Annotated in this window: 55 protein-coding genes and 1 pseudogene (1 of these 56 running past the window's edge); 27 read left to right on the top strand and 29 right to left on the bottom strand. The window is 58.8% G+C overall.

The features are described 5' to 3' along the window. Window positions 1–20: 20 nt before the first annotated feature. Window positions 21–971 (bottom strand): homoserine kinase, encoded by a 951-nt coding sequence (locus AC1DWM_RS02985; RefSeq protein WP_477794591.1) that lies wholly within the window; start codon window positions 969–971, stop codon window positions 21–23. 57 nt (window positions 972–1,028) lie between these two features. After that, entirely contained in the window at window positions 1,029–1,319 is a 291-nt protein-coding gene (locus AC1DWM_RS02980; protein WP_223518904.1) for a DUF2782 domain-containing protein, read from the bottom strand. A 74-nt stretch (window positions 1,320–1,393) separates the two neighbouring features. Between AC1DWM_RS02980 and polA the strand changes: the two genes are divergently transcribed. Continuing rightward, window positions 1,394–4,165 carry a DNA polymerase I gene (gene polA, locus AC1DWM_RS02975; RefSeq protein ID WP_477794590.1) on the top strand — a complete coding sequence of 924 codons (2,772 nt, stop codon included), beginning with the start codon at window positions 1,394–1,396 and terminating at the stop codon, window positions 4,163–4,165. Window positions 4,166–4,465: 300 nt separating this feature from the next. On the opposite strand, the gene yihA is transcribed toward polA, so the two are convergent. Beyond that, a complete protein-coding gene (yihA, locus tag AC1DWM_RS02970) occupies window positions 4,466–5,107 on the bottom strand; it encodes a ribosome biogenesis GTP-binding protein YihA/YsxC (protein WP_223518900.1) in 642 nt (213 codons plus the stop codon). A gap of 191 nt (window positions 5,108–5,298) precedes the next feature. Between yihA and AC1DWM_RS02965 the strand changes: the two genes are divergently transcribed. The 7 genes from AC1DWM_RS02965 to AC1DWM_RS02935 all read left to right on the top strand — a co-directional run bounded on the left by AC1DWM_RS02965 (window position 5,299) and on the right by AC1DWM_RS02935 (window position 12,513). Next, complete coding sequence (locus tag AC1DWM_RS02965; RefSeq protein ID WP_046031055.1) at window positions 5,299–5,589, top strand: c-type cytochrome; 291 nt, start codon at window positions 5,299–5,301, stop codon at window positions 5,587–5,589. A gap of 46 nt (window positions 5,590–5,635) precedes the next feature. After that, window positions 5,636–6,247 (top strand): c-type cytochrome, encoded by a 612-nt coding sequence (locus AC1DWM_RS02960; protein WP_223518897.1) that lies wholly within the window; start codon window positions 5,636–5,638, stop codon window positions 6,245–6,247. A gap of 200 nt (window positions 6,248–6,447) precedes the next feature. Beyond that, window positions 6,448–7,089, top strand: a complete 642-nt coding sequence (locus tag AC1DWM_RS02955) for a thiol:disulfide interchange protein DsbA/DsbL (protein ID WP_223518896.1) — start codon at window positions 6,448–6,450, stop codon at window positions 7,087–7,089. Between the two features lie 14 nt (window positions 7,090–7,103). Continuing rightward, the gene (locus tag AC1DWM_RS02950; RefSeq protein WP_223518894.1) at window positions 7,104–7,982 is read left to right on the top strand and encodes an endonuclease/exonuclease/phosphatase family protein; all 879 of its coding nucleotides are present in this window, start codon (window positions 7,104–7,106) and stop codon (window positions 7,980–7,982) included. Continuing rightward, window positions 7,979–9,940, top strand: coding sequence for a GGDEF domain-containing protein (locus tag AC1DWM_RS02945; protein WP_223518892.1), 1,962 nt, complete (start codon window positions 7,979–7,981; stop codon window positions 9,938–9,940). Before AC1DWM_RS02950 ends, AC1DWM_RS02945 begins: the two co-directional genes overlap by 4 nt. A gap of 104 nt (window positions 9,941–10,044) precedes the next feature. Next, entirely contained in the window at window positions 10,045–10,824 is a 780-nt protein-coding gene (locus tag AC1DWM_RS02940) for an N-acetylmuramoyl-L-alanine amidase (RefSeq protein WP_223518890.1), read from the top strand. Window positions 10,825–10,899: 75 nt separating this feature from the next. Then, window positions 10,900–12,513 carry an EAL domain-containing protein gene (locus AC1DWM_RS02935; protein WP_223518888.1) on the top strand — a complete coding sequence of 538 codons (1,614 nt, stop codon included), beginning with the start codon at window positions 10,900–10,902 and terminating at the stop codon, window positions 12,511–12,513. Window positions 12,514–12,520: 7 nt separating this feature from the next. Here the strand turns inward: AC1DWM_RS02935 and AC1DWM_RS02930 are convergent, their stop codons facing one another. Then, window positions 12,521–14,311 (bottom strand): KinB sensor domain-containing domain, encoded by a 1,791-nt coding sequence (locus AC1DWM_RS02930; RefSeq protein WP_223518886.1) that lies wholly within the window; start codon window positions 14,309–14,311, stop codon window positions 12,521–12,523. 10 nt (window positions 14,312–14,321) lie between these two features. Further along, on the bottom strand, window positions 14,322–15,668 hold the full coding sequence (gene algB / locus AC1DWM_RS02925; protein ID WP_223518884.1) for a sigma-54-dependent response regulator transcription factor AlgB: 1,347 nt from the start codon (window positions 15,666–15,668) through the stop codon (window positions 14,322–14,324). A gap of 441 nt (window positions 15,669–16,109) precedes the next feature. Here algB and AC1DWM_RS02920 point away from each other — a divergent pair, with 441 nt between their 5' ends. The 5 genes and pseudogenes from AC1DWM_RS02920 (at window position 16,110) to AC1DWM_RS02900 (ending at window position 20,268) form a co-directional block, all read left to right on the top strand. Continuing rightward, the gene (locus AC1DWM_RS02920; protein WP_223518882.1) at window positions 16,110–16,397 is read left to right on the top strand and encodes a hypothetical protein; all 288 of its coding nucleotides are present in this window, start codon (window positions 16,110–16,112) and stop codon (window positions 16,395–16,397) included. Between the two features lie 83 nt (window positions 16,398–16,480). Then, the gene (locus AC1DWM_RS02915) at window positions 16,481–16,645 is read left to right on the top strand and encodes a DUF1328 domain-containing protein (protein ID WP_003177151.1); all 165 of its coding nucleotides are present in this window, start codon (window positions 16,481–16,483) and stop codon (window positions 16,643–16,645) included. 2 nt (window positions 16,646–16,647) lie between these two features. Beyond that, window positions 16,648–16,749 (top strand): annotated as a pseudogene (locus AC1DWM_RS02910) (inhibitor of vertebrate lysozyme family protein); the annotation flags it as partial. Window positions 16,750–17,485: 736 nt separating this feature from the next. Then, window positions 17,486–18,817 (top strand): glutamate/aspartate:proton symporter GltP, encoded by a 1,332-nt coding sequence (gltP, locus tag AC1DWM_RS02905; protein WP_223518880.1) that lies wholly within the window; start codon window positions 17,486–17,488, stop codon window positions 18,815–18,817. Window positions 18,818–19,038: 221 nt separating this feature from the next. Beyond that, window positions 19,039–20,268 carry a nucleoside recognition domain-containing protein gene (locus AC1DWM_RS02900; RefSeq protein ID WP_223518878.1) on the top strand — a complete coding sequence of 410 codons (1,230 nt, stop codon included), beginning with the start codon at window positions 19,039–19,041 and terminating at the stop codon, window positions 20,266–20,268. A gap of 116 nt (window positions 20,269–20,384) precedes the next feature. Here the strand turns inward: AC1DWM_RS02900 and AC1DWM_RS02895 are convergent, their stop codons facing one another. From AC1DWM_RS02895 to AC1DWM_RS02840, 12 genes are all read right to left on the bottom strand, one after another. Next, entirely contained in the window at window positions 20,385–21,011 is a 627-nt protein-coding gene (locus AC1DWM_RS02895; protein ID WP_477794589.1) for an ABC-type transport auxiliary lipoprotein family protein, read from the bottom strand. Further along, entirely contained in the window at window positions 21,008–21,946 is a 939-nt protein-coding gene (locus AC1DWM_RS02890) for an MlaD family protein (RefSeq protein WP_452628816.1), read from the bottom strand. The genes AC1DWM_RS02895 and AC1DWM_RS02890 overlap by 4 nt, the downstream gene beginning before the upstream one ends. Window position 21,947: 1 nt before the next feature. Further along, window positions 21,948–22,751: an ABC transporter ATP-binding protein gene (locus AC1DWM_RS02885; protein WP_223518873.1), complete on the bottom strand. Its 804-nt coding sequence runs from the start codon at window positions 22,749–22,751 to the stop codon at window positions 21,948–21,950. Beyond that, on the bottom strand, window positions 22,748–23,896 hold the full coding sequence (locus tag AC1DWM_RS02880) for an ABC transporter permease (protein WP_477794588.1): 1,149 nt from the start codon (window positions 23,894–23,896) through the stop codon (window positions 22,748–22,750). The genes AC1DWM_RS02885 and AC1DWM_RS02880 overlap by 4 nt, the downstream gene beginning before the upstream one ends. A 54-nt stretch (window positions 23,897–23,950) precedes the next feature. Next, a complete protein-coding gene (locus AC1DWM_RS02875; RefSeq protein WP_477794587.1) occupies window positions 23,951–24,979 on the bottom strand; it encodes a DUF5924 family protein in 1,029 nt (342 codons plus the stop codon). A gap of 220 nt (window positions 24,980–25,199) precedes the next feature. Continuing rightward, on the bottom strand, window positions 25,200–26,588 hold the full coding sequence (locus AC1DWM_RS02870) for a M16 family metallopeptidase (protein WP_477794586.1): 1,389 nt from the start codon (window positions 26,586–26,588) through the stop codon (window positions 25,200–25,202). A 175-nt stretch (window positions 26,589–26,763) separates the two neighbouring features. Next, window positions 26,764–28,422, bottom strand: coding sequence for a Na/Pi cotransporter family protein (locus tag AC1DWM_RS02865; RefSeq protein WP_477794585.1), 1,659 nt, complete (start codon window positions 28,420–28,422; stop codon window positions 26,764–26,766). A 229-nt stretch (window positions 28,423–28,651) separates the two neighbouring features. Further along, entirely contained in the window at window positions 28,652–29,239 is a 588-nt protein-coding gene (locus AC1DWM_RS02860) for a hypothetical protein (RefSeq protein ID WP_477794595.1), read from the bottom strand. A gap of 50 nt (window positions 29,240–29,289) precedes the next feature. Continuing rightward, a complete protein-coding gene (locus tag AC1DWM_RS02855) occupies window positions 29,290–29,940 on the bottom strand; it encodes a hypothetical protein (protein WP_477794584.1) in 651 nt (216 codons plus the stop codon). Continuing rightward, entirely contained in the window at window positions 29,933–30,565 is a 633-nt protein-coding gene (locus AC1DWM_RS02850; protein ID WP_223518861.1) for a hypothetical protein, read from the bottom strand. Before AC1DWM_RS02850 ends, AC1DWM_RS02855 begins: the two co-directional genes overlap by 8 nt. After that, a complete protein-coding gene (locus AC1DWM_RS02845) occupies window positions 30,562–31,719 on the bottom strand; it encodes a DUF2515 family protein (protein ID WP_477794583.1) in 1,158 nt (385 codons plus the stop codon). Before AC1DWM_RS02845 ends, AC1DWM_RS02850 begins: the two co-directional genes overlap by 4 nt. An 18-nt stretch (window positions 31,720–31,737) precedes the next feature. Then, window positions 31,738–32,235: a PAAR domain-containing protein gene (locus tag AC1DWM_RS02840; protein ID WP_223518858.1), complete on the bottom strand. Its 498-nt coding sequence runs from the start codon at window positions 32,233–32,235 to the stop codon at window positions 31,738–31,740. Between the two features lie 481 nt (window positions 32,236–32,716). Between AC1DWM_RS02840 and AC1DWM_RS02835 the strand changes: the two genes are divergently transcribed. Next, window positions 32,717–33,004 carry a DUF6124 family protein gene (locus AC1DWM_RS02835; RefSeq protein ID WP_223518856.1) on the top strand — a complete coding sequence of 96 codons (288 nt, stop codon included), beginning with the start codon at window positions 32,717–32,719 and terminating at the stop codon, window positions 33,002–33,004. A 134-nt stretch (window positions 33,005–33,138) separates the two neighbouring features. Here the strand turns inward: AC1DWM_RS02835 and AC1DWM_RS02830 are convergent, their stop codons facing one another. Both AC1DWM_RS02830 and AC1DWM_RS02825 read right to left on the bottom strand, forming a co-directional pair. Beyond that, window positions 33,139–33,906: a TerC family protein gene (locus tag AC1DWM_RS02830; RefSeq protein ID WP_223519744.1), complete on the bottom strand. Its 768-nt coding sequence runs from the start codon at window positions 33,904–33,906 to the stop codon at window positions 33,139–33,141. Between the two features lie 84 nt (window positions 33,907–33,990). Beyond that, entirely contained in the window at window positions 33,991–35,298 is a 1,308-nt protein-coding gene (locus AC1DWM_RS02825) for a CitMHS family transporter (RefSeq protein ID WP_477794582.1), read from the bottom strand. 419 nt (window positions 35,299–35,717) lie between these two features. Here AC1DWM_RS02825 and AC1DWM_RS02820 point away from each other — a divergent pair, with 419 nt between their 5' ends. Continuing rightward, window positions 35,718–36,119 (top strand): GFA family protein, encoded by a 402-nt coding sequence (locus tag AC1DWM_RS02820; RefSeq protein WP_223519748.1) that lies wholly within the window; start codon window positions 35,718–35,720, stop codon window positions 36,117–36,119. Here AC1DWM_RS02820 and AC1DWM_RS02815 read toward each other — a convergent pair whose 3' ends face one another. Next, window positions 36,120–36,446 (bottom strand): DOPA 4,5-dioxygenase family protein, encoded by a 327-nt coding sequence (locus AC1DWM_RS02815; protein ID WP_223519749.1) that lies wholly within the window; start codon window positions 36,444–36,446, stop codon window positions 36,120–36,122. It abuts the gene before it with no gap. Between the two features lie 83 nt (window positions 36,447–36,529). Here AC1DWM_RS02815 and AC1DWM_RS02810 point away from each other — a divergent pair, with 83 nt between their 5' ends. After that, entirely contained in the window at window positions 36,530–37,195 is a 666-nt protein-coding gene (locus tag AC1DWM_RS02810) for an NAD(P)-dependent oxidoreductase (RefSeq protein ID WP_477794581.1), read from the top strand. On the opposite strand, the gene AC1DWM_RS02805 is transcribed toward AC1DWM_RS02810, so the two are convergent. Next, a complete protein-coding gene (locus AC1DWM_RS02805) occupies window positions 37,188–38,138 on the bottom strand; it encodes a choline sulfate utilization transcriptional regulator (RefSeq protein ID WP_477794580.1) in 951 nt (316 codons plus the stop codon). The two genes, AC1DWM_RS02810 and AC1DWM_RS02805, sit on opposite strands and share 8 nt — an antisense overlap. A gap of 114 nt (window positions 38,139–38,252) precedes the next feature. Here AC1DWM_RS02805 and betC point away from each other — a divergent pair, with 114 nt between their 5' ends. From betC to AC1DWM_RS02790, 3 genes are all read left to right on the top strand, one after another. Further along, complete coding sequence (gene betC / locus AC1DWM_RS02800) at window positions 38,253–39,767, top strand: choline-sulfatase (protein ID WP_477794579.1); 1,515 nt, start codon at window positions 38,253–38,255, stop codon at window positions 39,765–39,767. 16 nt (window positions 39,768–39,783) lie between these two features. Beyond that, entirely contained in the window at window positions 39,784–40,704 is a 921-nt protein-coding gene (choX, locus tag AC1DWM_RS02795) for a choline ABC transporter substrate-binding protein (protein ID WP_223519756.1), read from the top strand. Window positions 40,705–40,871: 167 nt separating this feature from the next. Continuing rightward, window positions 40,872–42,440 carry a SulP family inorganic anion transporter gene (locus AC1DWM_RS02790; RefSeq protein ID WP_223519758.1) on the top strand — a complete coding sequence of 523 codons (1,569 nt, stop codon included), beginning with the start codon at window positions 40,872–40,874 and terminating at the stop codon, window positions 42,438–42,440. Between the two features lie 110 nt (window positions 42,441–42,550). On the opposite strand, the gene aroE is transcribed toward AC1DWM_RS02790, so the two are convergent. Together aroE and hemF are read right to left on the bottom strand one after the other, a co-directional pair. Further along, the gene (gene aroE / locus AC1DWM_RS02785; protein WP_223519760.1) at window positions 42,551–43,372 is read right to left on the bottom strand and encodes a shikimate dehydrogenase; all 822 of its coding nucleotides are present in this window, start codon (window positions 43,370–43,372) and stop codon (window positions 42,551–42,553) included. A gap of 13 nt (window positions 43,373–43,385) precedes the next feature. Continuing rightward, on the bottom strand, window positions 43,386–44,300 hold the full coding sequence (gene hemF / locus AC1DWM_RS02780; RefSeq protein ID WP_452628798.1) for an oxygen-dependent coproporphyrinogen oxidase: 915 nt from the start codon (window positions 44,298–44,300) through the stop codon (window positions 43,386–43,388). Between the two features lie 180 nt (window positions 44,301–44,480). On the opposite strand from hemF, the gene AC1DWM_RS02775 reads away from it, so the two are divergent. Then, window positions 44,481–45,458: an NADPH:quinone reductase gene (locus tag AC1DWM_RS02775; RefSeq protein ID WP_477794578.1), complete on the top strand. Its 978-nt coding sequence runs from the start codon at window positions 44,481–44,483 to the stop codon at window positions 45,456–45,458. 102 nt (window positions 45,459–45,560) lie between these two features. Here the strand turns inward: AC1DWM_RS02775 and tsaC are convergent, their stop codons facing one another. The 3 genes from tsaC to AC1DWM_RS02760 form a co-directional block, all read right to left on the bottom strand. Further along, window positions 45,561–46,118 (bottom strand): L-threonylcarbamoyladenylate synthase type 1 TsaC, encoded by a 558-nt coding sequence (gene tsaC, locus AC1DWM_RS02770; RefSeq protein ID WP_223519766.1) that lies wholly within the window; start codon window positions 46,116–46,118, stop codon window positions 45,561–45,563. A gap of 54 nt (window positions 46,119–46,172) precedes the next feature. Continuing rightward, window positions 46,173–47,273, bottom strand: a complete 1,101-nt coding sequence (gene dprA, locus AC1DWM_RS02765) for a DNA-processing protein DprA (protein ID WP_223519768.1) — start codon at window positions 47,271–47,273, stop codon at window positions 46,173–46,175. 79 nt (window positions 47,274–47,352) lie between these two features. After that, window positions 47,353–48,378, bottom strand: a complete 1,026-nt coding sequence (locus tag AC1DWM_RS02760) for a LysM peptidoglycan-binding domain-containing protein (RefSeq protein WP_223519770.1) — start codon at window positions 48,376–48,378, stop codon at window positions 47,353–47,355. 171 nt (window positions 48,379–48,549) lie between these two features. Between AC1DWM_RS02760 and def the strand changes: the two genes are divergently transcribed. From def to AC1DWM_RS02735, 5 genes are all read left to right on the top strand, one after another. Continuing rightward, entirely contained in the window at window positions 48,550–49,056 is a 507-nt protein-coding gene (gene def / locus AC1DWM_RS02755; protein ID WP_007948122.1) for a peptide deformylase, read from the top strand. 71 nt (window positions 49,057–49,127) lie between these two features. Continuing rightward, on the top strand, window positions 49,128–50,087 hold the full coding sequence (gene fmt / locus AC1DWM_RS02750) for a methionyl-tRNA formyltransferase (RefSeq protein WP_477794577.1): 960 nt from the start codon (window positions 49,128–49,130) through the stop codon (window positions 50,085–50,087). After that, window positions 50,084–51,394, top strand: a complete 1,311-nt coding sequence (gene rsmB, locus AC1DWM_RS02745) for a 16S rRNA (cytosine(967)-C(5))-methyltransferase RsmB (RefSeq protein ID WP_223519773.1) — start codon at window positions 50,084–50,086, stop codon at window positions 51,392–51,394. Before fmt ends, rsmB begins: the two co-directional genes overlap by 4 nt. 21 nt (window positions 51,395–51,415) lie before the next feature. Next, window positions 51,416–52,789 carry a Trk system potassium transporter TrkA gene (gene trkA, locus AC1DWM_RS02740; protein ID WP_223519775.1) on the top strand — a complete coding sequence of 458 codons (1,374 nt, stop codon included), beginning with the start codon at window positions 51,416–51,418 and terminating at the stop codon, window positions 52,787–52,789. Window positions 52,790–52,906: 117 nt separating this feature from the next. After that, window positions 52,907–53,221 carry a tetratricopeptide repeat protein gene (locus tag AC1DWM_RS02735; RefSeq protein ID WP_223519777.1) on the top strand — a complete coding sequence of 105 codons (315 nt, stop codon included), beginning with the start codon at window positions 52,907–52,909 and terminating at the stop codon, window positions 53,219–53,221. On the opposite strand, the gene AC1DWM_RS02730 is transcribed toward AC1DWM_RS02735, so the two are convergent. From AC1DWM_RS02730 to tag, 3 genes are all read right to left on the bottom strand, one after another. Next, window positions 53,222–53,461 carry a PilZ domain-containing protein gene (locus AC1DWM_RS02730; RefSeq protein ID WP_007948117.1) on the bottom strand — a complete coding sequence of 80 codons (240 nt, stop codon included), beginning with the start codon at window positions 53,459–53,461 and terminating at the stop codon, window positions 53,222–53,224. A 72-nt stretch (window positions 53,462–53,533) separates the two neighbouring features. After that, entirely contained in the window at window positions 53,534–54,421 is an 888-nt protein-coding gene (locus AC1DWM_RS02725; RefSeq protein ID WP_150779558.1) for a lysophospholipid acyltransferase, read from the bottom strand. A gap of 40 nt (window positions 54,422–54,461) precedes the next feature. Beyond that, window positions 54,462–55,019, bottom strand: a complete 558-nt coding sequence (gene tag, locus AC1DWM_RS02720; RefSeq protein WP_223519779.1) for a DNA-3-methyladenine glycosylase I — start codon at window positions 55,017–55,019, stop codon at window positions 54,462–54,464. Window positions 55,020–55,100: 81 nt separating this feature from the next. On the opposite strand from tag, the gene glyQ reads away from it, so the two are divergent. Next, window positions 55,101–56,054 carry a glycine--tRNA ligase subunit alpha gene (gene glyQ / locus AC1DWM_RS02715; RefSeq protein ID WP_003213601.1) on the top strand — a complete coding sequence of 318 codons (954 nt, stop codon included), beginning with the start codon at window positions 55,101–55,103 and terminating at the stop codon, window positions 56,052–56,054. After that, window positions 56,051–56,317, top strand: partial view of a glycine--tRNA ligase subunit beta gene (gene glyS, locus AC1DWM_RS02710; RefSeq protein ID WP_223519782.1) — the start only. Its footprint extends 1,788 nt past the window's final position; 267 of the gene's 2,055 nt are visible here — the first part of the coding sequence; it begins with the start codon at window positions 56,051–56,053; its stop codon lies off the right edge, out of view. The genes glyQ and glyS overlap by 4 nt, the downstream gene beginning before the upstream one ends.

Genomic DNA, 56,317 nt, shown 5'->3' with positions numbered 1-56,317 from the left:
CGAGCCTGCTCGCGAAGCTTTTAAAGGGCGAAAGGCAGCGGTGTGCTGACCTTCTGCCGCTGTGCCAACCGCAACTGAAACTCCATCGGGTCGTGAATCAACACGTCCTGCCCGGCAAAAGACTCTGCAGCAATCAACCGTGACAACCAAAACCGCACGCACGCCACGCGCAGCATCGTCGGCCACAGTTCGGCTTCAACCGCCGTGAACGGACGCAACGCCGCATAAGCCCCCAGCAATGCTCGCGCTCGCGGTCCATCGATCAACCCGTCTTCGTCCGAACACCAGTCGTTCAAGGCAATCGCCACGTCGTAGAGCATCGGCCCCGAACAGGCGTTGTAGAAGTCGATCAACCCGGTCAGGTGCGTGCCTTCGAACATCGCGTTATCGCGGAACAGGTCGGCGTGGATGTTGGCGCGCGGCAACGCCAGAATTTTTACCTTCTGCTCGGCGATTTCATCCAGCGCCCGTTTCAGCAAATCGCTTTGCTCGGCATTCAGATGAGAAAGAAACTGCGTGCCTTCCTCCAGCATCCAGTCCAGACCACGATCGGTTTTACGCTTGATCATGTTGGCCTGGGTCGCCAGATGCAGGTGTGCAAGCAACTCGCCGACCTGCGCGCAGTGCTGCGCGTTGGCCTGCTTGATGTGCTTGCCGGCCAGTCGCGGTTGCAGCAGTGCAGGCTTGCCGGCCAGTTCGCGCAGGGCAACGCCGTCGATGGTGCGCAGGGCGTAAGGCACTGGCAAATCGGCCTCATGCAGGACGTCGAGCAGTTCAATGAAGAACGGCATTTCATCGACCGGACCGCGCTCAACCAGGGTCAGGACGAACTCGCCCTGCTCCAGACTGATAAAGAAATTGGTGTTTTCGCTACCGGCAGCAATCCCCTGGAAATCAAGCAGGCGGCCGAGGCCATAAGGGGCGAGAAAAGTTTCCAGCTCGGGCCGAGCCAGGGGGGTGAACACAGACATGTTTAAACTGCCAGTACGGGCGCCGCTCGTGAGCCAGCGCCGATTGAAATTAAGAAACTACTTCCAGGTGAAAATTTCCCACGCCGGAATCAGCATATCCGGCTGATCCGAGCGGATGTAGTTTGCCTCTGTACCATCTGCGCGTACCAGGAAATACGGCTTGCCGCCTTTGGGCGTGACTTTGATGGCATACAGGAAACCGTTTTGACGATACTCCTGAATGACCTTGTCCCCTTCCGTGCGGATCGTCACTTCCGGTTCCGGTGTCGGCGCATCGTCCGCCGCCATGACGGCCAATGGAACAGTTGCAAACAAGCCAGCCAGCAACAGGCGATTTAGTGTGCGCATGATAACCTTGTCCCTTTGTCGTCAACGGTCCCGCTATTCTAGCGCCGGACCCGCCGAAAAGGTTGATCCTGCTCATGAGCCAAGCCCCCCTCGTCCTGGTGGACGGTTCTTCTTACCTGTACCGCGCCTTTCACGCGCTGCCACCGCTGACCACGTCCAAAGGCCTGCCGACCGGTGCGGTCAAGGGCGTGTTGAACATGCTCAAGAGTCTGCGCAAGCAGTACCCGGACAGTCCGTTCGCCGTGGTGTTCGACGCCAAGGGTGGGACATTTCGCGATGACATGTACGCCGAATACAAGGCCAACCGTCCGAGCATGCCCGATGACATGCGCGTGCAAATCGAACCACTGCACCAGAGCGTGATCGCCCTGGGCTTCCCGCTGCTGTGCGTCGAAGGCGTCGAGGCCGATGACGTGATCGGCACCCTGGCCCGCAGCAGTGCGGCGGCGGATCGCCCGGTGATCATCTCCACCGGCGACAAAGACATGGCACAACTGGTCGACGGCCACATTACCTTGGTCAACACCATGACCGGTAGCAGCATGGACGTGGAGGGCGTGAAGGAGAAATTCGGCGTCGCTCCCGAGCAGATCATCGATTATCTGGCACTCATGGGCGACTCTTCCGACAACATCCCGGGCGTTCCGGGTATTGGCCCGAAGACCGCTTCCGGCCTGTTGGTGGGTGTGAACGGCGGCCTGACCGAGCTGTATGCACAGCTCGACATCGTCCCGACCCTGCCGATTCGCGGCGCGAAAACCCTGCCGGCCAAGCTCGAAGAGCACAAGGAGATGGCGTTCCTCTCCTACCAACTGGCAACCATCAAGATCGACGTGCCGCTGGACATCGGCCTCGATGACTTGCAAATGGGCAAACCGGATCACGACAAGCTCGCCGAGCTGTACACCTTGCTGGAGTTCAAGAGCTGGTTCGAAGAGAACCAGCGCGACGCCAAACGCTCCGGCCAGGAAGTGACCGCGCCAGTGGTTGAAGAAGCCGCCGTCGAGGCCGAGCTCAAATACACAACAATCCTCACCCAGGCTGATTTCGACCTGTGGCTGAAGAAGCTCAACGACGCCAAGCTGATCGCCTTCGATACCGAAACCACCGGCATTGATGCGCAGCAGGCGCAACTGGTCGGCCTGTCGTTCGCGGTACAAGCCAACGAAGCTGCCTACATCCCGCTGACCCATTCCTACATGGGCGTGCCGGATCAGCTGGACCGCGACACCGTGCTTCGCGCACTGAAACCGATTCTGGAAGACCCGAACAAGCTCAAGGTTGGCCAGCACGCCAAGTTCGACATGAATATCCTGGCCAACTGCGCCATCGGCGGTGATCAGAGTTGCGGCATCACCGTGCGGGGCATCGCTTTCGACACCATGCTCGAATCCTACGTGCTGGACTCAACCGCGACCCGCCACGACATGGACAGCCTGGCGCTCAAGTACCTGAATCACACCACTACCAGCTTCCAGGACATCGCCGGCAAAGGCGCCAAACAGTTGACGTTCGACCAGATTTCGCTGGAACTGGCCGGGCCTTACGCCGCCGAAGACGCCGACGTGACCCTGCGCCTGCACCAGACGTTGCAGGAAAAGCTCAATGCCATCCCGAGCCTCAGCAAAGTCCTCAGTGAAATCGAAATGCCGCTGGTGCCGGTGCTGGCGCGGATTGAACGCCAGGGTGCGCTAGTCGATGCCAACCTACTGGGCATTCAGAGCGTGGAACTGGGCGAGAAGATGATCGCTCTGGAGCGTGAGGCGTTCGCCATCGCCGGCGAAGAATTCAACCTCGGCTCGCCCAAGCAACTGGGCGTTATCCTGTACGAAAAACTCGGCCTGCCGGTGCTCAGCAAAACGGCCAAGGGCCAGGCCTCCACCGCCGAAGCCGTACTGGCGGAACTGGCCGAGCAGGATTTCCCGCTGCCCAAAGTGCTGATGCAGTACCGCTCGATGAGCAAGCTGAAAAGCACCTACACCGATCGCCTGCCGGAACAGATCAACCCGYGCACCGGACGGATTCACACTTCCTATCATCAAGCCGTCGCAGCAACAGGGCGTTTGTCGTCCAGCGATCCGAACCTGCAGAACATTCCGATCCGCACCGCAGAAGGCCGTCGCATTCGTCAGGCGTTTGTTGCACCCACAGGTTACAAATTGCTGGCGGCGGACTACTCGCAGATTGAACTGCGGATCATGGCCCATCTGGCCAAGGACGAAGGGTTGCTGCACGCCTTCCGCAATGATCTGGACGTGCATAAAGCCACCGCGGCCGAAGTCTTCGGCGTTGAACTGGCGGATGTGACCACTGATCAGCGTCGTAGCGCCAAAGCGATCAACTTCGGCTTGATCTACGGCATGAGCGCGTTCGGCCTGGCCAAGCAGATCGGTGTGGATCGCAAGCAGTCTCAAGCGTACATCGACCGTTATTTCGCCCGATACCCAGGCGTGCTGCAATACATGGAGCGCACTCGCGCCCAAGCTGCCGAGCAAGGTTTTGTTGAGACGATTTTCGGTCGCCGACTGTACCTGCCGGAAATCAACGCGAAAAACCCGGCCCTGCGCAAAGGTGCCGAACGCACAGCGATCAACGCCCCGATGCAAGGCACCGCGGCGGACATCATCAAGAAAGCCATGGTGGCTGTGGATAACTGGCTGACTTCGTCAGGCCTCGACGCCAAAGTCATCCTGCAGGTGCACGATGAATTGGTTCTCGAAGTGCGTGAAGATTTGGTCGATCAGGTTCGTGAAGAAATTCGCATCCACATGAGCGACGCCGCGAAGCTGGATGTGCCGCTTCTGGTAGAGGTTGGGGTGGGAAATAACTGGGATGAGGCGCACTGAGCCGTCTGAACAGGCGTTTTCTGCTGTGGCATAGCGCCGCAGCAGAAAACGCGGAGCGCTTTATATCGAAAAATATTTGGACTTATTTCCAATGGATTTGGAACTTCTTCGGAACTAAACCCGTCAACCGCCACTCAGAGTTACTGAATGGCTGGTGAAGCCCTTCGATGCTCCTATGTTGTGTTAAGTGTTGGCAGATAATCTGGACCCCGCCCTAGCGGTCCGGAACTTGAGCCCCGGAACTTCCCCCTCCCCATAGAAGTCCGGGGTTTTTTTTGCCTGCCATTTGCCTCAATGGCCTTACTCAGCAGCTTCGCAACCCTTGTCCGCCAGCTCCATCCAGCCCGCCAGCACAGTGTAGGCGTCTTCCAGACCGAGGCGTTTTGGCGCCGAAAACAGCTGAATACTGACGGCATCCCCCCAACCCTTACGGATATCTGCCTGAACTTTGAGCAGGACGTTTTTCGCCGCGCCGTACGTCAACTTGTCGGCTTTGGTCAGCAAAATATGCATCGGCATGCCGCTGGCGACAGCCCAATCGAGCATCAACAAGTCGAAGTCGGTCATTGGATGACGGATGTCCATCATCAAAATCAGACCTTTCAAACTCTCGCGACCACCCAGATACGCTTCCAGGTGACGCTGCCAGTGCAGCTTCAACGGGATAGGAACTTTTGCATAACCGTAACCCGGAAGGTCGACCAGACGACGATCATCGTCTAGCTTGAAGAAGTTCAAGAGCTGCGTACGCCCCGGGGTTTTCGAGGTTCGCGCAAGACTGGCGTGCGTCAGGGTGTTCAGCGCACTGGACTTGCCGGCGTTGGAACGGCCGGCGAAGGCCACTTCAAAGCCTTCATCGTCCGGGCATTGGTCGACTTTGGCAGCGCTGAGCATGAAGGTGGACTGTTGGCACAGGCCGAGGATGGGATTCTTGAGTTGCATGGGATTTCCGATGTGGGCGGCGCCGGGAATGGACGCGGCAAGCGGTGTCGTTTCCGTTTCAGTGACGCCAGTATATAATGCCGCAGATTTTGTGTGCGCTTTGTCCCAGCGAAGGATGAAGTTCACGAGAGCGATTGACCATGATTGCGCATTAGAACGCAGAACGCTCTCAACCCTGAAAAGGTCGTTTTATGACGAAATGGCTGCTAGCTGCCGGTGTCTTGATACCGCTTTACAGCGCTCAGGCTACACAGGATCCGGAAGCTGTGTACAACCGTGTTTGTGGTGCCTGTCATTCCGGCCAACTACCCATGGCCCCTCAAAAGGGCGATCAGGAAGCTTGGACGCCGAGGTTGGCGAAAGGTATGGAGACGCTGGTGCAACACGTGACCCAGGGTTTCAAGGCGATGCCGCCGCGTGGTTTGTGCATGGACTGCAGTGCCGAGGATTACCAGGCAATCATCCAGTGGATGAGCGAGTGATCCCGGTCCATAACTCTTTAACCCTTAGCCGTAGTTGGATTAGCTGATGAACAAATTGATCGTGAGTCTGCTGTTGACCGTGGGGATCTCCGGCATTGCCCATGCTGCAGGTGATGCGACTGCTGGTCAGGCGAAAGCCGCAGTATGTGGCGCCTGTCATGGCCCGGATGGCAACAGCATGGCGCCTAACTTTCCAAAACTGGCAGGTCAGGGTGAGCGCTACCTGACCAAACAGCTGCACGACATCAAGTCGGGTAAGCGCACTGTTCTGGAAATGACCGGCCTGCTGACCAACCTGAGCGATCAGGATCTGGCTGATATCGCTGCCTACTTCGCCAAACAAAACGGCAGTGTTGGCGCAGCCGACCCTAAAATCGTGGCTCGCGGTGAAGCCTTGTTCCGTGGCGGCGACCTGGCCAAGGGCCTGCCAGCCTGCACTGGTTGCCACTCGCCCAATGGCGTGGGTAACCCAGCTGCCGGCTTCCCGCACCTGGGCGGCCAGCACGCTCAATACGTCGCCAAGCAACTGACCGATTTCCGTAAGGAAGAAGGTGGACGTACCAACGATGGCGATGCAAAAACCATGCAGACCATCGCTAAAAAGCTGAGCGACGAAGATATCGCCGCCGTGTCCAGTTACATTCAAGGCCTGCACTAAGGCCGGTTGATCGAGCGTAGCGAGCGATGAACATCTCTTGCAATGTTAACGCTCGATTAATCCGTCGCAGCAAGTATAAAAAGGGTGGCTTAGGCCGCCCTTTTTTGTGGCCGCTGCCGTTACACTACAGAACTCAAGCCCGCCAAGACCTGTCTGAAAACAGGTCGCGCGAGGCGACCAAAATTGTCCAGGAGTAAAGCATGCGTAATCTGATCATCAGCGCCGCACTCGTCGCTGCCAGCCTGTTCGGCATGACTGCCCAAGCCGCCGAAGCCCCCGCCGCCCCTTATGTCGAACTGACCAATCCGGTTCCGGTCGCCGTGCCTGGCAAGATCGAAGTCGTGGAACTGTTCTGGTATGGCTGCCCGCACTGCTACGCGTTCGAACCGGTGATCAATCCTTGGGTCGAGAAGCTGCCGTCCGACGTGAACTTCGTGCGTATTCCAGCCATGTTCGGCGGCCCATGGGACGCACACGGCCAAATGTTCCTGACCCTTGAAGCCATGGGCGTCGAGCACAAGGTCCACGCAGCGGTGTTCGAAGCAATCCAGAAAGAACACAAGAAACTGACTGATCCAGAAGATATGGCAGAGTTCCTGGCCACTCAGGGCGTCGACAAGGACAAGTTCCTGGCCACCTTCAACTCCTTCGCCATCAAGGGCCAGATCAACAAAGCCAAAGAACTTGCGAAGAAGTACGAAATCTCTGGCGTACCGACCATGATCGTCAACGGCAAATATCGCTTTGACGTGGGTTCTGCCGGCGGTGCCGAGCAAGCCCTGAAACTGGCCGATACACTGGTCGATAAAGAGCGAGCGGCTAACAAGGCTGCCGCCAACTAAGCGAAGCGACTGCCATGCGCCGCTGGGGAACTGAACGCGTTGTTGGCCTGCATGATCCACGGGTCAACGAACATCACCTGGAGTCGACGGGCTTGCCCGCAGACAGTCGTCTGCGCTTGCTCAGTTTTAATATCCAGGTCGGCATCAGTACCGAGCGGTATCGGCATTATCTGACCCGAGGCTGGCAACACGTGTTGCCGCACACCGGGCGTGCCGACAACCTGCAAAAGATCGGCAACCTGCTGGGCGACTTCGATCTGGTCGCCTTGCAGGAAGCCGATGGCGGCAGCCTGCGATCAGGCTACGTCAATCAAGTCGAACACCTGGCGCAACTCGGTGCCTTCCCCTACTGGTATCAACAACTCAATCGCAACCTCGGTCGCCTCGGCCAACACAGCAATGGCGTGCTCAGCCGATTGCGCCCGTGGGTCATTGAAGATCACCCGCTTCCGGGCCCCAAGGGTCGCGGAGCGATTCTGGTGCGCTTCGGCGAAGGTCCGGAGGCGTTGGTGGTGGTCATGATGCATCTGGCGCTGGGCGCTCGCGTGCGCAGCCTGCAACTTGCCTACATCCGCGAGTTGATCGGCGGTTATAAACACCAGGTACTGATGGGCGACATGAATACCCATGCCAGTGACTTGCTGCAAAACTCCCCGTTGCGTGACCTCGGCTTGCTCGCGCCTCAATTGGAAGCGACTTTCCCCAGTTGGCGCCCACAGCGCTGCCTGGACCATATTCTACTGAGCCCGACGCTGACCCTTGAAAAGGTCGAGGTCTTGGCACAGCCCATTTCCGATCACCTGCCGGTCGCGGTAGAGATTCGTCTGCCGGGTTCGCTCACGGCAGATGCATTACCCGCGTTGAGCCCTGCCCCTCGCGGACCCCATGAATGAGCGACGAAACACAGCGCTGGAAAGAGAAATACCTCCAAAGCATCGAACAACAGGAAAAGCTTGAACGTCGCTGGGACGCCCGGCTCGACCTGCTGCGCCGTGGGTTGGTGCGCAGCACGCTGGCTGCGGAGGGAACTGACCTCGCCGTCGACCAATGCATGAAAGAAATGCGCGACGTCGTGCGCACCGATGACATGGACGCCGGCTTGGCCGCCCTGCTGCCGCGACTCGAAAAAGCCGTGCTCGATTCCGAGAAGCGCCGGGAAACCCGAATCAATCAGACCAGCGCCGCACTGACTGCGCTGGTCGCGCAACTGCAATCATTGCCGCTGCCCCGGGAAGTGAGCCGGCCGCTCAAGAGCTTTGCCAAAAAGCTCGAGGGAAGAGTCAGTCAGGCTCGCGAAATTCCGTTGCTGCTCAGCGAACTGAGCGGCCTGCAAGGCGATGCCTTGAGTCAGTTGGAGAACCCCGCGGAGCCCGAGCGGCCCGGTTTTCTGCAGAGACTGTTCGGCAGCCGCGAAGCTGACGAGGAAGTGCTACAGGTCGCCGCTCCTGCCGTTCACACAACGGCTGCGCAGCCTGTGGAACCGGCTGCCGAGATTGCGCATGTCGATCACGCACCGAATGAGGACCGGCCGTCAGTCACACTGCCAGCGGCCACCGCCTGTGAAGTGGCGGCGCTCGTCACGACCGCCCTTGAGGCAATCGCTGTCTGTGCGCCAATTCCGGAACCACAAACAGCGTCGGACAATGAACACCCGGAAGAGCCCACCCCTCCCTTCCTCGCACCCGCCACGCTGATTCAACCGGCAATCAATCCTGATGAGCTGACCCCGGCATTCACGACTATTGATCCTGAGCACCGCGAACCAGAGCCCCTTCTCTACGCCTTGCCCGACTCGCCGGAGCCGTCATACAGCTCGGTTGCCAAACACATCGAAGACACACTGCTGGGCCTGCTCGACGATCTGACATTACCGGAACGCCACCGACCACAAGCCGAAGCGATGCGTGATCGCCTGCAAAATGGTTTGAACTGGTATGAATTGATTCCGATCCTCGACGATCTAGCGACCTTGATGCTGGCGATAAACGACAGCGGCCAGCATGAATTCGAAGCCTATTTACAGCAACTCAATGAACGCCTGGAGTCCTTCCAGAGTAACTTGCAGGCTGCCAGCGAAGGCCACGCCGACAGCCGCTCTGCGGCGCGCCAGATGGATACGCAGATCCGCGAACAGGTCGACGGCTTGCACAGCAGCATGCAGGAAGCGGCGGACCTGGACGACCTCAAGCTCGTCCTGGAGAACCATCTTGAAGGCCTGCTGGGCACCATGGATCACCACAAGAAGCAGCGTGACGAGCGTGAACAAGCGGTAGCCGCACGGTTACACAGTCTGGCTGAACGGGTGGCACACATGGAGCAGGAAGCGCTGGGTTATCGTGAACACCTTGAAGAGCAGCGGCAGAAAGCGCTGATTGATCCGCTCACCGGCCTGCCCAATCGAGCCGCCTGGAGCGAACGCCTGGATCACGAAGTCAGTCAATGGCAGCGGCACGGCAATACCCTGTTGCTGGCCATGCTCGATCTCGATCACTTCAAAAGTATCAATGACAACTATGGCCACCTGGCAGGCGACAAGGTGCTGAAAATCATCGCCAACGTACTGCGCAAGCGCCTGCGCGACACCGATTTCATCGCGCGATTTGGTGGTGAGGAGTTTGTGCTCCTGATGCCCTGCACGGTGCCGGCAGTCGGCGCAAAACTGCTGGAAACCTTGCGCGCCTCGATCGAGGCCTGCCCTTTCCACTTTAAAGGTGAGCGCGTAACCATCACTATTTCCATGGGTCTTACGGCGCTAAAACCCGGCGAACATACCGATATGGCACTCAAAAGAGCCGATCAGGCACTGTATCGCGCTAAAAACGCCGGGCGCAATCGGGTGGAGGCCGGTTAACGGCCATTTTGTTCCATTTTGTTTAAAACAGAGCATTTGCCGTCGACACTCAAAGCAGTACGTTACACTGTTGCATTATAGTCTCGCGTGCACTGCCTCCTGCCATGAAATATTTTGCTCTCATTGCGTCTCTGCTGCTGTTGGCCGGTTGTGCCAGCGGCCCCCGTATCGACACCAGCCACCCTTCGACCAATTACGACAGTCGCATCCAGTTCGTGGTGTTGCATTACACCAACGCCTCGCTGGAGCGCTCACTGCAGTTGTTGACCCATGGCGAAGTCAGCAGTCATTACCTGATTGGTGACGACAAGGGCGCCACCATCTATAAGCTGATGGACGAGAATTTTCGCTCCTGGCACGCGGGCGAAAGCGAATGGCAAGGCAGGACTTGGCTGAACTCCAGCTCCATCGGTATCGAAATCGTCAACCCGGGCTTCAAAGACACTCCCACAGGACGCGTCTGGTACCCCTACAGTGAAGATCAGGTGCAATCGTTGATCGTCCTGCTCAAAGACATCAGCAAGCGTTACAACATCCATCCTCGCGCCATCATCGGCCATAGTGACATCGCGCCAACGCGCAAGCTCGACCCCGGTCCGCTGTTCCCCTGGAAACGCCTGGCCGCCGAAGGCATAGGGGTCTGGCCGAACGAGCAAGCCGTGGCGCGTCAGCAAGCCCAATTCGCAGCGCAATTGCCGAGCATCAGCTGGTTTCAGGGACAACTGGCCAAACTGGGTTATGACACGCCACAAACCGGTGAACTGGACGTAGCGACGCGCCATGTTTTGGCGGCTTTTCAGATGCACTTCCGCCCTTCCCGCTTCGACGGCACGCCAGACGCTGAAACGGCTGCGCTCCTGCAGGTCCTGAATCAGACAAAATAATGGCGCCCGTCCGACGGTAAGAGCTTTTTCCCAATCAGCAGCTATAACTCATTGGTAATCCTTCGGATATTAATAATGACTGTAGCTCGCGAGACACTCCGTAGCTGGTTCTATCGCCCCTGGTTTTTGGCGATGTTGGCGGCTGCCCTGAGCGCGACGTTATTGATCGTCGGCAGTCTGTTCGTGGCGATGCATCAGGTTGAACAGAACGAAAGCCAAGAAATGAACGCTCAGGGCGAGCGTTTCCTCGCCCGCCTGGAACAGCTGTTCGGGCAGCTGCGCGAAAGTCTCGACGACCTCGAAGCCCAGCCGCTCCGAGGCTGCGATACCGAATTGATCGCAACCTTGCAACAGGTCAGCTTCAATTACCGCTTCGTTTACGAAGCGGCTTACGTCGATGATTCACGCTTGTGCACCAACCGACCTCGCCAGGAAGGGCTTTCGCTGCTGCGACCTCCCGACATCAAAGGCCCCACCTACAGCTATTGGCTGAACACCACCACCGAACCCGATGAAAACCGCGCTGCGCTGATGCTTGGAAGGGGAAATTTCCGGGTGGCGACGTCTCGCGGACATTTGACCGACATGGTCGACTTGACGCCCGGAAGCAGCCTGCTGGTGGTGCTGGACCACGGCACTCGCGCCATTCCAGTCCTGGGTGCAGCCCAATCCTGGCCACCGGCGGAATCTTGGGCCCCCAAAAGCCGCGAAGCACTGCAAGTCACGCAAAACCGTTTGATTTACCACATGCCGACCAACAATCCGGAATACCAATTGGTATTGATCACACCGCGCACAGTCATGCACGTGCCGGCGGTGTGGTGGTGGCTGCTTCCTGCCAGTCTGGTGCTGGGCGTTATTGTTGGTTTTCTGGTGTTTCTGCTGGTGCGTCAGCGCCAGTCGCTGGACGCCGAACTGCACGGCGCCATACGGCGAGGCGAGCTTCAAGTGTTGTATCAACCGATCTTCGATCTCGACAGCCGCAACTGTGTCGGTGCCGAAGCGTTGCTGCGCTGGCGAAGGCCAGACGGCACATTGACCAGCCCCGACCTGTTTATCCCCATGGCGGAAAACACCGGCCAGATCCGGCAGATGACCGATTTCGTACTGCAACGGCTGCTCGAACAACTGGGGCAACTGCTACGCGCCAACCCGCAGCTGTATATCTCGGTAAACCTTGCTGCGTGCGATGTGATGGTGCCGCGTATCGGTCAGGTGATGGCCCGCCTGCTGACGCTGCACCGGGTCGCCGCACAGCAGATTGCCTTCGAGGTAACGGAGCGGGGATTGATTGATGTCGTGGTGGCCAGGGAAAACCTGCAAGCGTTGCGCGATGTCGGGCACCAAGTGCTGATCGATGACTTTGGCACCGGCTATTGCAGCCTCGCCTACCTGCAAACCCTGCCGGTGGATTGCCTGAAGATCGACAAGGCATTTATCGACGCACTGGGCCATGACGCCGCCAGTAGCGGCGTAGCACCGCACATCATTCACATGGCACAAGCGCTACAACTCAAAGTGATCGCCGAAGGCATCGAACATGAAGCGCAGGCAGCGTTTCTATGCAGCGAAGGGGTGAAGTTCGGTCAGGGCTGGCTATTCGCCCATGCCTTGAGCTCCGTACAGTTCATCGAACTGATTACCCGCGGCCGTCGAAAGACGAGTCGGCGCATGAGTGACGAGGCGTGAAAGCGGCTTACACCGCCAGCGCCATGTAGAACTGCGTACCCTCCCCCGGCCGTGAATAAACGCCCATCCGCCCACCGTGCAGCTGCACGATTTCCTTGCACAGTGCCAAACCCAGCCCGGCACCGCCTTTCTTGCGGCCGACCTGGACAAAGGGCTCGAAGATTCGCCCTTGCTGACCATAGGCAATCCCTTCGCCGTTGTCCTCGACACTGATAATCACCCGCTCGCCATGGCGACGGGCCTGCAACCGAATCAGCCCTTCCCGCGAGGTATGGCGCAAAGCGTTGTCGATCAGGTTATCGAGCACTCGGTCCAGTTGCGGTTGATCGGCCTGCAACCGGGGCAGCGGCCCTTGCACTTCTACCCGCAATTCGATGCCCTGCTCCGTCGCAGCCTCGGCAAAGCGGGCATGGGCCTGCGCCAGCAGATCCTCGATGGAACATGGGGCCAGGGACAGTTTCTGCAATCCGTTCTGGTAGCGAGAGAAATTCAGCAAGTCGTTGATCAACTGCATCAAGCGCTGCATTTCTTCATTGACGGTATCCAGCAGGTCGGCTTCGCGGGAATCCTGTGGGAATTGCGCCCGCTCGCGGAACAGGCCGAAAGCCATGTGCATGCCGGTGACTGGCGTTCGCAATTCATGGGACGCCCGCAAGACAAACTCGCTGCGCACCCGTTCGAACGCGCGCTGTTCGGTCACGTCATGTAACACCATCACCGCGCCAAGAATTTGACCTTGGGTATGGATGACCGGCGTCAGGCTGTAGGTCAGCAACCTCGACTCACCATCAACCTCGATACTCAAGTCTTCCGGCGCACGCTCCAGCGTGCCGCCGCGCAACACCAGTTGCAGCTGTTCATCCAGTTCTGGACGTTCAAGGGCTGCGCCCAAGCCTTGGCCCAGGCGATCAATGTCCCAACCCAATTGGCGCTGAGCCACAGGATTGAGGTGTTCAAGATGGCCTTCACGATCGATCATCAACAAACCGTCGTCGATGCTGTCGAGCACGGCTTGCAGGCGTTGTTGACCGGCGAGCAGTTCGTCGATGTTGGTGGCCTGGTGCTCGCGTAGTGCCTCGGCCATGATCCCGAAGCGCTTGGTCAGCAGGTTCAGTTCCATGGCAGACGAAATCGGCAGGGTCACCTCAAAATTGCCTTGGCCAATATTATCGGCAGCCTGGGCCAAGGCTTCGATCGGCTCACCAAAACGTCGGGCAATCGCGTGGGCAGTCACAAATCCAATGATCAGCACCGCCAACCCCACCAACCCCAGCAGGCCAGCCACCAGCAACGCGCGCTCCCGCGACTGGCGCTCGGTGCTATTGATGTCATCCAGCGCACGCTTGTGTTCCGCGAGCAGACCGTTGCGCAACGTGTTGAATTTTTCCGTGAGTGTTTCGTTGCCACTCAATACCTTGGCCGGATCAGAGGCCTGGCCGTAGGCTTGAAGAAAATCCAGATAGTCATCCTTGGCTTGTTTGAACCCGTGCGGGTCGCCATTGCCGGATTGTTCGAGGGCGATGCCTTCATCGAGCAACTGGATGTAGTGTTGCCTGGCCGATTCGAACTTGGCGGGATCCGGCTTCTCGCTGACCATGACCATCAATTGGTCGCCCAGGGTCTGACGCAGTTTCAGCCCCAGGTCGAGGGTGGCGAAGTTGTTGCGAACGAGCGCTTCCTGGGAGCCGGCCATCTGCATCACGCTGACCAGCCCGAGCAAGAGCCCGAGCAGTGCCACGGTGATCAGCGCGGAAATACTCAGGAACAGCCGAGTACGCAGCTTCATCGCCAGTTTCATCGATTACAGCTCACAAGTTGTATTGCTTGCGTTTGCGGTACAGGGTCGAGGCATCAATGCCCAAGGTCTTTGCCGCCTGATCCAGTGTATCCGCCGTGGCGAGTACTGCACCGATGTGGGCTTTTTCCAATTCATCCAGGCTCAACGCCGCGCCAATGCGCGGCGCGTTGTTAACCGGGGTTTCGGCCATGCCCAAGTGGCTGATTTCGACCCGTTCCTGCGGACAAATAATGCTCGCCCGCTCCACCACGTTACGCAGCTCGCGAATGTTGCCGGGCCAGCGATAACCCAGTAGCGCCTCACGGGCTTCATCGCTGAAGGCCCGGGCCGGGCGCGCGTACTCCTTGACGAACCGGGCCAGGAAACGGTCAGCCAGGTTGAGGATATCTTCACGGCGTTCGCGCAGCGGTGGCAGGTGCAAGGTGATGACGTTCAGGCGATAGAGCAAATCTTCGCGGAATCGGCCGTCCCGCACCATGTCTTCAAGGTTCAGGTTCGTCGCCGCGAGAATGCGCACATCGGCGCGGCGGGTCACTGGATCACCGACCCGCTCGTATTCCTTGTCCTGAATGAACCGCAGCAATTTTGGCTGTAATGTCAGTGGAAAATCGCCGATCTCGTCGAGAAACAACGTTCCTCCGTCAGCCTGATTGACCCGCCCGAGTGTGCTTTCGCTGGCACCGGTGAAGGCGCCACGACTGTGACCGAAGAGTTCGCTTTCCATGAGTTCGGCAGTCAGGGACGGACAATTGATCGTGACGCAGGACTTCTTCTGACGCTTGCTCCAGCCGTGAATGGCCTGGGACAGTTCACCTTTACCGGTGCCAGACTCGCCCAGAATCAGAATGTTGGCATCGGTACTGGCGACTTGGCGGGCGGTTTCGAGTACCACTTTCATGGCCGGGCTGTGGGAGTCCAGACCATCCTTGGGTTTACGCACTTCACCTTCAAGGGCTTCCAGGCGAGCGGACAGTTGCCGCAGTTCCAACTGCTTGGCGGTGGCCAGACGCAATTGATCGGGGCTGCACGGCTTGACGAGGTAGTCGGCGGCCCCTGCCTGAATTGCATCGACAGCAGTGTCCACGGCCGAGTGCGCGGTGACGATCACCACACGCATCCAAGGTGCCTGGATGCGCATTTGCGCCAGCACATCCAGACCATTGTCCTCACCCAGACGCAAATCAAGGAAGCACAGATCGAACACCTGACGCTGCAACAAGGCGTCGGCCTGTGCCGCGCTGTTCGCGGTGGAGACGCTATAGCCTTCGTCTTCGAGGCAATAGCGGAAGGTTCGCAGGATAGCGGACTCATCGTCCACCAACAGAATGCGGCCTTGATGCACCGTGTCTGATTCCATGTTCCTGCGCTCCTTTTAAGGTTGATCTTGGTTAGTCCCGGATAAATCGGGCAAGTTGCATGGTCGATTCTGATCCATTCCCGTACCAGTCGGGTAGCTATCTGCTACTGCGCTGCCTAATCCACTGAATCGACAGGTTTTTTATCTATACATCGTGATTTAAGCGATTGCTCGCCTCCCTTTCTGACATCTGCGCCCGCCACTCAATTCAAAAATATTAAAACCACCCACGAATTTATCGTGCATTTCGCACGACCGTGGAGGAGTCATCGTGCAGGATGCGTCGCAAACGATTTCCAACCTATCTATAACAAATTGATTTTATTAACTTTTATACGATCAAAAAAACTGGCATGCAGGCTGCAATGGTCTGGGTAATCAGGGCATTTCCTACACGACGCCCTCTAACAAGATCACCACCAAAGTGGGAGGAGCTTCAGGATGAATCGCTACCAAGCCGCCCAACTGCGTATCTCGCCACTGCATATCCAGCAAGGCTTGTTTGCTGTGCTGGCAATGCTGATCACGTTGATCGCCGGCCAACAGATCCTTCGCTGGGAACAGCGCCAGCAGCCAGAGGCGCCGCACGTATCGATTCAACATCCAACCCAAACCCACTTCAGCGCCGCCAGCAGCAACCTGGCCGACATCGCTCCCATGCGGATGATGGAAGTCGACCAGGCTCAGCCACTGGATGAGATGCCGCGTCAGGAGCGCTGGGTGTTTTAGTTAACCGAACTTGGCGTGCTCCCTGCGCCGGGACAAGCACCACAAGTGACACCTCTAAATAATGAAGCGTAAGGAGAATCACCATGTTGAGCTGGGCAATCACATTCTTGATCATTGCCATCATCGCTGCAGTACTGGGCTTCGGTGGTATCGCGGGCACCGCCACGGGTATCGCCAAGATTCTCTTTGTCGTGTTCCTGGTGATGTTCATCGCTTCCTTCTTCTTTGGCCGTCGCGGTCGAGGCTGAACATGAGCGTTCTGTTTAAGACACTGGCAGCCGCCCTGCTTCCGGGCGGTAGTGCCATGGCGATGGCGGCCAATGACGGCCAGATGCTGCAGAGCTTGCTGGTGGAATAACTCAAGAAATATCCGAACTGGTACTGAATTCGTCATATGAAGGAAGCACCATGCTTCTTTCTACTGCGCTACCCGAGGAAGGTAGGCGCATGACCATGGGGCCGGGACGTTCTGACTGTTACAGGGTCGGAGTGACCTACGGGTACAGGGAGTGCCTGCGCAAGGGCCGGGTCAGACAAAAGCTGCGACGCATGTTCGCCGGGCCATCGGGGCTCGGCGAATTTGCGAAGAGCTTCACTCGCTAAAAGCAGCATCCGTGAGTGCACCGCTCATTTACCCCTATGCTACTTCTGCTCAATCCCCGCAAAAGCATTTCGCGGTGTTTCTTTGCGACCGTATATCGAGAAGATGCCTGCACATGGCAGCGATTTTTCGCCGCTAAACGTAGGTTTTTTCTGAAGTTTTAGCCTTGATTCGCTCGCGCGAAAAATACCCGGACCGCCGCTGAAATGGCCGGTTCACGGTACTTATAGCTGCCGAAATGTCGTATTAAACCCGTTGGGACGCCAGTTTCATTTAGAAAAGTTCATGCCGATTCGGCATAGGGTAGGCGTTTACGGCATTAGACGTCGCCCCCTTGCATGGGAATAGTTGCGCCTTTTTTCGCCTGCCAGAGAGCCATAACAAGCGCTCCGGGGCTCCTTATACGGGGGCAGATGCACACACTTTTTCGCCACAAGCGTTTCAGTGACTGCCTCTGCCTGAGTCAAACGCAAGTAAGGGTAAAGATATGAAGAAGGCAAAGCTTAGCCTCGCCTGGCAGATCGTCATCGGTCTGGTATTGGGGATTGCAATCGGTGCGCTGCTCAACCATTTCAGTGCCGAAAAAGCCTGGTGGATCAGCAACGTCCTGCAACCAGCAGGCGATATCTTTATCCGTCTGATCAAGATGATCGTGATCCCGATCGTCATCTCCTCGCTGATCGTTGGCATTGCTGGCGTTGGCGACGCAAAGAAACTCGGTCGCATCGGTCTGAAGACCATCATCTACTTCGAGATTGTCACCACCATTGCCATTCTGGTGGGTCTGGTGCTGGCCAACCTGTTCCATCCGGGCAGCGGCATCGACATGAGCACCCTCGGTACCGTGGATATCTCCAAGTACCAGGCCACCGCTGCCGAGGTTCAGCATGAACACGCGTTCGTCGAAACCATCCTCAACCTGATCCCGTCGAACATCTTCGCGGCCATGGTCCGCGGCGAGATGCTGCCGATCATCTTCTTCTCCGTGTTGTTCGGCCTCGGTCTGTCGAGCCTGCAATCGGACCTGCGCGAGCCGCTGGTGAAGATGTTCCAGGGCGTGTCGGAAAGCATGTTCAAAGTCACCCACATGATCATGAACTACGCCCCGATCGGCGTGTTTGCACTGATCGCGGTGACCGTAGCCAACTTCGGTTTCGCCTCGCTGCTGCCGCTGGCCAAGCTGGTGGTGCTGGTGTACTTCGCCATCGCTTTCTTTGCCTTTGTGGTGCTGGGCCTGATCGCTCGCCTGTTCGGCTTCTCGGTAATCAAGCTGATCCGCATCTTCAAGGATGAGCTGGTACTGGCCTACTCCACTGCAAGCTCTGAAACCGTGCTGCCGCGCGTGATCGAGAAGATGGAAGCCTATGGCGCGCCGAAAGCCATTTGCAGCTTCGTGGTGCCGACCGGCTATTCGTTCAACCTTGACGGTTCGACCCTGTACCAGAGCATCGCGGCCATCTTCATTGCCCAGCTGTACGGCATCGACCTGTCCATCAGCCAGCAGTTGCTGCTGGTGCTGACGCTGATGGTTACCTCCAAAGGCATCGCCGGCGTACCGGGCGTGTCCTTCGTGGTGTTGCTGGCCACTTTGGGCAGCGTTGGTATTCCGTTGGAAGGCCTGGCGTTCATCGCCGGTGTCGACCGCATCATGGACATGGCCCGTACCGCGCTGAACGTGATCGGTAACGCCCTCGCCGTGCTGGTCATCGCGCGTTGGGAAGGCATGTACGACGACGCCAAGGGTCAGCGCTACTGGAACTCCCTGCCGCACTGGCGCAGCAAGGAAAAGCTGCCGGCTGGCGAAGTTTCCAAGAACTAATAGCGTAACCCTGTGGCGTCTGGCTTTTATGTGGGAGCCAGCCTGCTGGCGATAGCGGTGTATCAAACAACAGAGATGTTGAATTTGCCGGCCTCATCGCCAGCAGGCTGGCTCCCACAGTGACCCGAGCAAGCCACACAAACAAACCCCGGAGAAATCCGGGGTTTGTCGTTTCTGGCTACCCCGCTATCATTCGCCGCATCTTCCGGGGGATTTGACTGATGCTTAATGGCCTGTGGCTTGGCTTCTTCATCGTGGCTGCCGTTTCGGCGCTGGCGCAATGGCTGATCGGCGGCAACGCCGGGATCTTCGCGGCGATGGTGGAGAGCATTTTCGCCATGGCCAAATTGTCGGTCGAGGTCATGGTCCTGCTGTTCGGCACCCTGACCCTGTGGCTGGGCTTTCTGCGGATTGCCGAGAAAGCCGGGATCGTCGAGTGGCTGGCCAAAGCGCTGGGGCCGTTGTTCCTGCGCCTGATGCCTGAAGTGCCGCCCGGTCACCCGGCCATCGGCCTGATCACGCTGAACTTCGCCGCCAACGGCCTGGGCCTGGACAACGCCGCCACACCGATCGGCCTCAAGGCGATGAAGGCACTGCAAGAGCTCAATCCCAGTGCCACCGTGGCCAGTAACGCGCAGATCCTGTTCCTGGTGCTCAACGCGTCCTCCCTGACCCTGCTGCCAGTGACGATCTTCATGTACCGCGCCCAGCAAGGCGCACCCGACCCGACGCTGGTGTTCCTGCCCATCCTGCTGGCCACCAGTTGCTCGACCATCGTCGGCTTTCTGTCGGTCGCGTTCATGCAGCGCCTGCGCATCTGGGACCCGGTGGTGCTGGCGTATATGATTCCCGGCGCCCTCGCCCTCGGTGGTTTCATGGCGCTGCTGGCGACGCTCTCAGCCACCGCTCTGGCCGGTCTTTCATCAATCCTCGGCAACGTGACGCTGTTCGGGCTGATCATGCTGTTTCTGATCATCGGCGCATTGCGCAAAGTGAAGGTCTACGAAGCATTCGTCGAAGGCGCCAAAGAAGGCTTCGACGTGGCCAAAAACCTGTTGCCATACCTGGTGGCGATGCTCTGCGCGGTGGGCGTGCTGCGGGCATCCGGCGCGTTGGACTTCGGTCTGGACGGAATTCGGCACCTGGTGGAGTGGGCCGGTTGGGACACACGCTTCGTCGACGCGTTGCCGACGGCCATGGTCAAACCGTTCTCCGGCAGCGCCGCGCGGGCGATGCTGATTGAAACCATGAAGACCTCCGGCGTCGACAGCTTCCCGGCGCTGGTGGCGGCCACGGTTCAGGGCAGCACCGAAACCACGTTCTATGTACTGGCGGTGTACTTCGGCGCGGTGGGCATCCAGCGCGCGCGGCATGCGGTGGGGTGTGCGTTGCTGGCTGAGCTGGCCGGCGTTCTTGGCGCCATCGGGGTTTGCTACTGGTTCTTCGGGTGAAACCAAAATTTATCGCGGGCAAGCCTTGCTCCTACGGTACGAGGTCATGCGCACATCCCGCGAACGCCCCGGTCTTGTAGGAGCAAGGCTTGCCCGCGATAAGGTCCGCAGGACCTTCAAGGTCTAACTGGCGGCGCGAGCTTTTGACCTTGCTCCACCGCCCAAGCCACCACCTGCGCCGTCAATTGGTCGCTCGCCTGGCCAAACCCGGCAACCACCGCAGGCACCTTCGCATCGCTCAACGGCTGGCGTACTTCGAAGCGGCGGCTGGCGAGGATTCGCTGGTCATAACCGCGCACCAGCAAGGCATCCAGACTCACAACCACGCTGGCGCCCGTGCCCTGATACTCGGTCTGGAACGCCTGCAACTGGCCGCCCAGCTCCAGGTCTGTCTGGAAGATGCTGTCATCGGTGCTCAACAACGGCACCCGACCGTCGCGCTGAAAGCCGTCCAGCAGACGATTGCGCAGCAGCACCGGGGCCGGGTCACTCCAGCGTGTGCCTTTGTAGCTGCTGATCAGATCGCCTTGGGGAATCACCGCGATGTTCGGGCTGTTCAACGCGTCGCTGGCCTGGAGTTTGGTCAGGCGCAGCGACCAGCGTTGCGGCGTGCCATGACTGGCCGGCGCGTTGCTCTGGGCCGATGGCAATCGATAGACATCAAACGGCTCGGACTTGGGCAGGATCGAGCACGAACTGATCAGCATGAAACCGGCGAGGAGGGCGATACGAGTCAGCTTCATGGCGTGAATTCCTTGTTCTTGTCACGTCCCAGCAGGTAACCGCTGGGGTTTTCCTCCAGACGTTGAGAAATGGCGCGCAACGAGGTCAGGGTTTCGCGCAGTTCGCGAATCGCCGGGGCCAGGCCATTGAGACCCTGCATGCCGCTGTTGAGCGAATCCTGATTGGTGGCGAGCAATTTGTTGATCGTCGTGGTGCTCTGTTCCAGCGACTTCATCGCCTGCTCGGCGCTGCCCAACGCCTGCTTGCCATGATCATTGAGCAAGCCGTTGGCATTGCGCATCAGCGCTGTGGTCTGCTCTAGCATGTTGTTGGCTTGCTTGCCGACCGACGCCAGTTGCTGCATCGCCTGACGAATATCGCCACGCTGATCGGCAATCGTTCCGGTGGTTTGCTCCAGGTGCTCCAGCGTGTTGCTGATGCGCTCGACGTTTTCCGTGGAGAACAACAGGTTGGCGTTATGCATCAGCGTGTTCACGCCGGCCATCAACTCGTTGCTGTCACTGAGCAAGAGTGCGATAGGCGAGGGCGAGGCGACGATAGTCGGCAGATTACCGTCCTTACCCTTGAGCGCCGGGCTCTGTGGCGTACCGCCGCTGAGCTGGATGATCGAAGTCCCGGTGACCCCGGTCAGTGCCAGTTTGGCCTTGGTGTCTTCCTTGACCGGGGTGTCACCGCCCAGACGAATACGCGCCAGCACCCGGCGCGGGTCTTTCGGGTCCAGACGCAACGTCACCACGTCGCCGACCTTGATCCCGCTGTACTGCACCGAGCTGCCTTTGGAGAGGCCGCTGACCGCCTCGTTGAAGACCACTTCGTAATCCTTGAACTCGGTGTCAACGCTGGATTTGGCCAGCCACAAGCCGAAGAGCAGGGCGCCCGCCACCACAATCACGGTGAACAGGCCGATCAATACATGATGGGCTCGGGTTTCCATGTCAGACCTCGTTAAGCTGTTGAGCGGCCGTCAGCGCCGCGCGGCCGCGAGGGCCATGGAAGTATTCGTGGATCCACGCATCGTCGGTTTCCGAGACCTTGTCGATGGCGTCCGCCACCAGCACTTTCTTCTGCGCCAGCACCGCCACCCGGTCGGTGATGGTGTAGAGCGTGTCGAGGTCGTGGGTCACCAGGAAAACACTCAGGCCCAGCGCATCGCGCAGGGTCAGGATCAATTGATCGAACGCCGCCGCACCAATCGGGTCGAGGCCGGCGGTGGGTTCGTCGAGAAACAGGATGTCCGGGTCCAGCGCCAGCGCACGGGCCAGCGCCGCGCGCTTGATCATGCCGCCGGACAGCGCAGCGGGGTACTTGTCGGCTGCCGACAGCGGCAACCCGGCCAGCGCCAGTTTGACCGCGGCCAGATGCTCGGCGTCTTCACGGCTCAGGCCGGCGTGTTCGATCAAGGGCAGGGCAACGTTTTCGGTCACGGTCAGCGAAGTGAACAGGGCGCCTTGCTGGAACAGCACGCCGAAACGCCGTTCAACCATCGAGCGTTCATGCTCGGACAAGGTCGGCAGGTTTTTACCGAAGACCTTTACCACCCCTTCACTGGGCTGACGCAAGCCGATAATGCTGCGCAGCAGCACCGATTTACCGCTGCCGGAACCGCCAACCACGGCGAGAATTTCACCTTTGTACAAATCGAGGTCGAGGTTTTCGTGCACGCTCTGACTGCCGAAGCGATTGCACAGCCCACGGACTTCGATCACCGCCTCAGAAGGCGCTCGGGGTAAACGACTCACCAGCCCATCTCCATGAAAAACAGCGCGGCCACGGCGTCGAGCACGATCACCACGAAAATCGACTGGACCACGCTGGACGTGGTGTGCGCACCGACAGACTCGGCGCTGCCGCTGACTTTAAATCCTTCGAGACAGCCAATCGCAGCGATCAGGAAGGCGAAAAGCGGTGCTTTGACGATCCCCACCAGAAAATGCTGAACCCCGATGTCCGACTGCAGCAATGACAGGAACATCGCCGGCGAAATATCCAGCGCCACCGCACAGACCACGCCGCCGCCAACAATCCCCGAGAGCATCGCCAGAAAGGTCAGCATCGGCAGCGCCACCAGCAGGGCCAGGACGCGCGGCACCACGAGCAATTCCATCGGGTCGAGGCCCAAGGTGCGAATGGCGTCGATTTCCTCGTTGGCCTTCATTGAGCCGATCTGCGCGGTGAAGGCACTGGCGGTGCGCCCGGCCATCAGGATCGCCGTCAGCAACACAGCAAATTCGCGCAAGAAGGAAAAGGCCACCAGATCCACGGTGAAAATTGTGGCGCCGAAACTGGCCAATACCGTCGCCCCGAGAAACGCCACAACAGCGCCCACCAAAAAGGTCAGCAGGGCGACGATGGGGGCGGCATCAAGGCCGGTTTGTTCGATGTGCGCCACCATCGGCGTGATGCGCCAACGCTTGGGTTTAAACAGGCCGCGAACGATGGTTTCCAGAATCAGACCGACGAAGCCCAGCAGTTGCAGGGTGTCCTGCCAGACCGCATCCACCGCGAGGCCAATTCGCGTGAGCAATTGAATACTGACGCTGATTTCCGGTTCCTTGACCGGCACACAGAAATTGGTCATTGAGCTGTAGATGGTCTGCAGCAGCGCACGATCGGCGGCGTTCAGGGTGCAATCGGGGTGTTCGGCGGATCGGCCCAGGCGCTCGGCCCCGAGCAGCTCCACCAACAGCGAGGCACCGGCGGTGTCGAGGGCGCCGAGACTGTTGAGATCAATGTGGGTGTTGTCGTCGTATTGGCCGCGAAGTTTTTCGCAGAGGTATTTGAGATCGGCGTAATGGGCGAGCGTCCAGTCACCCGAAACCCGCAGCTGAGCAGGGGAGTGAGAGGCATCCAGTTGGGCATTGCCGGCCATTGTGCTGCTGATCATAAGCTCCGTGCTTGTTCAGTTACTACGCAGAGCTACGTAATAGCACGAACCGCGTTACTTTTCTTTGGTCGGTGTGCTGTCCGTGACCTTGAAGCGCAGCACGCCGATGACCTGGCCGTCTTCGGTCAACACCCGGACCTGCCATTTGCCCGCCGGGTTGCCCGGGAAATTCTGCTTGTGCGTCCAGGCGCGGTAGCCGTCCTTGCGCCCACCGTGGATATCCAGCGGGATGCGGTCAACCTCTTTGCCGTTGAACTGCCACACGTGATAGATCCGCTCATCCAGACCGCGCGGGGCGTTGATTGCAGTGTAGGCGTACAGGCCGCCACCACGGATCTGCTCGGCACTGACTTCCTCCAGGCTGGTACCGGGCGTGCGGTCCTGCATTTGCGTGCTGATCGCTACGTCGGTCATCCACAAGGTCGCCGGCGGCACCCACGAACGCATGAACCAACCGAGGGCGCCGACGCCCAGCGTGATACTGAGGATCGCCAGGGCGTTGCGTACGGTACGGATCGGGAAGATCGACGCCAGGCTCGGGAATGACAGCAGCACGGCGGTACCCAGCGCCAGTTTGAAACTCTGGGACGTGGTGAGGTGCATGATGACGGGCAGGGCGGTCAGCAGCGCGGCAAACAGCGTCAGGGTATGCAGCGCCAGGAACGCCCAGCGCCGAGGTGCCAGCCATTTGTAGTAGAGCGGGTCGATGATGGAAATCAGCGCCGCAATACCCAACAGCCCGGTGAAGAACAATTGGCCGCTGTTCCAGGTCGTGGTGATGAAAAAGAATGGCAGGACGAAGAACAGGCTTTCCTGGTGGATCATCTGCGTGGCGTAACGCAGCAGAGGCTGGGGAATCTCGCGTTTGAAGATTTTGGTGAACAGCTTGGTGAGGCTGTTTTCCAGCATCAGCCAGACCCAACTGAGCACCATGATGATGGTGATCCAGGTCGCCAGACCTTGTTGGCGATCCACCAGGATGAAGCTGCCGACACCGGAGATGAAACCACAGAGTGCAATGACCCCAGGGTAGCGCTTCATCAATTCGAGGATGCGCTGGACGTATAGGGTCAGGGTCGGCATTCGGCGGTTCACATTGGTCGTAGGAAAAATCCTCGACAGGGTACCCGCCGGGGGGCTGCGTGGCGAGGTCCACGGTCCGCCCCCGGAGCCTTTGTAGCAGCTGCCGAAGGCTGCGTTCGGCTGCGAAGCAGTCGCAAATCTCTCATTCCACAGGTCCTTGGCACACCGAGGTGAATGGTTTAACGACTGCTGCGCAGCCGAACGCAGCCTTCGGCAGCTGCTACACGGTTGGCGGCGTCCTTCGGTGCAAGCGCCAGCTCAGCAGTACCAACGCAATCAGCCCCAACACCCCGGCAATCGCCCATATCAACTGGTCATCACCCATCAGCGGCTTTTCGATCCGCAAATACCCCGGTTGCAGCAGCAACTCGCGTAATGCCTTGTTGGCTTCCTCCAGTGTCACGCCTTGCAGTTCCCTGGCCGGGCTGGCGAAACGTCCGTCCTCATAGTCCCCAAGGGCACTCCAGTAATAATCGGCTAACGCGCTATTGCCTTGCACCGCCCAGGCCTGACGGGCAATGGCGGCCTGTTTCAGGCGGTTGAAGGTGTCGGCGTCGAGACCGTCCTTGAGCAACTGGGCTTTCAATTCCTCAAGGACCTGCTCAGCTTGCGGCACATCATCGCGCTCAAGGTCAGCGTTCAGGCTCATGAAGCCCACACCGCCAAACAGCTCGCGCTCGGCCGAGGGGCCGTAAGACAAACTGTGGACCAGGCGCATCTGGCGATAAAGCGCCCAGTCCAGATAGTCCTTGAGCAGATCGAACGTTTCGTCCTGCTGATCCGCCAGCACAGGCTCTGGCACCAACCAATGCAACTTGGCCCCCCCGCCGACGAAACCGCTACTGAGCGTGCGCTCATGGGCAGCACTGGTCTGGATTTCCGGCAGGGGCTGGTGATCGCTCGGGGCGACCGCCTCAAGCGCACCAAAGGACCGCTCCAGATAGGCCGGCAGCAACCGGTCGAGGTCACCGACCACGATCAGCGTCATGTTGTTGGGCGCGTACCAGACCTTGCGCACCTTCTCCAATTGTTCGCGGGTCAGGTGATCAACTTCGGCGCGCTCCGGGCATTTGAGGCCCAGCTCCACCGCCAGTTGATTGCTCGCCGTGTGGCCGAGGTCCTGGCGATCCAGCCAGCGTTGCAGGTGTGTGTAATGACCGCCGTCTTCGCGCTCGACCACTTGCTTGGCGGCGTTGATGGCGTTGTCGTCGATTTGGGTCTGGGTCAGCAGTGCCAGCAACAGGTCGAGGACCTTGCGCTGGTTTTTCGCCGGCGCTTCGATGACGAAGGTTGTGTCGGCGTTGCTGGTGAAAGCGTTCCATTCACCTCCCAGCGCCTGCATGCGTTCTTCCAGTCCACCTTCGCCGGTGGCGTCGATGCCGCTGAACAACAGGTGTTCGAGCAGATGGGGCAGCTCTTTGTCCTCGCAACTGAAGTCATCCAGACCAACGCCGACCACCAGACGAATCGCCACATGCCCGCGCTCAGTGCCCGGTTTGAGCAGCAATTGCAGGCCGTTGGGCAGGGTATAACCCTCGACCTGAAAGCGATCCAGGGCAAACGAAGGAAATGAGCCAAGCAACAAACAGGCGAACAGCAGACAACGCATAACGAGCTTCCATACGGCAGATTGGCGATCCGTGTTGCTTTCCGGGCAGCCATCGCGGGCAAGCCAGCTCCCACATTGGTTTTGTGAACGCCGTCAGTCAACTGTGGGAGCGAGCCTGCTCGCGAAAGCTTTTGAACCGGAACTCAAGTAACTGACTGACCACACAGCCAGACGTTCAAGGCGAATGCGTGATGTCAGCCAAATCGTCGACGGCCAGTGCCCCGGTGTCCGACGTTTCCAGCACCACATACGCGCTGCTGCAAAACAGCGAGTTCAGACGTTTCATGTCGGCAATCAACTCCAGGTGCAACGAACTGGTTTCGAGGCTTTGCACAATCTTACGTTGCAACCGGCTGACATGGGCATGGGCCAGACGCCGTTCCTGTGCGCGAAAGCGACGTTTTTCACGCAACAACTGGCGGGCACTTTCCTTGTCGGAACTCAGGAACACGGACAATCCCAGGCGCAGATTGGAGATTAACTGACTGTGCAGCCCCGCCAACTCCTCCAGGCCAACGTCAGAAAAAGACCGACGCTGTGAGGTTTTCTGCTGCTGAACCTTACGCAACATGCGTTCGATCAGGTCGCTGGCGAGTTTGAGGTTGATCGCCAACTCAATGATTTCTGCCCAGCGCCGGCTGTCCTGATCGCTTAGGTCTTCGCGGGGCATTTGCGCCAGATAGAGCTTGATCGCGCTGTAGAGTGCTTCGACATCATCGGTCAGGCGACGCATTTCCTGGGTCACGGCGGTTTGCTTGCCGTGCAGCACATCGAGCATCGCTTCAAGCATGTTGTCGATCAGATCACCCATGCGCAGGGTTTCCCGGGCCGCATTGGCCAACGCCAGGCTCGGCGTGGCCAGCGCTGTCGGGTCGAGGTGCCGGGCTTTGGCCATTCCGTTGGCTTCCGGCCGCTCCGGCAACAGCCAGGCGCACAACCTGGCCATCCCCCCGACGCTTGGCAGCAGGATCAAGCAACGCGCGGTGTTGTAGAGCAGGTGGAAGCCAATCACCATTTCCTGAGGGCTGAAGTCCAGGCTATCCATCCAGTGCACTAACGGATCGAGCACCGGAATGATCAGCAACAAACCGATCAGCTTGTACAACAGGCTACCGAGCGCGACTTGACGGCCAGCGGCGTTTTGCATGCTGGTGCTGAGGAACGCGAGGATGCCACTGCCAATGTTCGCGCCAATCACCAGGCCGATGGCCACTGGCAGACTGATTACATTGGCGCCGGCCAGGGTCGCGGTCAGCAGGACGGCCGCGAGACTGGAGTAAGAGACCATCGCGAACAGCGCACCTATCAACGCATCGAGCAGGATGTCGCCGGTCAGTGAGGCGAAAATCACCTTCACCCCTTGCGCATGGGTGATCGGTCCGGCGGCTTCGACGATCAGTTGCAGCGCCAGAATGATCAGGCCCAGGCCAATACAGACCCGGCCCATCTGCCCGACCCGGGTCTGTTTGCGCGACAGGAAGAAAATCACCCCGACAAAGATCAGCAAAGGCGAGAGCCACGACAAATCGAACGTCAGCACCCGCGCCATCAGCGCCGTACCGACGTCGGCGCCGAGCATGGTCGCCAGGGCCGGGGTCAACGCCATAAGGCCCTGACCGACAAACGAAGTAACGAGCATGGCGGTGGCGTTACTGCTCTGGACCATCGCCGTCACCACGATCCCGGCGACAAACGCCAGCCAACGCCTGGACATATTCCGACCAATCACATGGCGCAGGTTCGTGCCGTAAACCCGCAGGATGCCGGTTCGGACGATGTGCGTGCCCCAGATCAACAAGGCCACGGCCGATAACAAATTGAGCAGGGTGAGCATAAAGGCCCCCTGTGGTGGTCGCGCCCCAAAGGGGCAAGTTGACGGTACTGCGCTTTTTTCTACGTTCTGTACTTAAGCTGTAGTTGGCTAACGGTCTGGACGCCAGCATTGCACAGCTGAAGAGGCGAATGAAACAGGACTGTCATGAAAACAGCGCCACCCTTGTGGGAGCGAGCCTGCTCGCGATGGCGGTATTGCCAGCAACTGCGGCAAGCCTTGGAGCGACTTTTCATTCGCTGAAGTAATCCGCCCCCACGCTGACATCGATCAGATACTTCGCCGTCTTCGGATCTCGCTCGTCACAGCGAGCGTAGCATTTGACGTTGAGCGCAAGACTGTATCGGTGTGGTACCAACAGCACGGTCACCATTACGTGATCAAACAACTCGGCTTGGAGAGCTCGTTTATCTGCCTCGGTGGCGGTTTTGACCCAAGGATTTCTATCTGCACTCCACAGTATCCAACCCGCATTTTTTAGCTGGTTCTGCAGCTGATCAAGCACAACAATCAACTGGTCGAACGGCAAGGTTTCAAGCATCGGCGAAGTAGTCAGGGTAATCGCTTTGAAATCGGACCACCCAATCGCACCAAACTTTGTAGCTGGCAACGTGAATCCATGTTGTTTGTCATCAAAGGTGAAAATGACTGGGGTGCTAATCCAGGTTGAGCTCGGGTGAGGTGGCTCACTTGGATAAATGGCAGTTTTACGTAACACAGGAAACGTCGAATCCCTCACGACGCTTTCGTATGGCTTACCGATGTGAATAACCAAAAAATCCATTGGGTAGTGAAAAGAAGTCAGGCAAATAAAGAGCATGAAAAACACTGCTCTGCGCCAACATATAACTTTCCGCTTGTAGGGCTTCCTCATGTGCCGCTTCGATCCCGGCCCACACTGATATCGATCAGATATTTAGCCGTCGTCGAATCACGCGAACAGCGTGTATAGCACTTGATCAAAAGCAGCAGACTGTATTTTCCCGGCACATACAAATCAATGCCCACTGGCTGATCGAATAGCTTGACCTGCAGTCGCTCACGCTCTGCAGCAGAGTCGACACTAAACCAGTCGTTATTTTCCAAAGGCTCAAGCATCCACCCTCCGGACTTGAGGGTGTTTTGTACATCCACCAATCGATCCACAGCCTCCGTGAATGGCATCGTTTCAGACATGGGCGATGTGGTTACAGTCGAGACTTTCTGTCCTCCATAAGTAACGGCACCAAACACCGTCGGAGGAAGTTTGAATCCATAAACGGGTTCATCAAACTCAATGACAGTCGGGCTGCTGATCCACGTGGAACCAGGTCTTGGAGGATCTTTCGCGTTATTAGGGTCACCTGGATAGATGGCCGTTTTGTCTTCGACTGGGAAAGTTGAGTCTTTGATGACCTGTTCGTAGGGCTTTCCGATATGGACGGATAAGGTTTTGGTGCTCAAACGGGCATACCTCAAGCTTCCCGACACCAGAAGAATGAAAACAATCAAAATCAACCAGCGCTGCTTTGATTCAGTCACTGTAGTAATCCGACCCCACGCTGACATCGATCAGATACTTCGCCGTCTTCGGATCACGCTCGTCACAGCGAGCGTAGCATTTGACGTTGAGGGCAAGACCGTACTTATGGGGAACCAGCAGCATCACGACAACAACCTGATCGAATAACAGGCTCTGTAGAGTATTTCTGTCATCTTCGTTACTTACCATAAGCCACGCATGATCCTCGCTATCCCGTGGCACCCAACCGGAACTCTTAAACATCTCTTGTAAATGATTAAGCAAGGGAATCAACTGATCAAATCGCAATGTCTCCAACATCGGAGAAGTGGTAATAGTTGATACCTTTTCATTGTTGTAACCGACAGCACCGAATTTCGTTGGGGGCAAAGTGAAACCGTATTTGGGATCATCAAATTTGACAATCACTGGACTGCTGATCCAAGTGGAATCAACTTCGGGTGGTTCACTTGGATAGATTGCCGTTTTAGCCCTGACTGGAAATGTCGAGTCATGCTCTACATCTTTATAGGACTTTCCGATATGAACGGAAATTGTATCCACAGATGGTTGCTCATGGATGACATAAGCAAGCAAAAACAAACACATTACAGCCACAAGACTCAAAATTAATTTGCGCCTCATTTGACTCCTCCCCCATTGGCAATTTCCGTAATGGAATTTTTTACTTGAGCGAGAGTGGCTGGATTTTTGAGTAAATTGTCGAATTGTGTTGCCGCTCGCAACACGAACTCCATACGTTGATCTTTGTCTGCCAAATCAGCGATTGGATTGCTACTAAAAGAAACTTTCCGGTCGTCAGGTGCTTTGCACTGACTTGCCAGGGTTAGTTGAATTTCTTCTGGTAGTCCCGAAAATAATCCGGTGACAACGGAGGCAACGTCGCCAGCTTGAGTTCCTCTCATTAGCAGCGCGAAATAAGCTATGTCATACATTGCAGGTTGAAGGATATTCAACTGTTCGTGCCGTGCCATAGCCCTGACACTGCCGCTGACATCGCCTTCATTGATCGAGGCGAATGTTTGGGATATTTCGAAGTGATTAGTTCCAAATTCAACTTTATCTGCAATGGGCCAAAGTACTTCATTTTTTAGCCTGCTGCGGTCGGGCAGACACTTCTCCATTTCCTTGAATCCTCGCACCATGAAAAACCGGTGTAGTGGATACACATCCAGGAAAAGGGCAGTGTTTCCAAGCGCTAGCATTTCATGAACGTATTGCAATTCTTCTTGAAGAAATGCAATCGCGTCGCCTGATAGTGGATCACTCGTAAGGGGAACCGGGTTCTGCTGCTTGGCCTGATCCCACTGGTTCCAAAGCTCAGGATCCGAACGCAATTTGTTCACCACTACGCGTTCATACAAATCCTTTGACTGACTGTCTTTTAACGTTCGGTAAGCTTTTTTCTCCGCTTCGATTCTCTGATCTAGCGTGGAGGCATGAATCAACCCACACCCCACCTGCTTCGAAGCAAACGCCGCCAAACCCGCCCACTGAAACCGGTTATCCGCCAGCCACAACTGCGCATACGCGGCATTGATCTTACGGTTACGCACTTGCGGATCGGCAATCAGCACGCCACCCGGTGCAACCCATTCTTCGGCTTCTTTCTGAAACCGGCGCCACAGGCAGTTGCAGGTCAACAACGGCACTTCGACGCGGGTTTTCGGGTTGGGGCCGCCCGTGGTGGTTTCGCGTTTGCAGGCGGGCAGTTCGCAGGTACTGTCCCAGAGTTTTTTCATGTCCAGGTCGTCTGGCGCGATGCATTGTCCGGTCATTTGATTCTTCCTTGAGGCTTAGACGGTCCAGCGAACGACGGCGAGGTCGGGTTTTAGCGTGGCGACGCTTTGGGTCATGCCCAAGGCGTTGGTCTGGCCTTTGACGATGCGGCCTTCGGCGGTTTCGATTTCGTAGTTTTGTTCGGCTATCGGTTCGCCATTGCCGGCACTGACGGCTTTGAATTCCACGATGGGCTGGCCAATGATTGGCAGGGGTGGAATGAAGGGCGCGGGGGTGTGGGTGCTGCCGATGATGACGTTTCCGGAACCGCCGATTATTACGCCGCCATGGCTCGTGGTGCCATCGAGGGTCATGGCGTTCAAGTCGTTGATGAACACCGTTGATGAAAAGCCGCCGCTGAGCGCTTGGCCGCAGGTGCATTGGTCGCTGACTCTCGCTGCGGCGAGGCCATTGAAAAACACGTCGGGGGAGCCGCTGGCGATGGGGTTGGTGCCATGGCCCGGAAGCGGGCAGGTGGTCGGGTCCGTGACGCGTGCAGCCGGTTTTCCAGACATATGCATTCCTTGTCATTGTCATTTGATGCGAGCGGGGGACGCTAACCACCGGGGGCCTGTGCGTCAACCTTTGGCGTTTCGACCGTACCAAGCACCACACAGATTGGCTGTAGGAAAACGCTTAAATGTTCGAGAGCTTGGAGTCGTGTTTAAAAACACTCCGAGTTACTTCTCGGAGGCTACAACACCTTGCGTCGTTGCCTACGGCTACTCCAGAATCCGCCGGCTTGTGCGCCTTGAACCCGGCCCCTATCGTTTCCCTGTCGCTGAAAACAGTGATCGGGTTTGGTAGCCCGGAGTTCTGGCGCATAGCCACTTTCTGCGGACGCTTTTTCAGGTCGCAGCTTTATGGTGGCCATGCGCAGGGTCCCTTCGGGGGCGCCGGTTCCAGTACTCCGGTCTACCAACCTGTGTATGGCCACCACCCCTCGTTTGGTAGCGAGTGTGATGGCTCCACGTAACCAGTACTGGAGTTCTATCTATGTTCAAGGTAACGCCCAACCCACCGGACACCGATCCGGTCCCTCACGACTTCCCCCCACGCAAACCCAGCACAATCTTCCTCATAGACCCCAAGGTCGATAACGAAACCCTGCTCGCGCATGCCTGCGAATCGTTGGCATCAGCCAGCGTCATGGCGAGTGATTTCGCCGGGTTTCTGGAGGGCCCGCAACGCAACACCCTGCTGGGAATTCAGCAGGTCATCATGCTCGGGGAGTTGGCGGTGAATCGAGTGCTGGATAACCTCGATCCGCCGGCTAACCACTAATCCCTAAACCTTGCGCAAAAAAATGTGGGAGCGAGCCTGCTCGCGATGGGGCCTTCACATTCAACATTACTGTTGACTGAAAGACCGCTATCGCGAGCAGGCTCGCTCCCACAGGTTTTGCGCAGTTCCCGGGTTTATTGCCCCGGAATGTCCTTGCGCAGTTTCACCGGATCTTGCTGTTTTTTCTTTTTCGCGATGGCGGTGCGCATCCTGATGTTGATTGCTTCAACCGCCAGCGAGAACGCCATGGCGAAGTAGACGTAGCCTTTTGGCACGTGCACGTCCAGGGATTCGGCAATCAGCACGGTACCGACGATCAACAGGAACGACAGCGCCAGCATCTTCAGCGACGGGTGCTTGTCGATGAACTCGCTGATGGTGCCGGACGCCCACATCATCACCAGTACGGCCACGACGATCGCGGCGACCATGACTGGAACGTGGGAGACCATGCCGACCGCGGTGATGACCGAGTCCAGCGAGAACACGATGTCGATGATCGCGATCTGGACGATGGTGTAGAGGAAGTTGCCGCCCTTGCCCGAAGGCTCGTCGCTGGTTTCGTCTTCACCTTCCAGCGCGTGGTACATCTCTTGCGAGCTCTTCCACAGCAGGAACAGGCCACCGAAGAACAGGATCAGGTCTCGCCCGGAAATTCCCTGGTCAAACACCACGAACAAGTCCGCCGTGAGGCGCATGACCCAAGTGATAGAGAGCAGCAACAGGATCCGCGTGATCATGGCCAGCGCCAGACCGAAAATCCGGGTGCGCGCCTGCATGTGCTTGGGCATGCGGCTGACCAGGATCGAAATCATGATGATGTTATCGATGCCCAGAACGATTTCCAGGGCGGTCAGGGTAAAGAAGGCAACCCAGATTTCAGGGTTGGTCAGCCATTCCATGTGTATTCCTTTGAGGATGTGTTAAACCACAAAAGGCCCGGACTTCGAACAGCGAAGACCGGACCCGTCATGGTGAGTCGTTGGTTATAGAGTGCTGAACAGCGGAAAAATCCCCATCAGCAACGCTGCAACCAGTATGCACATGCACACCAGCACTGCCCACTTCAGGGTAAAGCGCTGATGGTCACCAAATTCAATACCGGCCAGGGCCACCAACAAGTAGGTCGATGGTACCAGCGGGCTTAACAAGTGGACGGGCTGACCGACGATCGAGGCACGTGCCATTTCAACGGCGGTTATACCGTAATGACTGGCGGCTTCGGCAAGAACTGGTAACACGCCGTAATAAAATGCGTCGTTCGACATGAAAAACGTAAACGGCATGCTCACCAGTGCCGTGATCACCGCCAGGTACGGGCCGAGGAAATCCGGGATGACCGCCAACAGGCTTTTGGACATCGCGTCGACCATGCCGGTGCCGGTCAGGATACCGGTGAAAATACCGGCGGCGAAGATCAGGCCGACCACCGACAGAACGCTGCCGGCGTGGGCCGCAACGCGGTCCTTCTGTTGTTGCAGGCAAGGATAGTTGACGATCATCGCGATACTGAACGCGACCATGAACAGCACCGGCAGCGGCAACAGGCCGGCGACCAGCGTGCACATCAAGGCCAGGGTCAGGAAGCCGTTGAACCAGATCAGCTTCGGACGACGCGCGTCAGGGAACTGCGAAACGCTGATTTCACTGTGGTCGACTTCATCGCCAATCAGGTGCAATTCACCCAGACGAGCACGCTCGCGTTTACCGTAGAAGTAGGCAATCGCCAGGATCGCCAACACACCGGCAAGCATTGCTGGAATCATCGGTACGAAAATATCGGACGGGTCCACATGCAGTGCACTGGCCGCGCGAGCGGTCGGGCCACCCCATGGGGTCATGTTCATCACGCCACCGGCGAGGATGATCAGGCCGGCCATGATCCGCGGGCTCATGCCGATGCGGCTGTAGAGCGGCAGCATGGCGGCCACGCAGATCATATAAGTGGTCGCGCCGTCCCCATCAAGGGAAACGACGAGCGCCAGTACGGCGGTGCCGACCGAAACTTTCAACGGGTCGCCCTTGACCAGTTTGAGGATCTTGCGCACGGCCGGGTCGAACAGGCCGGAGTCGATCATCAGGGCGAAGTAGAGGATGGCGAACATCAGCATCACGCCGGTCGGCGCGAGCTTGGTGATGCCTTCGAGCATCATTGGGCCGATTTTCGGCGCAAAACCGCCGAACAGGGCAAAGAGGATCGGGATGATGATCAAGGCGATCAGCGCGGACAGGCGCTTGGTCATGATCAGGAACATGAACGTGATGACCATGGCGAAGCCAAGGAAAGTCAGCATGGGAGTACTCCAGGCGTAGCGCGGCTAAGGGAAATGGGCGAACCGGGTAAGGTCAGCGCAGAACGGGAAGCACGAGGCGTACGGGCGGAGTGACAGCGAAGCGGCGGGTAGCAGAGGACATCAGGATCACCATTGTTGTTGTTAAATGGGCTGTGCGAGCGATAAAACACTGGCACTGGCCAACCGGTCTGTTGCCGGCAGTGGGGCGATCCTAATCGGGGAAGCTTTCAGCCAGCTTTCGGTGGTGAAAGCATTGCGCGGATGTGCAACCGGTCGTCGGACGAGTTATGGAGATGGACCGAGTTGCGGCCATCGCGAGCAGGCTCGCTCCCACAATAGGTCTGTGGCCACTTAGAACCCACTGTGGGAGCGAGCCTGCTCGCGAAGGCGTCGGTAAATACACCTCAGGAGGAAACATCATGGTCGACATTCATACTGGCGGCTGCCACTGCGGACATCTGCGCTATCAATTCAGCGGGCCGTTGCAAGACATTGCACACTGTCATTGCTCGATCTGCCGGCGGGTCAGCGGCGGCATTGTGACCACTTGGATCACGGTGCCCGCGTCAGCCTTTCAATGGGTGAAAGGCACACCTGCGCAGTACGAATCTTCTTCAACTGGCGTGCGCTATTTCTGCTCGAACTGTGGGGCGCAACTGGCGTTTATGACCCATCTCAGCCCTGAGAGCATCGACGTGACCATCGCCACCCTCGACCACCCTGAACTGGCGCCAGCCGAGCGGCATATCTGGACCGACAGCCGTTTGCCCTGGCTGCACCTGGACGAGCATTTACCCGGCGAAGCTGAAGAAACGATCTGATCAGAAAATAGACAGATCCAGTGGCCGGATCGCGCCCATCCAGATCGCGTGCTCGGTGTGGTCGAGCAAGTCATCGCCCGTGTCCGGGTGCAGGAACACCACCAACCCCTTACGGTTGAGCGCCAGCCACGGCAGCACTTCACCAATGAGTTCGGCTCCGAACGCCAGCTGGCAGCTCCAATCCGGGTGCGGGCCGACCGGACGCTCGTGTACACGGCCCATCTTCAGCGGGAACAACTGCGTCGCCTGCTCGCACAAGGCCCGTGCCTGGTCGATCGTGCTGGCATCGAAATAAACGTGGGCGTGATAGCCCTTGATCCGTTGCATCTGAAACCCTCAAATACTGTTCGAACCCTCGACGATCCCCGCAGCTCACACGTCATATACTCAAGGGAGGAGGAGTCTCAGCCATGAAAAACGCGGAAACCCCGGTGGTCAAAGTAGTGCTTTATGGTGCCATGAGTAGCCTGGGCAGTGCGCTGATTGTGCAAATGCTGCACCGCCAACATGAAGTGATCGCCATTCTGGATGACCTGACAGCGCTGGCGCCGCGCCCGGGCCTTCGAACTAAAACCGGCGACCTGTTCGAGGCACAACGCGTTAAACAAAGTGTGGCGGGCTGCTCGGCTGTCATCTGCCTGTTAGACGCACCCGGGTTGCCTTTCAACAGCGAACACGTGGAAAAAACCATCGTGGTGGGCCCGGTCGAGCAGGTGCTGGCCGTGGATGCACTGATCGACGGCATGCAAGCCGCCGGGGTGCACCGACTGTTTCTGGTGGGCGATTTTGAAGTGCTGGATGATTCAGAGACAGAGGATCAGCTTCAACTCCACGCCGCCGAAGAAATCCGCGAGTCGCTACAAGACAGTGCCTTGAAGTGGACCCTGGTGAATGCGCCACGCGGGGTACCCGGGTTGAGCATCGAACATTTCAGCCATGTTTCCAGCCACCTGGAGCCGGGGCTGGCCGAACCGCTGGAACGTCTGAACCGGGTAGCGGTGGGCATCGCCGATGAGCTGCGGCTGAACCTGCACATCGGCGAACACGTTAACTTCGTCGCCACCGACCCTAAATAGCGATAGAAGGCAGCGCCAGGCCATTCAGCGATTGCGCGCTGCTGGCTTGCTCGGCCATCAACCAGTCCACAAACTGTTGAATCAACACCCCACGTCGTTTGCGCKGGGGCAAGACCACGTAATAACCCAGCCTGGACATCGCTGACTCAGCGATAGGTCGACACAACAAGCCCTGCGCCAGCAAGTTATCCACAAGGTGCCGCCAGCCAATCGCGACACCTTGGCCGCCAATCGCCGCTTGAATCAGCAGCGTGTAATTGTCGAAGCGCAGTTGCCCCGGCGCCGGTGCCGACGTTATCCCCAATTCGCGAAACACGCCGCTCCAGTCAAACCAGTTGCTGCTGTGTTCGCCACGCAGGTGTAGCAATGGAAACTCCAGCAGCGACTGAGCCGGCAAGGGCAGGGGACGATCCTTGAGCAACAACGGGCTGCACACCGGGAATACCTCTTCGCTGAACAGCCAATGGCTTTCACCCTGTTTGAAGCGTCCCTCGCCGAACAACACCGCCACATCGATATCGGTGCGCAACATGTTGTGACTGCGCTCGCTGGTAACCAGGCTGACATCGACCTGAGGATTAGCCGCATGAAAGCGGTGCAAACGGGGCATCAGCCAATACGCCGCGAAGGCAAAGTCGGTGGCCACCTGCAACACTTCATGTTGTTGCTGTGCACTGATCGCGCTCAATCCTGCGTCGATATTCTGTAAACCGAGCTGAACCTGCTCGAAAAGAATAGTCCCGGCTTCTGTCAATTCAATGCCCCGGTAGATGCGGTCAAACAGCCGCGCCCCGAGTTGCTCTTCTAACCGTTTGATCTGCTGACTGACTGCCGGCTGCGTGGTGCCAAGCTCCACCGCTGCAGCGGTGAAGCTGCGATGACGGGCCGCCGCTTCAAAAGCACGAAGCAGGTCCAAGGACAAATCACCAAGGGCGTCATACATAAGCTGGGCTAATCCTAGTCATTGCCCGGCATGGGCTTTACCGCAAAGAGCTTGGGTAACATGCTCGATCGCAGCACTTTCGCATAAATATTCACTATGGAATGCCGCGATCACATGAAGCGCAAGAACATTCTTTTCATCATGGCCGATCAAATGGCCGCGCCAATGTTGCCGTTCTACGGTCCTTCGCCAATCAAACTACCGAATCTCAGCCGCCTCGCCGCCGAAGGCGTGGTGTTCGACGCCGCGTATTGCAACAGCCCCTTGTGCGCACCGTCGCGATTTACCCTGGTCAGCGGTCAGTTGCCGAGCAAGATCGGCGCCTATGACAACGCGGCTGATTTCCCCGCCGATGTACCGACTTATGCCCACTACTTGCGTCGCCTCGGTTACCGCACCGCGCTGTCGGGCAAGATGCACTTTTGTGGCCCGGACCAGCTCCATGGCTACGAAGAACGCCTGACCAGCGACATCTACCCGGCGGATTACGGTTGGGCGGTGAATTGGGACGAGCCAGATGTACGTCCAACCTGGTATCACAACATGTCATCGGTGCTGCAAGCCGGACCATGCGTGCGCACCAATCAGCTGGATTTCGACGAAGAGGTGGTGTTCAAGGCCCAGCAATATTTGTTTGATCACATTCGCGAAGACGGCGACCAGCCGTTTTGCCTGACCGTTTCGATGACGCACCCACACGATCCGTACACGATTCCCAAGGCGTTTTGGGATATGTACGACGATGCCGACATCCCGCTCCCCAAAACCCCGGCACAATCCGAACTCGATCCGCATTCCCAGCGTTTGCTCAAGGTTTACGACCTGTGGGACAAGCCGCTGCCTGTGGATAAGATTCGTGACGCGCGCCGCGCCTATTTCGGTGCGTGCAGCTATATCGACAGTAACGTCGGCAAACTCCTGCAAACTCTCGAAGAAACCGGGCTGATCGACGACACCATCATTGTGTTCTCCGGCGACCACGGCGACATGCTCGGCGAACGCGGCCTCTGGTACAAAATGCACTGGTACGAAATGGCCGCCCGAGTCCCGCTGTTGATCAGTGCGCCGGGCCAGTTCGGGGCAGGGCGAGTCAGTGCCGCCGTCTCCACCGCCGATTTGCTGCCCACCTTTGTGGAACTGGCCGGCGGCTCGCTGGAGCCGGGCTTGCCGCTGGACGGTCGCTCGCTGGTTTCGCACCTGCAAGGGCAGGGCGGTCACGACGAAGTGTTCGGCGAATACATGGCTGAAGGCACCATCAGCCCATTGATGATGATCCGTCGCGGTGCTTACAAATTCATCTACAGCGAAGACGACCCGTGCCTGCTCTTCGACGTACACAACGACCCGCGCGAACGGGAAGAACTCAGCCAATCGCCGCAACATCTTCAGCTTTTCGAAGAATTTCTAGCCGAGGCACGCGCCAAATGGAACATCCCGGCGATTCACCAGCAGGTGCTCGCCAGCCAGCGTCGTCGGCGCTTTGTTGCGCACGCACTGACCATCGGCAAGCTGAAGAGCTGGGATCACCAGCCGCTGGTGGACGCCAGTCAGCAGTACATGCGCAACCACATCGACCTCGATGATCTGGAGCGCAAAGCACGTTATCCACAACCCTGCCAAAACCAATAATGTTAAGGGGAAGTCCATGAAAAGGTTATCCACAGTACTGACGGTCGGGCTTCTGGCTCTGGGCAGCGCATCGGCCTATGCCGATCAAAGCTGCGAGACGGTGAAAATGGCCGATCCTGGCTGGAGCGACATCGCCGCGACCAACGCCATCACCGGGTTTCTGCTGGATGGCATGGGCTACAGGGCCAAGGTCGACACCCTCGCGGTGCCGATCACCTTTGGCGGCCTGAAGGATGGCCAGGTCGATGTGTTCCTGGGTAACTGGATGCCGGCGCAGCAGGGCTTCTACGATAAGTTCGTGGCCACGGGCGATGTCACGCAACTGGCGAAGAACCTTGATGGCACCGAGTTCACGCTCGCGGTTCCGGACTACGTCTGGGACGCGGGTGTGCATGACTTTGCCGACCTGAACAAGTACGCCGACAAATTCGACAAGAAGATCTACGGCATTGGCTCCGGCGCGCCAGCGAACATCTCGCTGCAGGAAATCATCAAGAAGAATGATTTCGACATGGGCCAGTGGAAACTCGTCGAGTCCAGCGAGCAGGCCATGCTGGCCGAAGTGTCTCGCGCAGTGAAAAAACAGAAATTCGTGACCTTTCTCGGCTGGACCCCGCACCCGATGAACGTGCAGCTGAAAATGCATTATTTGAAAGGCGGCGAGAAATATTTCGGTGATACCGGCAGCGTGCATACCTTGACCCGCAAGGGGTACGCCGAAGCCTGTCCGAACGTTGGCAAGCTGTTGACCAACCTGAGTTTCACCCAGGACATGGAGAACAGCATCATGGCCGAGGTGGTGAATAAGAAAGTCAGCAATGCGGACGCGGCCAAGGCGTGGATCAAGGCCAATCCGGCGGTGCTGGATAAGTGGCTGGATGGCGTGAAAACCGCAGATGGCAAAGACGCGTTGCCGGCGGTGAAAGCCAGGTTGTAAGGCATGATCGTTCCCACGCTCTGCGTGGGAATGCATCCCGTGACGCTCCGCGTCACATCTGTAGCGGACGCAGAGCGTCCATGGCGGCATTCCCACGCAGAGCGTGGGAACGATCGAACAGGCGGTTGTCCTGATACTCTTGCGCAAAACCCCACCCGAGAGGACCCATGGCCTTCCCCAGCCGCCATTCACTCTTCCCCTTCCTCAGTTGGTTGCCCCGGCAAACCCGCGCCAGCGTCGGGCGTGACCTGATCGTCGGCCTCAGTGGGGCAATTCTTGCGTTGCCGCAATCCATTGCCTACGCGCTGATCGCGGGGCTCCCTCCGGAATATGGTTTGTACGCCGCGATCATCCCCGTGTTGATTGCTTGTCTCTGGGGTTCGTCGTGGCACTTGATCTGCGGGCCTACGGCGGCGATTTCTATCGTCTTGTATGCCAGCGTCAGTCCTCTGGCCGTTCCCGCGTCAGAGGACTACGTGACCCTGATCCTGCTTCTGACGTTGCTCGCCGGTATTTTCCAGTGGTTGCTCGGTTTGCTGCGCTTCGGCGCCCTGGTGAATTTCGTCTCGCATTCAGTGGTGCTGGGTTTCACCTTGGGCGCGGCGGTGGTGATCGTCATCGGTCAATTGCCGAACCTGCTGGGGCTGGATTTGCCCAGCCAGGCCACGGCGCTGGACAGCTTCTTGGTGCTGTTCAAGCATCTCGGCGCTTTCGATAAACCGTCACTGGCGCTGGGCCTGGCGACGGTCGTTGTCGGCGCGGTCCTGAAGTTGTTGCTGCCTCGCTGGCCGACACTGCTGATTACGCTGATTCTGGGCGGGTTGCTGGTGTGGTTCTGGCCATCGATGTTCGGCCATGTGAAGTTGGTCAGCGCGTTTGTCGGACGCTTGCCGCCCTTCAGTCCGTTGCCGCTGGACCTGGACCTGATCCTGCGTTTGCTGCCGAGCGCGGTGGCCGTGGGAATGTTGGGGCTGGTGACCAGCCTGTCAATTGCCCGCTCCCTGTCGGCGCGCTCGCAGCAGTTGATCGACGCCAACCAGGAAGTCCGCGCCCAGGGTTTATCGAACATGGTCGGGGCGTTCTTTTCCGGCTCGCTGTCGGCCGGTTCCTTCACTCGTTCGGGCCTGAGCTACGAAGCGGGCGCCTGTTCACCGATGGCCGGCGTTTTTTCAGCCGTGTGGGTGTCGCTGTTTGCCATCTTCGGCGCAAAGTTAATCGCCCACATCCCCATCCCGGCCATGGCCGGCAGCATTCTGTTAATCGCGTGGGGACTGGTGGACCATCGCGGTATTCGCGCCTTGTTGCGGGTCAGCCGCGCCGAGTTCCTGGTCATGGCGCTGACCTGTGTCGCCACGCTGCTGTTGGAGTTGCAGACGGCGATCTACGCCGGGGTGCTGGCATCCTTGTTCTTCTACCTCAAACGCACTTCGCAACCACGAGTTCAACACTCTCGCGAAGGGGATGAAGACATTCTGCGGGTAGGCGGGTCGATCTTTTTCGGCGCCAGCCACTACCTGCAAGTGCGCCTGCAACGCCTGCATGGCGCGCGCGTGGTGATCGAGGCGCAGCAGATCAACTTCATCGACTATTCAGGGGTGGAAATGCTGCACCAGGAAGCGCGGCGGCTGTTGAAGCAGGATCGCAGCCTGACGTTGCGGCGCGCGCGGCCGCAGGTGGTGGAGGAGTTGAGGAAGCTTGAAGGGGCGGAGAAATGCCCGATCCGCTTTGAGGACTGAACACACGCCCTGTAGGAGCATGGCTTGCCCGCGATTGAGGCGCCGCGGCGTATCAGGCACACCGCGTAATCGTTCATCGCGGGCAAGTCGGGTCGCCGCACCGCTTGCTCCTACAGTGCCAATTGGCGGCGCAGTTCGGCCAGTACCGGCGCCGTGTCCGGGCGCACGCCGCGCCACAGGAAAAAGGCTTCCGCCGCTTGTTCCGCGAGCATGCCCAAACCATCCATCGCTACCGCAGCGCCATTTTCCGTGGCCCAACGGCAGAACGAAGTCGGCTCCTTGCCATACATCATGTCGTAGCAAACGGTTTTACCCGGCTCGATCAAGCTGCCGGCAATTGGCGGTACATCGCCCGACAGGCTCGCCGACGTCGCGTTGATGATCAAGTCCACCGACTCCTTCAACCAATCGAAACCGCTGGCCGACACCGGCCCCAAGTCCGCGAACAATTTCGCCAGCAGCTCGGCTTTCTCAACCGTGCGGTTGGCGATGATCACCGAGGCCGGTTGCTCGGCCAACAGCGGCTCCAGCGCACCGCGCACCGCGCCCCCAGCGCCAAGCAGCAGGATGCGTTTGCCCTTGAGGCTGAAACCGGCGTTGACCGTAAGGTCCCGCACCAGCCCGGCACCGTCGGTGTTGTCACCCAGCAACGTGCCATCGGCGAGCTTGCTCAAGGTGTTCACCGCGCCGGCCCGCTGCGCGCGCTCCGTCAGGCTGTCGGCCAGGCGGAAAGCGTCTTCCTTGAATGGCACCGTCACATTCGCTCCGCGACCTTCGCGGAAAAAAGCCCGGGCAAAGTCGGAAAAATCGTCGAGTGGCGCCAGCGAGGTGCTGTAGTCCAACTGCTGAGCGGTTTGTTCGGCGAACAAACGGTGGATCAGCGGCGACTTGCTGTGGCCAATCGGGTTACCGAATACGACGTAACGGTCCATCAGAACTCCTCGTTCAGGCCTCGGCCAACCAATCGCGGTCTTGCAGGAAATACTCGGTCAAGCGCGCTTCTTCGCTGCCCGGTTCGGCTTTCCAGTCATAGCCCCAGCGCACTTGCGGCGGCAACGACATCAGGATCGACTCGGTGCGCCCGCCCGATTGCAGGCCAAACAAGGTGCCTCGGTCGTAGACCAGGTTGAACTCCACGTAGCGGCCGCGACGGAATTCCTGGAACTCACGCTGCTTGGCGGTGAACGCATCATTTTTGCGGCGTTGCACAATTGGCAGATACGCGTCGATATACGCATCGCCGATGGCGCGCATGAACGCGAAGCTGGTGTCAAAGTCCCACTCGTTCAAGTCATCGAAGAACAGACCACCGATGCCGCGCGGCTCGTGGCGATGCTTGATGTGGAAATAGCTGTCGCACCAGGCTTTGTAGCGCGAATAGACGTCCGGACCGAACGGCGCACAGGCCTGCTCGGCGACGCGGTGCCAGTGCACGCAGTCTTCTTCATTGCCGTAGTAAGGCGTCAGGTCGAAGCCGCCGCCGAACCACCAGACCGGTTCCTCACCCTCTTTTTCAGCAATGAAAAAGCGCACGTTGGCGTGGGAGGTCGGCACATGCGGGTTGTGCGGGTGAATGACCAATGACACGCCCAAGGCTTCGAAGCCACGGCCGGCCAATTCCGGGCGATGAGCGCTGGCGGACGGTGGGAGGCCGCTGCCAAAGACGTGGGAAAAGTTGACGCCGCCCTTTTCGATCACTGAGCCGTTTTCGATCACGCGGGTGCGACCGCCACCGCCGGCAGCCCGGGTCCAGGCGTCTTCGACGAAGGGTGTGCCGCCGTCTTCGGCTTCCAGCGCAGCACAAATACGGTCTTGCAGGTCAAGCAGATAGGCTTTTACGGCCTCGGTGCGGGTCGTCATGTCATCACCTTGAATCGGGCAAAGCTACGCGGCGCTCCATCGGAGCGGAGGACCGACGCAAATGGGCGCGTAGCATAACATCGCCGATGGGCCTGCCGCAGTTGACGAAGATCAAGCTTGGGAGTTCGATAGGGAGCTTCGTGCTACACCTCCCGTAGCCAAGACCCAAGGAGTAGGCAGATGGCTAAGCGTATCCAGTTCCGCGCCCATGGCGGTCCCGAAGTACTCGAGTACGTCGATTACCAACCCGCCGAGCCCGGCCCGCAGCAGGTCCGCGTCACCAACAAGGCCATCGGCCTGAATTTCATCGATACCTATTACCGCAGCGGTCTGTATGCACCACCCGCTTTGCCATCGGGTGTGGGTTCGGAAGGCGCAGGCGTGGTCGAAGCGGTGGGAAGCGAGGTCACGCGCTTCAAGGTCGGTGATCGCGTTGCGTATGGCAGCGGGCCGTTGGGCGCCTACAGTGACGTTCACGTATTGCCCGAGGCCAATCTGGTGCTGCTGCCGGATGCGATCAGCTTCGAAACGGCTGCCGGGGTCATGCTCAAGGGCCTGACCGTGCAGTACCTGCTGCGTCAGACTTATGAGCTCAAGGGTGGCGAAACCATCCTGTTCCACGCCGCTGCCGGCGGTGTCGGTTCGCTGGCCTGCCAATGGGCCAAGGCCTTGGGCGTAAAGTTGATCGGTACGGTCAGCTCGCCCGAGAAAGCCGCGCTGGCCAAGGCCAACGGCGCTTGGGCGACCATCGACTACAGCCATGACAACGTCGCTCAACGTGTGCTGGAATTGACGGACGGGAAGAAAGTGTCGGTGGTGTATGACGGCGTCGGTAAAGACACCTGGCTGACGTCGCTGGACAGCGTGTCCCCACGCGGTTTGGTGGTGAGTTTTGGCAACGCGTCGGGTGCAGTGGACGGGGTCAATCTGGGGATATTGGCGGCGAAGGGTTCGCTGTACGTGACCCGGCCGACGCTGGCGACTTACGCCAACAATGCCGAGAATCTGCAGCGGATGGCGGATGAGCTGTTTGAGATGATTATCAGCGGGAAGCTGAACGTGGATATCAGTCACACGTATTCGTTGGCTGATGCGGCGAAGGCGCAGACCGAGTTGTCGGCGCGACGCACGACGGGTTCGACAGTTTTGTTGCCTTGACGGGCGCCATCGCGAGCAGGCTCGCTCCCACATCTATGGTTATGTGTCGATCACAAAAACCCTGTGGGAGCGAGCCTGCTCGCGATTGGCAGCGCTGCGGTCTTAATCGGGGCGCACGACGTGGCCGGTCGCCAGATCCCGAATGACGCTCGGGTTCTTGCGCCCACCGAGATTCCCGCCCAACACAAAATCCACCTGCCCACGGAAATACTGCTCCACGCGAATCCGCGTGCGCGCCGCCGGCCGTCCCTGCGGGTTGGCCGAGGTCGACACCAGCGGCCCGACCGCTGCGCACAAATCCCGCACCAGCGGGTGATCGCTGACCCTGAGCGCCACCGTTTCATGCACACCGGTGATCCACTGCGGCAACAGATTCTGATGCGGCACCAGCCAGGTGTTCGGCCCCGGCCAAGTGCTGGCCATGCGGTCCATCCACAGCTCCGGGAAGTCTTCGAAGAGAAAATCGAATTGCCGGATGTTGTCGGCAACCAGAATCAGGCCCTTCTCCACCGACCGGCCCTTGATCATCAGCAGGCGATACACCGCCTCTTCGTCCCACGGGTCGCAACCCAGCCCCCAGACCGCTTCGGTTGGATAGGCAATCACCGCCCCTGCGCGAACGGCTTGCGCGGCTTGTTGCACTCGCCAACTGTTGACCATGAAAAACTCTCCGGAATAAGGCTCTGCGCAGTTTACCGATCTTCCTTATAAAACCTAGCTCACCCGCGCAAACCAGCGCCCGCTTTCGCACACGGCGCGGCCCTCCATTTCCAGCTCCGTCAACGCGGCCAGCACTTTGGGCAAGGTCCAGCCGCTGGTGACGGACAGCGCTTCACTGGTGTGCGGGGCCGCGTGCAACAGCATAAGCAACGGATGGGTCACCGAGGGAGTCTCGGTGGACAACGGCAACTGTTGCCAGCCGCGTAAGGCTTCTAGGATATGTTCGATGGTTTCCACCAGCATCGCGCCGTCACGGATCAGTTGATGACAACCCTTGGCGCCAGGATGATGAATCGACCCAGGAATCGCATACACCTCGCGACCTTGCTCCGCCGCCAGCCTCGCGGTGATCAACGAACCACTCGCCACACTGGCCTCGACCACCAGCACGCCAAGGGACAAACCGCTGATGATCCGGTTACGCCGGGGGAAGTTGCTGGCAGTAGGGCCGGCGTCCAGCGGGAACTCCGAAAGCACCGCACTCCCAGACGCGATCATGGCATCGGCCAGTCGCCGATTGCGTTGTGGATAAAACTTTTCAAGTCCCGTGCCAAGTACGCCCACCGTTCGCCCGCCGACGTCCAAAGCGGCTTGATGCGCGGCAGCATCAATGCCCAGCGCCAGACCGCTGGTGATGACGAAACCGGCACCGGCCAGGCTGCGGGAAAACGCGGCGGCAGTGTCCATGCCCGGACGCGAGGCGCGTCGGCTACCGACCATCGCCAGCTGCGGTTTTTCCAGAATCCCCGGATCACCCGCCACGAACAACAGCGGCGGCGCGTCGCTGATTTCCGCCAGCAGCGCCGGGTACTCAGGCTGGTCCCACATCAGTAAATGCTGGCCCGGACGCTCTAGCCAGGCCAATGCGTGGCTGGCGCCATCGCGCACTTCATTGGTGCGCCGAGCCTCGGCACACGTCAGTGGCAATCCTAGTGAACGCCAGGCGATGGCCGGCGCGCTGATGGCTTTGGATGCCGAGCCGAAGGCCTCAAGTAATTTTTTGAATCGCGCCGGGCCGAGTTCCGGCAAACGGTGCAAACGTAAACGAGCTTCCAGTTCCGCAGGGGAAACCGGTGTAACGGCAGGCAGTGACATGGATCATCCTTGATCGTTATGAGCCCCGTCGAAACGGGAATAAGCTGTGGATAACTCTGTTGGTAACTTGTGGATCCGCTTACGGATTTCGCACTTTGTCCATGACGGCCAGCGAGCGCGAAGCGTTGAGGACCAGACCGTAGCTGAGCTTGTCGTAGGTGCGGAAAACCATGAGCAATCCGGCCCGCTCATCGGGAATTTTCAGTGGCTGGCCGGTGATCCGGTCACGCACGGTTTCGCCGGTTTTCATCACCACCAGTACGTTGCCTTCGGCCAAGCCATCACGTTGCCCCTTGTTCAGCGTGACCACATCCAGCGCGCCAATCTGCGTCACGCCACGCGGTACATCGATGATCAACCCGTTAACCGGTGTTTTCGGCGCACTGGGCATGAAGGTCGAGTTGATCGGCCGTTCCTCACCACTGAACAAACGGTCGCCGAGACGCACTTCCTGCGTCGTGCGCTGCAAGGCGAGGGTCGCGACATCACCTTCAGTGGCGACAATTTCGCCACCACCGATGTCATCGGCGTTGATCCCCAAAAACTCTTGGGTCTCGGGGTCGGTGTAGACCTTGCCCTGACGGAAAATCCCGTAAGCCGGCTGATCGGGATCGAAATGGCCGCGCGCGAAGATGCGGTCTCCGGTGCCGCTCAGCACACGTTCAGCATCGCCGGCCACGACATAGGGCGCCTTGTCGAAATCCTCGACCTTGTCGACGATGCGGTTGCTCAGCAAGAAACTGTTGATAGAACGCAGCGGAATGCTCGGAATGGCCTCGGCCACCGGCGAGCTGCGCACCCGTGGCGAGAGCTTGATGGTGCCACGCGAGGCGCCGCGATTGAGGGTCAGGCGCGGCTGACCGTTGACGTAAATCAGCGACAGCGAGTCGCCGGGGTAGATGAGATCGGGGCTTTCGATGTGCGGATTGGCTTGCCAGAGTTCGGGCCATTGCCACGGCTGGCGCAGGTATTTACCGGAAATGTCCCAGAGTGTGTCCCCCGCAACCACTGTGTATTGCTGTGGAAAACCTTCCTTGAGTTGCACTTGCCCGTGCGCCAGACCGGCCGAAGCCAGAAGGAGCAAGGCGAGTAGTGATTTCCTCATGCGGTGAATCCCTTTATTATGTACGTTCGCGTGAAACGCTTGAGCCCTCAGTGGCTCGCTCCCGGCTTGCTTATGAAGAGAAGGGAGCTACGTTTTACAACGGTAGCCTGCCTCTTCGGACTCGCCAGGCCACCGACCCGACCTTACTTCACACGTGCAGTCATCAAGCTTATGGCCATTTTAAACATCCTCGAATTCCCCGACTCGCGCCTGCGCACTATCGCCAAACCTGTGGCCGTAGTGGACGACGAAGTGCGTCAGTTGGTCGATGACATGTTTGAAACAATGTATGAAGCGCCAGGCATCGGCCTCGCCGCAACCCAGGTCAACGTGCACAAACGCATCGTGGTGATGGACCTCTCCGAAGACCGCTCAGAACCACGGGTGTTCATCAACCCCGAGTTTGAAACCCTGACCGACGAGATGGAGCAGTATCAGGAAGGCTGTCTCTCGGTGCCGGGCTTCTACGAAAACGTCGATCGCCCACAGAAGGTCAAGGTCAAGGCCCTGGACCGCGACGGCCAGCCTTACGAACTGATCGCCGAAGGCCTGCTCGCCGTGTGCATCCAGCATGAATGCGACCACCTGAACGGCAAATTGTTCGTTGACTACCTGTCCAGTCTCAAACGCGACCGAATCAAGAAAAAACTGGAAAAGCTCCATCGCCAGAACGCTTGATGCCCTCCTTTCAAAGGCTTGCTGCGGCAAGCCTTTTTCTTTTGCGACTGCTTTGTAAATGAGAGTTTTACATGACTGAGCCACTGCGCATCGTCTTTGCCGGGACCCCGGAATTCGCCGCCGAACACCTCAAGGCCCTGCTCGACAGCCCTTACGAGATCGTCGCGGTTTACACCCAGCCGGACCGTCCGGCGGGCCGTGGGCAAAAGCTGATGCCGAGCCCGGTCAAGCAACTCGCACTGGAAAACAACATCCCGGTGTTGCAACCGCCGACCCTGCGCAACGAAGACGCTCAGGCTGAATTGGCCACGCTCAAGCCAGACTTGCTGGTGGTGGTCGCCTACGGCCTGATCCTGCCGCAAGCGGTGCTGGATATTCCGCGCCTGGGTTGCATCAACAGCCACGCGTCCCTGCTGCCACGCTGGCGCGGGGCGGCGCCGATCCAGCGCGCTGTCGAAGCGGGCGACAGTGAAAGCGGCGTGACCGTGATGCGCATGGAACTGGGCCTGGACACCGGGCCGATGCTGCTCAAAGTCACCACGCCGATCAGCGCTGAAGACACCGGCGGCAGCCTGCATGATCGTCTGGCCGAACTGGGTCCACCGGCGGTACTTCAAGCGATTGCCGGCCTCGCCGCCGGCACGCTGGAAGGCGAAGTGCAGGACGACAGCCTCGCCACTTATGCTCATAAATTGAACAAGGACGAAGCGCGCGTCGACTGGACCCGCCCGGCTATCGAGCTGGAGCGTCTGGTGCGTGCCTTCAATCCATGGCCGATTTGCCACAGCACGCTGAACGGCGAAGCGCTGAAAGTACTCGCCGCGAACCTCGCTGAAGGCAAGGGCGCGCCAGGCAAAATCCTCAGCGCAAGCAAGGACGGTTTGATCGTCGCTTGCGGTGAGCAGGCCTTGTGCCTGACCCGTCTGCAATTGCCCGGTGGCAAGGCGCTGAACTTCAGCGACTTGTTCAACAGCCGTCGTGAGAAATTCGCCGTCGGCACTGTGCTCGGTCAAGCGGCGGACGCTCAATGAACCCGCGTCTGGCCGCCGCCAAGGCACTCGCCGCTGTTCTTAATGGAAAAGCCTCGCTCAACAGTTCCCTGCCGCCCCAAATGGACAAGGTTGAAGACCGCGATCGCGGCTTCACTCAGGACCTGGCGTTCGGCACCGCGCGCTGGCAGCCACGTTTGTCGGCGCTGGCGGCGAAACTGCTGCAAAAGCCCTTCAAGGCAGCGGATGCCGATGTCGAGGCGCTGCTGCTGGTCGGCCTCTATCAACTGCTCTACACCCGTGTTCCGGCCCATGCCGCCATCGGCGAAACCGTCGGTTGTGCCGACAAGCTGAAAAAGCCTTGGGCCAAAGCCTTGCTCAACGCCGTGTTGCGCCGCGCCCAGCGTGAAAGCGAAGCGCTGCTGGCCGAATTGGAACACGATCCGGTGGTGCGTACCGCCCACCCGCGCTGGCTGCAAAAATCACTGAAAGCGTTCTGGCCCGAGCAGTGGGAAGCCATTTGTGCGGCAAACAACGCGCATCCGCCGATGATTCTGCGGGTCAACCGTCGCCACCACACTCGCGACGCCTACCTTGGCTTACTGACCGAAGCCGGGATCGCCGCGACGCCGTGCGTTTACAGTCAGGACGGCATCATCCTTGAGGCCGCCGCCGACGTGCGCAGTCTGCCGGGCTTTGCCGAAGGCTGGATCAGCGTGCAGGATGAGGCGGCGCAACTGGCTGCCGACCTGCTCGACCTGGCGCCGGGCCAACGGGTGCTCGATGCCTGCTGCGCACCGGGCGGCAAAACCTGCCACATCCTTGAAGCCGAGCCAAAACTGGCCGGTGTCGTGGCGGTGGACCTTGAAGCCAAGCGTCTGGTGCGGGTGCGAGAAAATCTCGAACGCCTGAAATTGAGCGCCGAACTGATCGCCGCCGACGGGCGTGACACTGCCGTCTGGTGGGACGGCAAACCGTTCCAGCGCATCCTGCTGGACGCGCCGTGCTCGGCCACCGGCGTCATCCGTCGCCACCCGGACATCAAACTGACGCGCCAGCCCGACGACATCGCCGCGCTCGCAGTGCTTCAGGGCGAATTGCTCGATGCTATGTGGATAACCCTGGAGGTTGGCGGGATTCTGCTCTACGCCACGTGTTCCACATTGCCGACTGAAAACACCGAAGTCATTGAAGCGTTCCTCGCCCGTACGCCGGGTGCGCGTGAACTGGACCTCGCCACGGCGGCCGGCATCAAGCAACCTCACGGTCGCCAGTTATTGGCCCAGGAAGGCGGCCACGACGGGTTCTACTACGCCAAGCTGATCAAGATTGCCGCAGCGCGCGGTTAACGGATTGAATGGAGTGACTGGATGAAAATCATCATCCTCGGTGCGGGGCAGGTCGGCGGTTCGCTGGCAGAACATTTGGCCAGCGAAGCCAATGACATTACGGTGGTCGACACCGACGGCGAACGCCTGCGTGACCTCGGCGATCGGCTGGACATCCGCACCGTTCAGGGCCGCGGCTCACTGCCGACGGTGCTGCGCCAGGCCGGTGCGGACGATGCCGACATGCTGGTGGCCGTGACCAACAGCGACGAAACCAACATGGTGGCCTGTCAGGTCGCACACACGCTGTTCCATACGCCCACCAAAATCGCTCGCGTGCGCGAAGCTTCTTATCTCACGCGCTCCGAATTGTTCGATAACGACGCGATCCCGGTCGATGTGCTGATCAGTCCGGAACAAGTGGTGACTAACTACATCAAGCGCCTGATCGAGCATCCGGGCGCCTTGCAGGTGATCGACTTCGCCGAAGGCAAAGCGCAGTTGGTCGCAGTGAAGGCGTACTACGGCGGGCCGCTGGTGGGTCAGCAACTGCGACAGTTGCGCGAACACATGCCGAATGTCGAAACCCGCGTCGCCGCGATTTTCCGCCGTGACCGGCCGATCCTGCCGCAGGGTGACACCGTCATCGAGGCGGACGACGAAGTGTTTTTCATCGCCGCCAAGGCCAATATTCGCGCCGTGATGAGCGAAATGCGCCGGCTGGATGAAACCTACAAACGCATCGTCATCGCCGGGGGCGGGCAGATCGGTGAGCGTCTGGCCGAGGCCATCGAAAACCGCTACCAGGTGAAGATCATCGAGATGAACCCGGCTCGCTGCCGCCATCTCTCGGACACCCTCGACAGCACCGTGGTGTTACAAGGCAGTGCCTCCGACCGCGACCTGCTGATGGAAGAGAACATCGCCGACGCGGATATCTTCCTGGCCCTGACCAACGATGACGAAGCCAACATCATGTCTTCGCTACTGGCCAAGCGCCTGGGCGCGAAGAAGGTGATGACGATCATCAACAACCCGGCGTACGTTGATTTGATTCAGGGCGGCGACATCGATATCGCCATCAGCCCGCAACTGGCGACCATCGGCACCTTACTGGCCCACGTGCGCCGTGGCGATATCGTCAGCGTGCACTCATTGCGCCGGGGAGCTGCGGAGGCTATTGAGGCTATTGCCCATGGCGATGCGAAGTCGAGCAAGGTGATTGGCAAGGCCATCGAGAACATCGGTTTACCGCCGGGTACGACGATTGGCGCGATTATTCGTGATGAAGAAGTGATCATTGCCCATGACGACACCGTGATCGAAGCGGGCGACCATGTGATTTTGTTCCTTGTGGATAAAAAGCATATTCGGGATGTGGAGAAGTTGTTTCATGTGGGGTTGAGCTTCTTCTGATCCTTTAGACCGCCTTCGCTGGCAAGCCAGCTCCTACAGAGAATCGCGCATAACCTGTAGGAGCCGGCTTGCCGGCGAAGACGATTTTGCAAACGACACCCATTCGGAAATATCGCCATGATCGAATCCCTGGAAAAAATGCTCGCCAAGGGTGTGGATAACTCATTGCTGCGCTTCGGCCTGGGCAAGGGTTATCTGGATCTGGGGGAAAACGCCAAGGCTGTGGAGCATTTCCAACGCTGCGTGGAATTTGATCCGAAGTATTCGGCGGCGTGGAAACTACTGGGCAAGGCCCATCTGGCGCTGGCGGACTTTGCGGCCGCGCGGCAGGCCTGGGAACAAGGTCTGGAAGCCGCCCGTGCCCATGGCGACAAGCAGGCAGAGAAGGAGATGACGGTGTTTCTGAAGAAACTTGAGCGAAACGCGCACTGATCAGAGATAACGCAGGCCTATCCCTTCGCCATCCACCTGAATCACTTCCATGCGCACACGCGGCGCACCTGTGGGTAAGTCCTGCACCTGCCCGTAAACCACCGCGCCTTTAGGCAACGACGACAAGCCCGGATGCTTGACGTAGACGCCCGTGGTTGAAAGGTTGCGTGTCTGGCCCAGGCATTCGCCGAAGCTTTCATGACTGATTTTGATGCGAAACGATTTGCGGTGTTCGGACATCTGCTGCGCCCTTTAATGAACAGCTGTGGATAACCCTGGCCCCAAGATTATCCACAGATCATGCCAATAGACTCAATACCAGCGTTCTTCACCCGGGGGACGCTTCTTGAAGCGCTTCATGCTCCACATGTACTGGCTTGGATAAGCCCGTACATAACGCTCGACCACTTGGCTCATGGCCGCGCAGGACGTCTCGGTATCGGTGCTGTACATGGCCTCTGGCGCCGCTTCCAGGATGACTTTGTAACCCGAACCGTCCGGCAACCGCAGCGCATGCAGGAACACGCCGACCGCTTTGCCGCCCGCGAGCATGTTCGGCACGAATTTGCTGGTCAGCGCCTGGGTGGCGAAGAAGGGCACGAAGATCCCGGCAGATTCGGCCGGTTCCGGGTCAGCCGGAATGCCCACTGCACCACCTTTGCGCACTTCCTTGATCACGCTGAGGATGCCTTCCTTGGTGGAAGCAGCCACCCGGTTGCCCAATTGCACCCGCTGTTTGCGCAGCAATTCATCCACAGCCTTCAACTTCGGTGGCCGATAGAAAATGATCGGTTTGCACTGGTTGCAGTAGAAGTGGTTCAACACTTCCCAGTTGCCCAGGTGGCTGGTGATGCCAACGACACCTTTGCCGGAGGCGAGGGCGTCCTTCAACACGTCAAGGCCTTCGACTTCGCGCACCAGATCAATGGAACGCTGGGCCGGCCAGATCCAGGCGCAGGCGCTTTCGGTCAGGGATTTACCGATGTCCTTCAGGCTCTGGCCGACCAGACGCTCACGCTCGGCCGGGTCCATGTCCGGGAAACACTTGGCCAGATTGATCCGCACCACGTCGCGGGAACGGTTGGGGGTTTTCCACATGGCCCAGCCAATCGCCGAGCCCACCGCTTGCACTGCCCGCCACGGAAGCAGGGCAAACAGCCGCAGAGCGCCTACCAGCAAGGCGCCTTTAAACTTATCCACAGGTCACTCCTGATTTTGTGCTGTGCACGAGGCGGCTATTCTAACCGCCGTTCGCCAGGGTCGCGTAGCGATCGCAATCGCGGGTGTGGTCCATGACCATGCCCGAGGCCTGCATCAGCGCATAACAAATCGTCGGTCCGACGAACGTAAAGCCGGCCTTTTTCAGGCTTTTGCTCATCTCCACCGCCACCGGCGTGACCGCCGGCACTTCGGTGCGATCCTTGAAATGATTGATCACAGGCGTACCGCCGACGAAGGACCAGAGAAACTCCACCGGGTCCTCCAGCGCCAGCCAGGCCTGGGCATTGCGCCGGGCGGCGTTGAGTTTGAGGCGGTTGCGGATGATGCCTGGATCGAGCATCAATTCATCGATTTCCGCGTCGCTCATCTGCGCCACGCGCTGTACGTCGAAGCCGAACAACACCTCGCGATAACGCTCACGTTTACGCAAGACTGTGATCCATGAGAGGCCGGCCTGGAACCCTTCGAGCAAAAGCAACTCGAACAAACCCTGCGCATCGCGTAGCGGCGTGCCCCACTCCTGGTCGTGATAAGCCATGTACAGCGGATCTTCGGAACACCAAAAGCAGCGTGGCATAAGGCTCCAGGGGGCGTGCGCAGCAATGAATCGGGTATACTCCCGCTCTTTAAATCGCAGCCCAAGAAACAGGTGAATTTCGTGAGCCAGCCTACGCCAGCCGTGCGTACCTTCCAAGACTTGATCCTCGCCCTCCAGCAATACTGGGCCGAGCAAGGTTGTGTGGTACTTCAGCCCTACGATATGGAAGTAGGCGCCGGCACTTTCCACACTGCTACATTCCTGCGCGCCATTGGCCCGGAAACCTGGAACGCCGCTTATGTGCAGCCCAGTCGTCGCCCGACTGACGGCCGCTACGGCGAAAACCCGAACCGTCTGCAGCACTACTACCAGTTCCAGGTAGTGCTGAAGCCGAACCCGGACAACTTCCAGGAACTGTACCTGGGCTCCCTCAAGCACGTCGGCCTGGACCCGTTGGTCCACGACATTCGCTTTGTCGAAGACAACTGGGAATCGCCAACCCTCGGCGCCTGGGGTCTGGGCTGGGAAGTCTGGCTCAACGGCATGGAAGTGACGCAATTCACGTACTTCCAGCAAGCGGGCGGCATCGAATGCTACCCGGTGACCGGCGAGATCACTTACGGTCTGGAACGTCTGGCCATGTACCTGCAAGGCGTGGACTCGGTCTACGACCTGGTCTGGGCTGACGGTCCGTTCGGCAAAGTGACCTATGGCGACGTGTTCCACCAAAACGAAGTGGAGCAGTCGACCTACAACTTCGAGCACGCCAACGTCGAGAAGCTGTTCGAACTGTTCGATTTCTACGAAAGCGAAGCCAAGCGCCTGATCGAACTCGACCAGCCGCTGCCGTTGCCGAGCTACGAAATGGTGTTGAAGGCTTCCCATACTTTCAACCTGCTGGATGCGCGCCGGGCGATCTCGGTGACCGCGCGTCAGCAATATATTCTGCGTGTGCGCACCCTGGCGCGTTCCGTTGCGCAAGCCTACCTGCTGGCTCGCGCCAAGCTGGGCTTCCCGATGGCGACCCCGGACCTGCGTGATGAAGTACTGGCCAAGCTGGAGGCTGCACAATGAGTGCTCTGGATTTTCTGGTTGAACTGGGCACTGAAGAACTGCCACCCAAAGCCCTGAACACCCTGGCCGAGGCGTTCCTCGCCGGTATCGACAAGGGCCTGCAAGCTGCCGGCCTGAACTACGAGACCAAAACCGTTTACGCCGCGCCACGTCGCCTGGCGGTGCTGATCACGTCGCTGGCCACCCAGCAACCGGATCGCAGCATTAACCTCGATGGTCCGCCACGTCAGGCTGCGTTCGATGCTGAAGGCAACCCGACCCAA

It is taken from the genome of Pseudomonas sp. P4_C8 (assembly GCF_056401975.1).
The sequence above is the reverse complement of the archived record's forward strand: the minus strand, read 5'-3'. Positions and strand labels throughout refer to the sequence as shown.

Coding starts and splice junctions, on each gene's coding strand:
- AC1DWM_RS02840 (WP_223518858.1), bottom strand. CDS start 32,235: ATGTCTGGAAAACCGGCTGCACGCGTCACGGACCCGACCACCTGCCCG.
- betC (WP_477794579.1), top strand. CDS start 38,253: ATGAAGCGCAAGAACATTCTTTTCATCATGGCCGATCAAATGGCCGCG.
- AC1DWM_RS02870 (WP_477794586.1), bottom strand. CDS start 26,588: ATGCGTTGTCTGCTGTTCGCCTGTTTGTTGCTTGGCTCATTTCCTTCG.
- AC1DWM_RS02985 (WP_477794591.1), bottom strand. CDS start 971: ATGTCTGTGTTCACCCCCCTGGCTCGGCCCGAGCTGGAAACTTTTCTC.
- AC1DWM_RS02760 (WP_223519770.1), bottom strand. CDS start 48,378: ATGAGGAAATCACTACTCGCCTTGCTCCTTCTGGCTTCGGCCGGTCTG.
- AC1DWM_RS02890 (WP_452628816.1), bottom strand. CDS start 21,946: ATGGAAACCCGAGCCCATCATGTATTGATCGGCCTGTTCACCGTGATT.
- AC1DWM_RS02950 (WP_223518894.1), top strand. CDS start 7,104: ATGCGCCGCTGGGGAACTGAACGCGTTGTTGGCCTGCATGATCCACGG.
- AC1DWM_RS02730 (WP_007948117.1), bottom strand. CDS start 53,461: ATGTCCGAACACCGCAAATCGTTTCGCATCAAAATCAGTCATGAAAGC.
- tsaC (WP_223519766.1), bottom strand. CDS start 46,118: ATGGTCAACAGTTGGCGAGTGCAACAAGCCGCGCAAGCCGTTCGCGCA.
- AC1DWM_RS02735 (WP_223519777.1), top strand. CDS start 52,907: ATGATCGAATCCCTGGAAAAAATGCTCGCCAAGGGTGTGGATAACTCA.
- yihA (WP_223518900.1), bottom strand. CDS start 5,107: ATGCAACTCAAGAATCCCATCCTCGGCCTGTGCCAACAGTCCACCTTC.
- AC1DWM_RS02930 (WP_223518886.1), bottom strand. CDS start 14,311: ATGAAACTGGCGATGAAGCTGCGTACTCGGCTGTTCCTGAGTATTTCC.
- fmt (WP_477794577.1), top strand. CDS start 49,128: ATGACTGAGCCACTGCGCATCGTCTTTGCCGGGACCCCGGAATTCGCC.
- AC1DWM_RS02955 (WP_223518896.1), top strand. CDS start 6,448: ATGCGTAATCTGATCATCAGCGCCGCACTCGTCGCTGCCAGCCTGTTC.
- rsmB (WP_223519773.1), top strand. CDS start 50,084: ATGAACCCGCGTCTGGCCGCCGCCAAGGCACTCGCCGCTGTTCTTAAT.
- choX (WP_223519756.1), top strand. CDS start 39,784: ATGAAAAGGTTATCCACAGTACTGACGGTCGGGCTTCTGGCTCTGGGC.
- AC1DWM_RS02935 (WP_223518888.1), top strand. CDS start 10,900: ATGACTGTAGCTCGCGAGACACTCCGTAGCTGGTTCTATCGCCCCTGG.
- AC1DWM_RS02860 (WP_477794595.1), bottom strand. CDS start 29,239: ATGCTCTTTATTTGCCTGACTTCTTTTCACTACCCAATGGATTTTTTG.
- trkA (WP_223519775.1), top strand. CDS start 51,416: ATGAAAATCATCATCCTCGGTGCGGGGCAGGTCGGCGGTTCGCTGGCA.
- def (WP_007948122.1), top strand. CDS start 48,550: ATGGCCATTTTAAACATCCTCGAATTCCCCGACTCGCGCCTGCGCACT.
- AC1DWM_RS02775 (WP_477794578.1), top strand. CDS start 44,481: ATGGCTAAGCGTATCCAGTTCCGCGCCCATGGCGGTCCCGAAGTACTC.
- AC1DWM_RS02875 (WP_477794587.1), bottom strand. CDS start 24,979: ATGCCGACCCTGACCCTATACGTCCAGCGCATCCTCGAATTGATGAAG.
- AC1DWM_RS02980 (WP_223518904.1), bottom strand. CDS start 1,319: ATGCGCACACTAAATCGCCTGTTGCTGGCTGGCTTGTTTGCAACTGTT.
- AC1DWM_RS02865 (WP_477794585.1), bottom strand. CDS start 28,422: ATGCTCACCCTGCTCAATTTGTTATCGGCCGTGGCCTTGTTGATCTGG.
- gltP (WP_223518880.1), top strand. CDS start 17,486: ATGAAGAAGGCAAAGCTTAGCCTCGCCTGGCAGATCGTCATCGGTCTG.
- AC1DWM_RS02900 (WP_223518878.1), top strand. CDS start 19,039: ATGCTTAATGGCCTGTGGCTTGGCTTCTTCATCGTGGCTGCCGTTTCG.
- AC1DWM_RS02830 (WP_223519744.1), bottom strand. CDS start 33,906: ATGGAATGGCTGACCAACCCTGAAATCTGGGTTGCCTTCTTTACCCTG.
- aroE (WP_223519760.1), bottom strand. CDS start 43,372: ATGGACCGTTACGTCGTATTCGGTAACCCGATTGGCCACAGCAAGTCG.
- hemF (WP_452628798.1), bottom strand. CDS start 44,300: ATGACGACCCGCACCGAGGCCGTAAAAGCCTATCTGCTTGACCTGCAA.
- AC1DWM_RS02965 (WP_046031055.1), top strand. CDS start 5,299: ATGACGAAATGGCTGCTAGCTGCCGGTGTCTTGATACCGCTTTACAGC.
- AC1DWM_RS02915 (WP_003177151.1), top strand. CDS start 16,481: ATGTTGAGCTGGGCAATCACATTCTTGATCATTGCCATCATCGCTGCA.
- AC1DWM_RS02820 (WP_223519748.1), top strand. CDS start 35,718: ATGGTCGACATTCATACTGGCGGCTGCCACTGCGGACATCTGCGCTAT.
- dprA (WP_223519768.1), bottom strand. CDS start 47,273: ATGTCACTGCCTGCCGTTACACCGGTTTCCCCTGCGGAACTGGAAGCT.
- AC1DWM_RS02835 (WP_223518856.1), top strand. CDS start 32,717: ATGTTCAAGGTAACGCCCAACCCACCGGACACCGATCCGGTCCCTCAC.
- AC1DWM_RS02895 (WP_477794589.1), bottom strand. CDS start 21,011: ATGAAGCTGACTCGTATCGCCCTCCTCGCCGGTTTCATGCTGATCAGT.
- AC1DWM_RS02810 (WP_477794581.1), top strand. CDS start 36,530: ATGAAAAACGCGGAAACCCCGGTGGTCAAAGTAGTGCTTTATGGTGCC.
- AC1DWM_RS02945 (WP_223518892.1), top strand. CDS start 7,979: ATGAGCGACGAAACACAGCGCTGGAAAGAGAAATACCTCCAAAGCATC.
- AC1DWM_RS02960 (WP_223518897.1), top strand. CDS start 5,636: ATGAACAAATTGATCGTGAGTCTGCTGTTGACCGTGGGGATCTCCGGC.
- AC1DWM_RS02920 (WP_223518882.1), top strand. CDS start 16,110: ATGAATCGCTACCAAGCCGCCCAACTGCGTATCTCGCCACTGCATATC.
- AC1DWM_RS02850 (WP_223518861.1), bottom strand. CDS start 30,565: ATGAGGCGCAAATTAATTTTGAGTCTTGTGGCTGTAATGTGTTTGTTT.
- tag (WP_223519779.1), bottom strand. CDS start 55,019: ATGCCACGCTGCTTTTGGTGTTCCGAAGATCCGCTGTACATGGCTTAT.
- algB (WP_223518884.1), bottom strand. CDS start 15,668: ATGGAATCAGACACGGTGCATCAAGGCCGCATTCTGTTGGTGGACGAT.
- AC1DWM_RS02940 (WP_223518890.1), top strand. CDS start 10,045: ATGAAATATTTTGCTCTCATTGCGTCTCTGCTGCTGTTGGCCGGTTGT.
- AC1DWM_RS02790 (WP_223519758.1), top strand. CDS start 40,872: ATGGCCTTCCCCAGCCGCCATTCACTCTTCCCCTTCCTCAGTTGGTTG.
- AC1DWM_RS02845 (WP_477794583.1), bottom strand. CDS start 31,719: ATGACCGGACAATGCATCGCGCCAGACGACCTGGACATGAAAAAACTC.
- AC1DWM_RS02825 (WP_477794582.1), bottom strand. CDS start 35,298: ATGCTGACTTTCCTTGGCTTCGCCATGGTCATCACGTTCATGTTCCTG.
- AC1DWM_RS02815 (WP_223519749.1), bottom strand. CDS start 36,446: ATGCAACGGATCAAGGGCTATCACGCCCACGTTTATTTCGATGCCAGC.
- AC1DWM_RS02880 (WP_477794588.1), bottom strand. CDS start 23,896: ATGATCAGCAGCACAATGGCCGGCAATGCCCAACTGGATGCCTCTCAC.